The sequence below is a fragment of the Streptomyces sp. NPDC054813 genome (assembly GCF_053611365.1).
In genome coordinates, this window is sequence record NZ_JBSHAF010000012.1 from 210,387 (window position 1) to 253,400 (window position 43,014).

Annotated in this window: 34 protein-coding genes, 1 tRNA gene and 1 pseudogene; 23 read left to right on the forward strand and 13 right to left on the reverse strand. The window is 71.2% G+C overall.

Translation table 11 applies throughout. The features are described 5' to 3' along the window. Positions 1–138: 138 nt before the first annotated feature. From pknB to ACWGJB_RS25405, 6 genes are all read right to left on the reverse strand, one after another. Complete coding sequence (pknB, locus tag ACWGJB_RS25380) at positions 139–2,124, reverse strand: Stk1 family PASTA domain-containing Ser/Thr kinase (RefSeq protein ID WP_453382383.1); 1,986 nt, start codon at positions 2,122–2,124, stop codon at positions 139–141. A 169-nt stretch (positions 2,125–2,293) separates the two neighbouring features. Next, positions 2,294–3,778 carry a peptidoglycan D,D-transpeptidase FtsI family protein gene (locus ACWGJB_RS25385; RefSeq protein ID WP_453382384.1) on the reverse strand — a complete coding sequence of 495 codons (1,485 nt, stop codon included), beginning with the start codon at positions 3,776–3,778 and terminating at the stop codon, positions 2,294–2,296. Further along, positions 3,775–5,214, reverse strand: a complete 1,440-nt coding sequence (locus ACWGJB_RS25390; protein ID WP_453382385.1) for an FtsW/RodA/SpoVE family cell cycle protein — start codon at positions 5,212–5,214, stop codon at positions 3,775–3,777. The genes ACWGJB_RS25385 and ACWGJB_RS25390 overlap by 4 nt, the downstream gene beginning before the upstream one ends. A 27-nt stretch (positions 5,215–5,241) precedes the next feature. Further along, positions 5,242–6,807, reverse strand: coding sequence for a Stp1/IreP family PP2C-type Ser/Thr phosphatase (locus ACWGJB_RS25395; RefSeq protein ID WP_453382461.1), 1,566 nt, complete (start codon positions 6,805–6,807; stop codon positions 5,242–5,244). A gap of 98 nt (positions 6,808–6,905) precedes the next feature. Continuing rightward, positions 6,906–7,433, reverse strand: coding sequence for an FHA domain-containing protein FhaB/FipA (locus ACWGJB_RS25400; protein ID WP_360480687.1), 528 nt, complete (start codon positions 7,431–7,433; stop codon positions 6,906–6,908). A gap of 10 nt (positions 7,434–7,443) precedes the next feature. Continuing rightward, the gene (locus ACWGJB_RS25405) at positions 7,444–8,328 is read right to left on the reverse strand and encodes an FhaA domain-containing protein (RefSeq protein ID WP_453382386.1); all 885 of its coding nucleotides are present in this window, start codon (positions 8,326–8,328) and stop codon (positions 7,444–7,446) included. 409 nt (positions 8,329–8,737) lie between these two features. On the opposite strand from ACWGJB_RS25405, the gene ACWGJB_RS25410 reads away from it, so the two are divergent. Continuing rightward, positions 8,738–8,821: transfer RNA gene (locus ACWGJB_RS25410), tRNA-Leu, on the forward strand. A 232-nt stretch (positions 8,822–9,053) separates the two neighbouring features. Here ACWGJB_RS25410 and ACWGJB_RS25415 read toward each other — a convergent pair. Then, positions 9,054–9,743 (reverse strand): annotated as a pseudogene (locus tag ACWGJB_RS25415) (FtsX-like permease family protein); the annotation flags it as partial. Between the two features lie 183 nt (positions 9,744–9,926). Here ACWGJB_RS25415 and ACWGJB_RS25420 point away from each other — a divergent pair. The 3 genes from ACWGJB_RS25420 (at position 9,927) to ACWGJB_RS25430 (ending at position 12,788) form a co-directional block, all read left to right on the forward strand. Continuing rightward, positions 9,927–11,402, forward strand: a complete 1,476-nt coding sequence (locus ACWGJB_RS25420; protein ID WP_453382387.1) for a DUF2252 domain-containing protein — start codon at positions 9,927–9,929, stop codon at positions 11,400–11,402. A 204-nt stretch (positions 11,403–11,606) separates the two neighbouring features. Beyond that, entirely contained in the window at positions 11,607–12,419 is an 813-nt protein-coding gene (locus tag ACWGJB_RS25425; protein ID WP_453382388.1) for a hypothetical protein, read from the forward strand. 39 nt (positions 12,420–12,458) lie between these two features. After that, complete coding sequence (locus tag ACWGJB_RS25430; protein WP_453382462.1) at positions 12,459–12,788, forward strand: rhodanese-like domain-containing protein; 330 nt, start codon at positions 12,459–12,461, stop codon at positions 12,786–12,788. A 136-nt stretch (positions 12,789–12,924) separates the two neighbouring features. Here ACWGJB_RS25430 and ACWGJB_RS25435 read toward each other — a convergent pair whose 3' ends face one another. Continuing rightward, a complete protein-coding gene (locus ACWGJB_RS25435; RefSeq protein WP_453382389.1) occupies positions 12,925–14,058 on the reverse strand; it encodes an acyl-CoA dehydrogenase family protein in 1,134 nt (377 codons plus the stop codon). A 157-nt stretch (positions 14,059–14,215) separates the two neighbouring features. Here ACWGJB_RS25435 and pepN point away from each other — a divergent pair, with 157 nt between their 5' ends. The 4 genes from pepN (at position 14,216) to ACWGJB_RS25455 (ending at position 19,753) form a co-directional block, all read left to right on the forward strand. Next, a complete protein-coding gene (gene pepN, locus ACWGJB_RS25440; protein WP_453382390.1) occupies positions 14,216–16,651 on the forward strand; it encodes an aminopeptidase N in 2,436 nt (811 codons plus the stop codon). A gap of 371 nt (positions 16,652–17,022) precedes the next feature. Continuing rightward, positions 17,023–17,826 (forward strand): DUF5819 family protein, encoded by an 804-nt coding sequence (locus ACWGJB_RS25445; RefSeq protein ID WP_453382391.1) that lies wholly within the window; start codon positions 17,023–17,025, stop codon positions 17,824–17,826. Then, positions 17,823–19,022, forward strand: a complete 1,200-nt coding sequence (locus ACWGJB_RS25450; RefSeq protein WP_453382392.1) for an HTTM domain-containing protein — start codon at positions 17,823–17,825, stop codon at positions 19,020–19,022. The genes ACWGJB_RS25445 and ACWGJB_RS25450 overlap by 4 nt, the downstream gene beginning before the upstream one ends. After that, positions 19,019–19,753, forward strand: a complete 735-nt coding sequence (locus tag ACWGJB_RS25455; RefSeq protein WP_453382393.1) for a TrmH family RNA methyltransferase — start codon at positions 19,019–19,021, stop codon at positions 19,751–19,753. Before ACWGJB_RS25450 ends, ACWGJB_RS25455 begins: the two co-directional genes overlap by 4 nt. Positions 19,754–19,852: 99 nt before the next feature. Here ACWGJB_RS25455 and paaN read toward each other — a convergent pair whose 3' ends face one another. Then, the gene (gene paaN / locus ACWGJB_RS25460) at positions 19,853–21,544 is read right to left on the reverse strand and encodes a phenylacetic acid degradation protein PaaN (RefSeq protein WP_453382394.1); all 1,692 of its coding nucleotides are present in this window, start codon (positions 21,542–21,544) and stop codon (positions 19,853–19,855) included. 148 nt (positions 21,545–21,692) lie between these two features. Between paaN and ACWGJB_RS25465 the strand changes: the two genes are divergently transcribed. Both ACWGJB_RS25465 and ACWGJB_RS25470 read left to right on the forward strand, forming a co-directional pair. Next, on the forward strand, positions 21,693–23,207 hold the full coding sequence (locus ACWGJB_RS25465; RefSeq protein ID WP_453382395.1) for a 3-hydroxyacyl-CoA dehydrogenase: 1,515 nt from the start codon (positions 21,693–21,695) through the stop codon (positions 23,205–23,207). Further along, positions 23,204–23,791, forward strand: a complete 588-nt coding sequence (locus ACWGJB_RS25470; protein WP_351938710.1) for a TetR/AcrR family transcriptional regulator — start codon at positions 23,204–23,206, stop codon at positions 23,789–23,791. Before ACWGJB_RS25465 ends, ACWGJB_RS25470 begins: the two co-directional genes overlap by 4 nt. Before the next feature lie 16 nt (positions 23,792–23,807). Here the strand turns inward: ACWGJB_RS25470 and ACWGJB_RS25475 are convergent, their stop codons facing one another. Next, a complete protein-coding gene (locus ACWGJB_RS25475; protein ID WP_453382396.1) occupies positions 23,808–24,308 on the reverse strand; it encodes an Lrp/AsnC family transcriptional regulator in 501 nt (166 codons plus the stop codon). A gap of 175 nt (positions 24,309–24,483) precedes the next feature. Between ACWGJB_RS25475 and pdhA (ACWGJB_RS25480) the strand changes: the two genes are divergently transcribed. From pdhA (ACWGJB_RS25480) to ACWGJB_RS25510, 7 genes are all read left to right on the forward strand, one after another. Then, the gene (pdhA, locus tag ACWGJB_RS25480; protein WP_453382397.1) at positions 24,484–25,626 is read left to right on the forward strand and encodes a pyruvate dehydrogenase (acetyl-transferring) E1 component subunit alpha; all 1,143 of its coding nucleotides are present in this window, start codon (positions 24,484–24,486) and stop codon (positions 25,624–25,626) included. Beyond that, positions 25,626–26,630 (forward strand): alpha-ketoacid dehydrogenase subunit beta, encoded by a 1,005-nt coding sequence (locus ACWGJB_RS25485; RefSeq protein ID WP_453382398.1) that lies wholly within the window; start codon positions 25,626–25,628, stop codon positions 26,628–26,630. Before pdhA (ACWGJB_RS25480) ends, ACWGJB_RS25485 begins: the two co-directional genes overlap by 1 nt. Further along, the gene (locus ACWGJB_RS25490; protein WP_453382399.1) at positions 26,630–27,958 is read left to right on the forward strand and encodes a dihydrolipoamide acetyltransferase family protein; all 1,329 of its coding nucleotides are present in this window, start codon (positions 26,630–26,632) and stop codon (positions 27,956–27,958) included. The genes ACWGJB_RS25485 and ACWGJB_RS25490 overlap by 1 nt, the downstream gene beginning before the upstream one ends. Positions 27,959–28,066: 108 nt before the next feature. After that, positions 28,067–29,044: an NTP transferase domain-containing protein gene (locus ACWGJB_RS25495; protein ID WP_453382400.1), complete on the forward strand. Its 978-nt coding sequence runs from the start codon at positions 28,067–28,069 to the stop codon at positions 29,042–29,044. Continuing rightward, positions 29,041–30,450: a molybdopterin molybdotransferase MoeA gene (locus ACWGJB_RS25500; RefSeq protein ID WP_453382401.1), complete on the forward strand. Its 1,410-nt coding sequence runs from the start codon at positions 29,041–29,043 to the stop codon at positions 30,448–30,450. The genes ACWGJB_RS25495 and ACWGJB_RS25500 overlap by 4 nt, the downstream gene beginning before the upstream one ends. Continuing rightward, a complete protein-coding gene (locus ACWGJB_RS25505) occupies positions 30,447–31,544 on the forward strand; it encodes a potassium channel family protein (RefSeq protein WP_453382402.1) in 1,098 nt (365 codons plus the stop codon). The genes ACWGJB_RS25500 and ACWGJB_RS25505 overlap by 4 nt, the downstream gene beginning before the upstream one ends. Positions 31,545–31,581: 37 nt before the next feature. Continuing rightward, the gene (locus tag ACWGJB_RS25510; protein WP_453382403.1) at positions 31,582–32,562 is read left to right on the forward strand and encodes an NAD(P)H-quinone oxidoreductase; all 981 of its coding nucleotides are present in this window, start codon (positions 31,582–31,584) and stop codon (positions 32,560–32,562) included. Positions 32,563–32,570: 8 nt separating this feature from the next. Here ACWGJB_RS25510 and ACWGJB_RS25515 read toward each other — a convergent pair whose 3' ends face one another. Next, positions 32,571–33,089 carry a hypothetical protein gene (locus ACWGJB_RS25515; RefSeq protein WP_453382404.1) on the reverse strand — a complete coding sequence of 173 codons (519 nt, stop codon included), beginning with the start codon at positions 33,087–33,089 and terminating at the stop codon, positions 32,571–32,573. Between the two features lie 184 nt (positions 33,090–33,273). On the opposite strand from ACWGJB_RS25515, the gene ACWGJB_RS25520 reads away from it, so the two are divergent. Further along, entirely contained in the window at positions 33,274–33,813 is a 540-nt protein-coding gene (locus ACWGJB_RS25520) for a bacterial proteasome activator family protein (RefSeq protein ID WP_360480622.1), read from the forward strand. A 146-nt stretch (positions 33,814–33,959) separates the two neighbouring features. Here ACWGJB_RS25520 and ACWGJB_RS25525 read toward each other — a convergent pair whose 3' ends face one another. Continuing rightward, the gene (locus tag ACWGJB_RS25525) at positions 33,960–35,612 is read right to left on the reverse strand and encodes a protein kinase domain-containing protein (RefSeq protein WP_453382405.1); all 1,653 of its coding nucleotides are present in this window, start codon (positions 35,610–35,612) and stop codon (positions 33,960–33,962) included. A gap of 330 nt (positions 35,613–35,942) precedes the next feature. On the opposite strand from ACWGJB_RS25525, the gene ACWGJB_RS25530 reads away from it, so the two are divergent. Next, positions 35,943–37,526 carry a protein kinase domain-containing protein gene (locus ACWGJB_RS25530; RefSeq protein ID WP_453382406.1) on the forward strand — a complete coding sequence of 528 codons (1,584 nt, stop codon included), beginning with the start codon at positions 35,943–35,945 and terminating at the stop codon, positions 37,524–37,526. Positions 37,527–37,563: 37 nt separating this feature from the next. Here ACWGJB_RS25530 and ACWGJB_RS25535 read toward each other — a convergent pair whose 3' ends face one another. Continuing rightward, a complete protein-coding gene (locus ACWGJB_RS25535; protein WP_453382407.1) occupies positions 37,564–38,580 on the reverse strand; it encodes a phosphotransferase in 1,017 nt (338 codons plus the stop codon). Between the two features lie 191 nt (positions 38,581–38,771). On the opposite strand from ACWGJB_RS25535, the gene ACWGJB_RS25540 reads away from it, so the two are divergent. The 4 genes from ACWGJB_RS25540 to ACWGJB_RS25555 all read left to right on the forward strand — a co-directional run bounded on the left by ACWGJB_RS25540 (position 38,772) and on the right by ACWGJB_RS25555 (position 42,888). Beyond that, the gene (locus ACWGJB_RS25540) at positions 38,772–38,963 is read left to right on the forward strand and encodes a hypothetical protein (RefSeq protein ID WP_453382408.1); all 192 of its coding nucleotides are present in this window, start codon (positions 38,772–38,774) and stop codon (positions 38,961–38,963) included. A 297-nt stretch (positions 38,964–39,260) separates the two neighbouring features. Continuing rightward, entirely contained in the window at positions 39,261–40,475 is a 1,215-nt protein-coding gene (gene pdhA, locus ACWGJB_RS25545) for a pyruvate dehydrogenase (acetyl-transferring) E1 component subunit alpha (RefSeq protein WP_453382409.1), read from the forward strand. A 3-nt stretch (positions 40,476–40,478) separates the two neighbouring features. Continuing rightward, positions 40,479–41,459: an alpha-ketoacid dehydrogenase subunit beta gene (locus ACWGJB_RS25550; RefSeq protein ID WP_453382410.1), complete on the forward strand. Its 981-nt coding sequence runs from the start codon at positions 40,479–40,481 to the stop codon at positions 41,457–41,459. A gap of 10 nt (positions 41,460–41,469) precedes the next feature. After that, positions 41,470–42,888 (forward strand): dihydrolipoamide acetyltransferase family protein, encoded by a 1,419-nt coding sequence (locus ACWGJB_RS25555; protein WP_453382411.1) that lies wholly within the window; start codon positions 41,470–41,472, stop codon positions 42,886–42,888. Positions 42,889–43,014 lie beyond the last annotated feature (126 nt).

A 43,014-nucleotide genomic window follows, 5' to 3' on the forward strand; every position in this document is an offset into this window, starting at 1 on the left:
ACTGTTTTCGTGTATTTTGTTTCTTTTTTGTGTGGTGGGCTCATCTTGTTGGGGGGCGGATTCTCGGGTGCGCTTTCCTAAAAAACCGGGGGCCCCCCTGCCTGGAATCCAGGCAGGGGCCCAACTGTTATGTCCGAATCAGCCGCTGGTACCGCCGAAGAAGTTGGTACCGCCGTTGTTGTTCCCGCCGTTGTTGTTGTTGCCGCCCACCGTGGTGAGGGTGATCGTCGTGTTGCCCGGGTCGCCCTCGGGGGTGTTGGGCTGCGGGTCCTCGCCGGTGACGATCGCGTCGTCGCTGGAGTTGCCGTTGAACTGGATCTTGGTGAATCCGGCCGCCTGCAGGGTCTGCTTGGCCTGCTGCACGGTCTGGCCCCGAACCTCCGGCACGGCCGTCTGCTGCTTGGCCTTGCCGATCTGGATGTTCACCGTGGAGTTCTTGTCGACCTGTTGTCCCTTCTGCGGGTCGGTCGAGACGACCTTGTCGACCAGGTTGGGGTCGTCGGTGTCCACCTCGGTGCAGTTGCCGTTGAGGTTGTTGGCCGTCATCTGCGCCATGGCCGCGTCACAGGTCTGGCCGGTGACGTCGGGGACCGTCGACTTCTCCTCGGCCTTGGCGACGGTGAGGGTGATCGTGGAGCCCTTCTGGACCTCCGCGCCAAGGGCTGGATTCTGCTCCAGGACGGTGCCGGGGTCCTCCCCGGAAGTTCGCTGCTTCGTCTTGACGACGAACTTGTACTTGTCGCCCTCAAGCGTCGACGTGGCGTCGTCGACGTTCTGGCCGACGACACTCGGTACCACCACCTTCGGCGCGCCCGTCGACACCACCAGGTTGACCGTGTCGCCCTTGTTGACGTCCGAGCCGAAGGTGGGGTCCTGGCGGCAGACGCTGCCCTTGGGCGCGTTGCTGCAGGGCTTCCGGGTAGGGGTCCCCAGTTTCAGGCCCGAGTTGTCGGCCATCTTCTGTGCGTCCGCGTAGGTCGAGCCGACGAAGTTCGGAACGGCGAAGGGCTTGTCCGCGCCGTTGCCGCTGACCACCCATTTCCCGATCAGGATCGAGCCGACCAGCACCAGAATGCCGGCGACCACGAGCAGGATCGTGGAGGTGTTGCTCTTCTTCTGCTGGCGGCGGCGGTCCGGGCGTTCGTCGTAGCCGTAGCCTCCGTCGTCCGGGTTCATCGGCGGGAGCATCGTCGTGGCGCCGGCGTCCGCGCGCAGGGCCGTCGTCTGCTGGTCGTCCGGGTAGCCGTAGCCCACCGAACCCATCGCCGCGGTGGCGGCGACCGGCTGGCCGTCGAGGCACGCCTCGATGTCGGCGCGCATCTCGTCGGCCGACTGGTAGCGGTAGTTCGGGTCCTTGACCAGGGCCTTCAGGACAATGGCGTCCATCTCGGGCGTGATCTCGGGGTCGAACACCGAGGGGGGCTGGGGTTCCTCACGGACGTGCTGGTAGGCGACGGCCACCGGGCTGTCGCCCACGAACGGCGGTCGTACCGTCAGCAGCTCGTAGAGCAGGCAACCCGTCGAGTAGAGGTCCGAGCGGGCGTCGACCTGCTCGCCCTTCGCCTGCTCGGGGGAGAGGTACTGGGCCGTGCCGATGACCGCGGCCGTCTGGGTCATGGTCATGCCGGAGTCGCCCATGGCGCGGGCGATGCCGAAGTCCATGACCTTGACCTGGCCGTTGCGCGTGAGCATGACGTTGGCCGGCTTGATGTCACGGTGGACGATGCCGCTGCGGTGCGCGTACTCCAGGCCCTGGAGGATGCCGATGGTCATTTCCATCGCGCGCTCGGGCAGCAGCTTGCGGCCGGAGTGCAGCAGCTCACGGAGCGTCGAGCCGTCTACGTACTCCATGACGATGTACGGGATCGAGACCCCGTCGATGTAGTCCTCGCCCGTGTCGTAGACCGCGACGATCGCGGGATGGTTGAGCGAGGCGGCCGACTGGGCCTCCCGGCGGAACCGGGCCTGGAAGGACGGGTCGCGCGCGAGGTCCGCTCGCAGCGTCTTCACCGCCACCGTGCGGCCGAGCCGGGTGTCATGGGCGAGGTAGACCTCCGCCATGCCACCGCGACCGAGCACGTGGCCCAGTTCGTACCGGCCGCCTAGGCGACGCGGCTCTTCCATAGTTCCCTACCAGCCCTCTCCGTCGGTCCCGACCGGCACGGGTGTGCGGTCGGAGGCTGCCATCCGGGCCTACCGTACCCGGCTGTGTTTGTGTGACCTGGCCAAGCCCGTAACCCGATACAGGACCGGTATGTCAACGTGCACCGATGTGAAGGGGACGTGAGCGGGGTCACTTCTTGGAGTTGATGACCGCCTCCATCACGCTCTTCGCGATCGGGGCCGCGAGGCCGCCGCCGGAGATGTCGTCGCGGTTGGCCTGGTCGTCCTCGATCACCACGGCGACGGCGACGGGCTTGCTGCCGTCGGGGAGCTTGGCGTAGGAGATGAACCAGGCGTAGGGGTTCTCGCTGTTCTCCACACCGTGCTGGGCGGTACCGGTCTTGCCGCCGACGGTGACGCCGTTGATCTGGGCGTTCGTACCGGTGCCCTCCTTGACGACCGTCTCCATCATCGACTGGAGGACCTGGGCGTTGGAGGAGGACAGCGGCTGGCTCAGTTCCTCGGGGTCGGTCTGGGAGATGGTGTCGACGCTCGACGACTGCAGCTTGTCGATCATGTACGGCTTCATCAGCTTGCCGTCGTTGGCGACCGCGGAGGCGACCATGGCCATCTGGAGGGGGGTCGCGGCGGTGTTGAACTGGCCGATCGAGGACAGCGCGGTCTGCGACTGGTTCATGTTGTCGGAGAAGACCGAGGCGCTGGAGCGGACCGGGGTGAACTGCTCCTCGTCGAAGCCGAACTTCTTCGCCTCAGCCAGCATCTTGTCGTTGCCGAGGTCGGCGCCGATCTTGCCGAAGACGGTGTTGCAGGAGAACTTCAGCGCGACTCGCATGGTCGCGTTCTTGCAGGGGATGCTGCCTTCGTTCTTCAGCTCGGTGGTGGTGCCCGGCATGACGTACGGCAGCGGGGACTTCGTGGCCTCGTCGGCGGAGGTGTACAGCCCGTTCTGGAGCGCGGCCGCGGCGGTGACCACCTTGAAGGTGGAGCCCGGCGGGTAGGTCTCGCGCAGCGCCCGGTTCAGCATCGGGTCGTTCGGGTTGTACTTCTTCTGCAGCTTCTTCCACGCCTCGGCGTCGGTGTCCGAGGTGCCGGCGAAGGCCGACGGGTCGTACGAGGGGTAGCTCGCCAGGGCCAGGACCTTGCCCGTGGCGGGGTCCAGGGCGACGACGGCGCCCTTGCCGCCCTGCTTCTTCAGCCCGTTGTAGGCGGCGCTCTGGGCGGCCGCGTTGAGGGTGGTGACGACGTTGCCGCCCTGCTTCTGCTTGCCCGTGACCATGTCGAGGGTGTTGCGGAAGAAGAGCCGGTCGTCGTTGCCGGTGAGGATGCCGTCCTCGAGGGACTCCAGCTGGTTGGCGCCGAAGGCCTGGGATGCGTAGCCGGTGACCGGGGCCCACATGGGGCCGTTCTTGTAGGTGCGCTTGTACTTCAGGTCGTTCAGACCCGAGGAGTTGGACACGGAGGAGCCGGTGATCGGGTTTCCGTCGACGATGATGTCGCCGCGCGGGGTGGAGTAGCGGGCGATGGTGACCCGGCGGTTGGCGGGGTCCTCGCGGAGGGTGTCGGCCTTGACGTACTGGAGCCAGTTGTCGCGCAGCAGCAGGGTGAGGACCAGGAGGCCGCAGAAGATCGCGATCCGGCGCAGGGGCTTGTTCATGACGGGCGGACCACCTGGGTCATCTCGGCGTCGGGGTTGGCGGCGGGGGCCGGGGCCGGGCGGCGGGCGGTGTCGCTGATGCGGATCAGCACGCCGATGAGCGCCCAGTTGGCGATGACGGAGGAACCGCCGTACGCCAGGAACGGCATGGTCATACCGGTGAGCGGGATGAGGCCCATGACACCGCCGGCGACGACGAACACCTGGAGCGCGAAGGCGCCGGAGAGGCCGACGGCGAGCAGCTTGCCGAACGGGTCGCGGGCGGCGAGCGAGGTGCGCACACCGCGCTCGACGATCAGGCCGTAGATCAGCAGGAGCGCCATGATGCCGGCCAGGCCCAGCTCCTCGCCGAAGGTGGCGAGGATGAAGTCGGAGTTGGCGGCGAACCGGATCAGATCGGAGTGGCCCTGGCCGAGGCCGGTGCCGAGGGTGCCGCCGGAGCCGAACGCCCACAGGGCCTGCATCGCCTGCTCGGAGTGGCCTGCGACGCCCTGCCGGGAGAGCGTGTACTCCTTCATCGGGTCGAGCCAGGCCTGGACACGCTGCTGGACGTGCGGTTCGAAGCTGGCCACGCCGACCGCGCCGGCCGCCGACATCAGCAGACCGAAGAAGATCCAGCTGGTCCGCTCGGTGGCGACGTACAGCATGATGATGAACATTCCGAAGAACAGCAGCGAGGTACCGAGGTCGGTCTCGAACACCAGGATGAGGATCGAGATGAACCAGACGACCAGGATCGGGCCCAGGTCACGGCCGCGGGGCAGGTACAGGCCCATGAAGCGGCGGCTGGCGAGGGCCAGCGCGTCTCGCTTGACCATCAGGTAGCCGGCGAAGAACACCGCGAGGACGATCTTCGCGAACTCACCGGGCTGGATGGTGAAGCCGCCGACGGAGATCCAGATCTTGGCGCCGTAGACGTTCAGGCCGAGGCCCGGGACCAGCGGGAGCAGCAGCAGGAAGAGCGCGGCCACCATGGAGATGTAGGTGTAGCGCTGGAGTGCTCTGTGGTCCTTGAGGAAGATCAGGACGACGACGAACAGCGCGATGCCCATCGCGGTGTACAGCAGCTGGTTGGTGGCCTTGCCGCCCGATACATGGATCGACTGGAGCAGTTTGGACTGGTCGAGTCTCCAGATGACGACCAGGCCGAGGCCGTTGAGCAGCGTGGCCAGCGGCAGCAGCAGTGGGTCCGCGTACGGGGCGAACCTGCGGACGGCGAGGTGGGCGACGGCGGCCAGGAGGCCGAGGCCCAGGCCGTAGCTCAGCAGTCCCGCGGGGACCTTGTCGTTGATGGCCAGGCCCACGTTGGCGTAGGCGAACACCGGGATGGCGACGGCGAACACCAGGAGCGCGAGCTCGGTGTTGCGCCGGCTCGGGGTGCCGATGGAGCCGATGGTGGACGTGTTGTTCGTCGACGTGTTGGTAGTACTGCTCATCGTGTGACAGGGCCTCTCACGGCTTGCCTACTGCTTACCGCACAGCGAGACGACCTTCTGCTCATCCTCCGAGAGGGTGGGGCCGGGGCTGGGGGTCGCTGAGGGGGACGGGGACGGTGACGCCGTGGAGGACGCCGAGTTCGAAGGGCTTGGCGAGGCCTTGGACGTGAGAGAGGTCTTGGTGGTTCCCGTGGTGCCGCCGGCCTCGCCCTGGCCGGTCTTGGAGTTGGTCTTGGACTCGGACGCGGTGCGCTCCGACTCCTTCTTGCAGGCGGAGGCCTGCACGGCCAGCTCCTGGACCTTCGACTGGGCGTCCGTGAGGCCGCCCTCGGCGATGGTGGCCTTGACCTGCTTCTGCTGGTACGGCGGCAGGTACTTGAGTTCGATCTCGGGGTGGTCCTTCTCCACCTTCGAGAGCGACACCCAGGCCAGGTCCTGGCTGATGCCCTGGTACAGCGCGACGTGCGTGCCGTTGGCGCCGACGTAGTACTGGGTCTGCGTCCAGCGGTAGCCGCCGTAGAGGCCTCCGCCGATCACGGCGAGGGCGAGGATGCCGTAGAAGGATCTCTTCAGCCACCTGCGGCCCTTGCGGGGCTTGACGAAGTCGTCGTCGGTGTAGTCGCCGAAGCTGCCGGCCGGGACGTATCCGGTGGTGTCGCCGGAGCCGGGCGGGCCGAACTCGCCGCCTCCGCCCTGGCCGGGCACCTGGCGGCCGAGGTTGGCGGCGCGGCCGGCCGGGGTCTGCATGAAGCCGTTGTCGTGCAGGTGGTGCTGGTTCTCGGCGACGGCGCCGACCACGACCGGGGTGTCGGAGAGCTGCCCGGCGAGGGTGTCTCCGGTGTCCAGGTCGAGGACGTCCGCGATGATGACCGTGATGTTGTCGGGGCCGCCGCCGCGCAGCGCGAGCTGGATCAGCTCCTGCACGGTCTCCTGCGGGCCCTGGTAGCTGGCGAGGGTCTCCTCCAGGGTCTGGTGGGAGACGACCCCGGAGAGCCCGTCGGAGCAGATGAGGTAGCGGTCACCGGCGCGTACCTCGCGGATGGAGAGGTCGGGCTCGACGTGGTCGCCGCTGCCCAGCGCACGCATCAGCAGCGAGCGCTGCGGGTGGGTGGTGGCCTCTTCCTCGGTGATCCGGCCCTCGTCGACGAGCCGCTGCACCCAGGTGTGGTCCTGGGTGATCTGCGTGAGCAGGCCGTCCCGCAGCAGATAGGCGCGGGAGTCGCCGACGTGCACCAGGCCGAGCCGCTGGCCGGTCCACAGCAGGGCGGTGAGGGTGGTCCCCATGCCTTCCAGCTGCGGGTCCTCCTCGACCATGGCGCGCAGCTGGTCGTTGGCGCGCTGCACGGCGTGGCCGAGGGAGGTGAGGATGTCGGAGCCGGGCACGTCGTCGTCGAGCGTGACCAGGGTGGAGATCACCTCGGAGGAGGCGACCTCACCGGCGGCCTGGCCGCCCATGCCGTCGGCGATGGCGAGCAGGCGGGGACCGGCGTAACCGGAGTCCTCGTTGCCCTCCCGGATCATGCCTTTGTGCGATCCGGCGGCGAAGCGCAGTGACAGACTCATGCGCACCTCGCCCGTCGGCTCCGGGTACATCCGCACGGTGCCCACCCTCCGGTCGGGAGCGCGCCGGGGACCGGCGTCCGGTCCGCCGCCGCGTGCTCGCTCCGCTCGCGCCTATCCATGATGTAGCACTACTTCCGCAGCTCGATGACGGTTTTGCCGATGCGGATCGGCGCGCCCAGCGGGATCGGCGTGGGAGTCGTCAGCCGGGACCGGTCCAGATACGTGCCGTTCGTGGACCCGAGGTCCTCGACGATCCACTGGCCGTCGCGGTCCGGGTAGATCCTGGCATGGCGGCTGGAGGCGTAGTCGTCGTCCAGCACGATCGTGGAGTCGTGGGCGCGGCCCAGGGTGATGGTCTGTCCCTGGAGCGCGACCGTCGTACCCGTGAGCGTGCCCTCGGAGACGACGAGCTTGCTGGGGGCGTTGCGACGCCGGCCCCCGCCGGCCGCCGGTTGCTGGCCGCGCTGCTGCGGCGGCGCGGCTTGCTGCCGGGCGGCGGCGGGCTGCTGCCGGCGTCCTTCTTCCCTACGCGATCCGCGCTGAGTGACGCGCGTACCGAACAGGTCGCTGCGGATGACCTGCACGGCCACGATCACGAACAGCCACAGTACGGCCAGGAAACCCAGCCGCATGACCGTGAGGGTCAGCTCTGACATTGCCCCCGCTTCACCCTTCGGCTTGCCGGTAAATGATGGTGCTGCTGCCCACGACGATCCGCGAGCCGTCGCGGAGCGTAGCGCGGGTGGTGTGCTGCCCGTCCACCACGATGCCGTTGGTGGATCCGAGATCCTGGATCGTCGAGGGCGTTCCGGTCCGGATCTCGCAGTGCCGGCGGGAGACGCCGGGGTCGTCGATCCGCACGTCGGCCTCGGTGCTGCGGCCCAGCACGAGCGTCGCGCGGGAGATCTGATGGCGGGTGCCGTTGATCTCGATCCAGTAGCGGGTACGGGAGCCTGGCGCCGAGGCGCCGACCGGCCCGGAGGGACCGGCGGGCCGCTGGGCGGCGGGCTGGGCCGGCTGCGGGTAGCCGTAGCCGCCGGGGCGCTGCGGGGCGCCGGGAGGCGGTGCGCTGGGCATGGGCGGGGCCGCGGCGGACTGCGGGTAGCCGTAGCCGCCCGGTCGCTGCGGGGCGCCGCCGGCCGCGGGCGGGCGCTCCGGGGCGGCCTGCTGGTTGCTGGAGGAGGCGAGGGTGCGACTGCGCACCCGGTACAGGCCGGTGTCCAGGTCCTCGGCCTTCTCCAGGTTGACCTTGATCGGCCCCATGAAGGTGTAGCGCTGCTGCTTGGCGTAGTCGCGGACCATCCCGGCGAGCTCGTCGCCGAGCTGCCCGGAGTAGGGGCTGAGCCGCTCGAAGTCGGGAGCGCTCAGCTCGACGATGAAGTCGTTGGGTACGACGGTCCGGTCGCGGTTCCAGATGGTCGCGTTGTTGTCGCACTCGCGCTGCAGCGCACCGGCGATCTCCACGGGCTGGACCTCGGACTTGAACACCTTCGCGAAGGTGCCGTTGACCAGACCTTCGAGACGCTGCTCGAACTTCTTCAGGACTCCCACAGGGCACCTCCTCTGTCGCGTTGCCCGTACGGCTTGCCTTACCGCTACTGCTCACTGATCGTATCTACGCGCCCGGCAATCAGCCGGTTCCCCCAGCGGCCCCCCTTCGAACTCCTCGGCCCGCTTCTTCCTGTCAAGGATCGGCGGTTCCGCTGCCAAGGATCGTAGAGGCGGCTCATGACCAGTGTCCCGCACCTGACTGTGGACCTGATCCGTCTCCTGGACAGATGGCCTGGACCGGTACGAGGTTGATACGTGAACGCCGACTGCTCGGTACGTGAGCTTCAGGTGAGCGCTGCCCGGAGACAAGGGATGTGAACCCACCCCCTCCCACGTGCTAGTGTTCTGCGTGTCGGAAGGCGCCGCCCCGAAGGAAACACAGGGGCCGGGACCGGAGGACACACCCAATGCGCGGGTGGCGGAATAGGCAGACGCGCTGGATTCAGGTTCCAGTGCCCGCAAGGGCGTGGGGGTTCAACTCCCCCCTCGCGCACAGAGGCAGAAGGCCCATCGTGATCACGATGGGCCTTTTTGCTGTGCTGTTGGGGTTCACGGGTGCGGTGCGGGGCCGCGCGGCCCGAGGTGGCGGTGTGATTTTCCTGTCGGTGTGAGGTGTCTCTCACCGGGCGGAATCGCTGGGCCGAACACTGGGCGGGGCCTGCGCGGGGCATTGGTCGGATCACTGGGTGGGCACCAGGTGAGTCGCTGGGCGGGCATCAGGTGCATCACTGGGCGGGCGGGTGCGGTCTCCGGGTCGCCGTGGCGGCCGATGCGGTCGCGGCCAGGACCGCGAGGGCCGCGCAGACGGCGGTGGTGGCGGCCAGGGCCGCGGCCAGGGGAGGGCGAGGGCGGCAGGGGCGTGCAGGACGCGCAGGGCCGCCGCGACGGTCGCCAGGTTCAGGGCGGTTACGAGCAGGCCCAGCAGGGCGCCGACCGCGACCACCGCCAGCGCCTCGGCGCCGGCCAGCCGCAGCACCTGCCGGCGGGTGGCACCGGCCGGCCGTAGCGCGGCCAGCTCGGGGACCCGGTCGGAGGTGGCCATCACCATGGTGTTGACCAGGGAGCTCCCGGTGTACAGGAGCGCGATGCCGAGGACGAGGAAGAAGCCGAGGCGGGTGGTGCGGTCGCTGCTCGGGTGGGCCGCCGCGATCCACTGGTCCGCGGTGCGAACCCGGCCGCCGTCCGCCCTGACCGCCCGGCGCAGACCGGCGGCCACCGCGTCGGCGTCGGCGCCGTCGGCCAGGGCCACGTCGACCCGGTCGACGGCCGCGCCCGAGGCATTGGCCGGGGTGACGTACACGCCGTTGTCGCCGGTGCCCCTCCTCATCACCGCGGCGATGCGCAGGGTCCTGGGCGTGCCGCTGCCCAGCCACACCCGCACCCGCTCTGCCGACGGTGTGCCTCTCCCACTCCTGGCCCTGCCTCTGGGGGCGCGGGGCTGTATTCGATATGCGGCTGCCGCCGCGTGGGCGCGACCAGCCGCCGACCAGCCGCTGACAACCCGACGACGGCCAACCCCCCTTCCCGTCCGCCCTCCCGAAGTTATCCACAGGGTCTGACGCGTTATCGGCTCCCACCTGTACCGTTTCGACGAGTTGATGTTCGTGCGTGTGCGTGAGCGTGTGCGTGTGCGGAGTGCGGGGGAGGCGGTCGACGTGACCGGACTGGAAGAGCTGACGACGGCCCGGGCGCGCAAGTTGCCCTCGCCGAAGGGCTTTGCGCAGTGGCCGGTGAAGGGCTCGCCCAAGGAGGAGGGCAAGGCGCTGCGTTCGGCCGTGCCGCGCGGCAGCCACGGCGCCCTGGACCTGGACGGCTCCCGGCCCGACGCGGTGAGCGCCGTCGAGGAGTCCAACCGCGACCGCATTCCGGAGCTGATCCCGATAAGGGTCGGCAGGATGGCGGCGAGCCCGTTCGCGTTCCTGCGCGGCTCGGCCGGCCTGATGGCGCACGACCTGGCCCGCACCCCGATGACCAGGATCGCCACCCAGATCTGCGGGGACGCCCACGCGGCCAACTTCGGTCTGTACGGCGACCCGCGGGGCGACCTGGTCATCGATCTGAACGACTTCGACGAGACGGTGCCGGGTCCCTGGGAGTGGGACCTCAAGCGGCTCGCCGCCTCCCTGGTGCTGGCCGGCCGGGAGTCGGGCGCCGACGAGGACATGTGCCGCAAGGCGGCGGGTGACGCGGCCGGCGCCTACCGCCGCACCATGCGCCTGCTGGCGAAGCTCCCGGTGCTGGACGCGTGGAACGCCATCGCGGACGAGGAGTTGGTCTCCCACTCCGACGCCCACGACATGCTCGGCACCCTGCGCCGGGTGTCGGAGAAGGCCCGCGCCAACACCAGCGGCCGGTTCGCGGCCCGCTCCACCGAGCCCACCGAGAACGGCGGGCGCCGCTTCGTCGATGCCGCGCCGGTGCTGCGCCGGGTCGCGGACCAGGAGGCGGACATGGTCGTGGCGGCCCTGGAGCACTACGTCACCACGCTCTCCGAGGACCGCCACCCGCTGCTCTCCCGGCACGCCCCGCACGACGTCGCCTTCCGGATAGTCGGCACCGGCAGTGTCGGCACCCGGTCGTATGTCGTGCTGCTCCTCGACCATCGCGGCGAGCCGCTGATCCTCCAGGTCAAGGAGGCCCGCCCGTCCGCGCTGGTGCCGCACCTGGCGACGGCCGGCTTCGATGCGGCCGCCGTCGACCACGAGGGGCGCCGGGTGGTCCTCGGGCAGAAGCGGATGCAGGTGGTCAGCGACATCCTGCTCGGCTGGACCACGGTGGCGGGCCGTCCCTTCCAGGTCCGCCAGTTCCGCAACCGCAAGGGCAGCGTCGACCCGGCGGCCCTGTCGCCCGACCAGATCGACGACTACGGCCGGATGACCGGCGCGCTGCTGGCCCGCGCCCACTCCCACAGCGCCGACCCGCGTCTGATCGCCGGCTACTGCGGCAAGAACGAGGAGCTGGACGAGGCGATCGCCGCGTTCGCGGTGACCTACGCCGACCGCACGGAGGCGGACCACGGGGAACTGGTGACCGCGGTACGGGCGGGCCGGATCGCGGCGGAACTCGGGGTGTGACCTCCGGTGACGGGCCCTGGGCACTGAGGCGAAGTACGTCGTCATCGAGAACGGTGAAGTACGTCGTCATCGAGAACGGCGAGGACCGACGGCTGCACCCACGAGCTGGCCTGCCGTCCCGGAACCCTCGTCGTGGCCTGCAGAGATCTGGTCGCCGAGTGGGTGGCGGCCACCCATGAGGACGACAGGCCCTAGTCTGGTCGGGTGACGACCCCGGAAGCTGAGCAGTCTGAGGCACCGCGGCCCGAGGAACGCCTGGAGCGGGCCGTGCGGGCCGCCGAGCAGGCTTTGATCGAGTACGAGATCGCGGTCGAGACCTTCCGTGTCGAGGTCGAGAACTTCTCTCGCCTGCACGAGGAGAAGCTCGGCCCCCTCTATCTCCGCCTCGAAGAGCTGGACGCGCGGATCGCCGAGGCGAAGGCCGCCCGCACCGGCGACCCCGAGGACATCCGCGCCGCCGAGGAGGCCCGGGCCCGGGTCCTGCCCATCCCCGGCGTCGAGGAACTGCTGCACGGCTGGATGGACAGCAAGGGCCTGTTCCCGGAGGCCGTCGCGATGCTCACCGAGCAGGAGGTACGGCCCCCGCAGCGGGTGCGGCCCAGCGAGGAGGCTCGCCGGCTCTACCGCGAGCTGGCCCGCAAGGCCCATCCCGACCTGGTGCAGGAGGGGGCCGAGCAGGAGCGGCGCGAGGAGTTCCTCAGCCGGGTCAACGCGGCCTACGCCCGCGGCGACGAGGCCCTGCTGCGGGAGCTGGCCGAGGAGTGGGCGGCCGGGCCGGTCCCGCCCGAGCGCAAGCCGAGCCGCGCCGAGGAGCTGTACGCCCGCCTCGAATGGCTGGCCGAACGCAAGGAACTGCTCACCCTGGTCGCCAAGGAACTGGAGGACGGTCCCATCGCCGGCCTGCTCCGGCTGGCCCCCGAGGACCCCGACAGCCTCCTCGACGAGATCGCCGAGAAGCTCTACAAGGACGTCGCCGAGCGGGAGACCGAGCTGGCCGCGCTGCTCACCCAGGAGTAGCGGTCGGGTAGCGTCGGAGCCATGAACTTCGCAGCGCGTGTGCCCACGGTCGAGGTCGCGGACCTCAAGGACGGCGACTTCCTGCTGGACGTCCGCGAGGACGACGAGTGGCAGGCGGGCCACGCCGCGGGCGCCCTGCACATCCCGATCAGCGAGTTCGCGGCCCGCTACGGCGAGTTCACCGAGGCCGCTCCCCAGGACGGCCGCGTCCACGTCATCTGCCGCTCCGGCGGCCGTTCGGCCCAGGTCACGATGTACCTGGCCCAGCAGGGCATCGACGCGGTGAACGTGGACGGCGGCATGCAGGTGTGGCAGGCGGCGGGCCGGGAGGTCGTCACGGACGCGGGAGAACCGGGCTTCGTCATCTGAGCCGGCCCATCGCCCCCTCCCGCACCGAAGCGCCTCGCACTCGAGCGCCCCGTAAGGGGCGCGGGGAACTGCGCGGCCAGCCCCCCACCGCCCCGCGGATCCCCTCCGACCGAGCGCCCCCCTGATCTCGCATCCCCTACCCCAGTGGATGCGCAGCCAGCAAATCCCCCAACGCCTCCTCATAGACCCCGGCCCCCCCGAGCGCCAGCTCGATCTGCTTCGCCCAGGCGTGGTACCGGTGCAGCACATACTCCGTGTCGGCCCCGAACCCCCCGTGCAGATGCTGCGCGGTCTGCACCACCCGCCGCACCCCCTCCGCCGCCCAGATCTTCGCCACCGCCACGTCCCCGGCCGCCGGCAACGCCCCGGCCGCCCCGGAGGCGATCCGCCACGCCGCCTGCCACAGCGTCGCCTCCATGGCCCGCAGGTCGATGTACCGGTCGGCCGCCTGCACGGCGACCGCCTGGAACGTGGCGACGGGATGCCCGAACTGCTCCCGCTTGCCCGTGTACTCACTGGTCATCCGCAGCACCCGCTCCCCCAGCCCGAGCGCCAGCGCACACGTCCCGGTCGCCAGCAGCTCCCGCAGCCACTCCCAGGCCCCCTCCGCGGTCACCACGTCCCGCCCCGCGACCGGCGCCGACTCAAGGCGCAGCTCACCGAGCCGTTCCCCGCTGGTCGACACCTGCTCGGCGAGCGTGACCCCGTCGCCCGACGGCGCCACCAGCGCCAGCACGCTCCGGTCGCCGTCGGTATGCGCCGGTACGACGACGAGATCGGCGTCGTACACCCACGGCACCGCCGTCTGCACCCCGTCCAGCACCCACTCGTCGCCGTCCCGTCGCGCGGTCACCGCCAGCTCGGCCGGGTCGTGCCCGGTGCGTCCGCTCGCGGCGACGGTCAGCACCAGCTCGCCGCGCCCCGCCCGCGCCAGCAGCCTGCCCCTCAGCTCCTCGTCCCCGTACGCCTGCACGGCCGCCATGACCGCGCTGTTCTCCAGCAGCGGCACCCGGGCCAGCACCTTCGCCGACTCCCGCAGCACCAGGCAGAGCGCGATCGCGTCCAGCCCCGCCCCGCCGTACTCCTCGGTCGGCAGCAGGCTCAGCAGGTCCGCGCCGGCCAGGGTGTCCCAGAGTTCCCGGTCGAAGTGCCCGGCCACGGCGCCGGTGGTCAGCGCGGGGCTCGGCACCGCGTCCGGCGCCACTTTGGCGAACACCCCGCGCGCCGCCTCGGCCGCCGCCAGCTGCTCCTCGGTGAAGGTGAAGTCCACGGTCCTGTCCTCCCGGCGGGTCCGCTATCTGACGGTCCGTCAAGATAGAACAGGTTCTAGAAGAAGGGAACCGAAAACCCCTGCGATCACCAGCTCCTTCCGACGTAGGCTGTCGGCCGCTGTCCGCCGACGGGGACGGACACACGAGGGAGGACACATGGGGATCCGAAGCCTGACCCGCGTCGAGGCCGAGCGCAGGTCCGCACTGATCACGGTCGAGCGGTACGACGTGGACATCGACCTGACCGCCCTGCCCGGCGGACCGGAGATCCGGTGCGTCTCCACGGTGGCCTTCAGCTGCACCGAGCCGGGCGCCGAGACCTTCGTCGACTGCGCGGCCGAGGTCCGTTCCGCCACCCTCAACGGCAGCCCCCTCACCCCGAGCGACGACGGCCGGATCCCGCTGCCCGGCCTGGCCGCCCACAACGTGCTGCGCGTCGAAAGCGTCCAGACCGACACCACGACCAGCCCGGGCGCCCACAAGGCCGTCGACCCCGCGGACGGCGAGGTCTACCTCTGGACCAGCTTCGAGCCCGACGAGGCCCGCTTCGTATGGGCCTGCTTCGACCAGCCCGACCTCAAGGCCCCGCACGCCTTCACCGTCACCGCCCCGGCCGCCTGGACCGTCCTCAGCAACTCCGGCGACCCGCGCGTCGAGGAGCAGGGCGCGGCCCGCCGGTGGAGCTTCCCGGACACCCCGCCGCTGTCCGTGTACAACACCGTCGTCAACGCGGGCCCCTTCCACGAGATCCGACGCGAGGCCGACGGCCACGACCTCGGCATCTTCGCCCGCCGCTCGCTCGCCGAGGTCCTGGAACGCGACGCCGACGAGATCTTCACCCTCACCCGCCAGGGCCTCGCCTTCTTCGCCGAGGCCTTCGCGATGCCGTTCCCGCAGCGCAAGTACGACCAGGTGTTCATGCCCGAGTTCGGCGGCGCGATGGAGAACTACGGCTGCGTGACCTGGTCGGACATGTTCCTGCGGCGGGCCACGCCGACGCATGCGGAACGCGAGCTGCTCGCGGTCGTGCTGCTGCACGAGATGGCGCACATGTGGTTCGGCAACATCGTCACCATGCGCTGGTGGGACGACCTCTGGCTGAACGAGGCCTTCGCCGAGTTCGCCTGCCACTGGGCCGCCGAGGGCGCCACCCGGTACACCGACGTCTGGGCCGGCCACCTCGCCGGCGGCAAGCTCAAGGCCTACCTCTCCGACCAGGGCCCGATCTCCCACCCGATCCACCAGCCCATCCACGACGTCGCCCAGGCCGCGTCGATCTTCGACAACATCACCTACCCCAAGGGCGCCTCCGTCCTCCAGCAGCTGATGACCTACGTCGGCGAGGACCGGTTCCGCACCGGCATGGCCGCCTACTTCGCCCGCCACGCCTGGGGCACCACCACCCTCCAGGACCTGATCGACGCCCTCGCCGAGGCCGGCGGCCGGGACCTCGCCACCTGGCGGAAGGCCTGGCTCGAGACGGCCGGCACTGACCGCTTCACGCTGGAGCACGACGGCGACACCGTCACCCTGGTCGCCGACGGCACCCCGCGCCCGCAGGTCCTGGCGGTCGGTGCGTACGACCGCGCGGGCGACACCCTCGAACGCACCGCCGTGGTCCGCGTCGAGGTGACCGAGCCCCGCACCCCGGTCACCGGCCTTCCCGCCATGTCCGACCTCCTCCTGATCAACGACGACGACCTCACCTTCGCCACCACCCGCCCGGACCCCGCCACCCGGGACACCCTCTTCCGCACGGCGGCCCAGCTGCCCACAGCCATCTCCCGGGGCGTGGCCGCCGCCACCGTCTGGGACATGCTCACGGCCGGCGAGACCACGGCGGCCGAGGCCGGACAGTGCCTCACCGCGGTCCTTGCCGCCGAGACGTCCGACGCCGTGATCGAGCCCCTCCTGGCCCTCGTCACCAACATCGCCGAACTCTGGGCCCCGGACGCCGACCGTCCCGCGCTGACGGAGGCCGTGGCCAGGGCCTGCCGGCAACTCGCCGACGACCCGGGCCGCCGCCAGGTGGCCCTGCGCGGCCTGGCCCGCACCGCGACCGGCGCCGAGGACCTGGCCTGGCTCCGGGACCAGGCCGGCGACGACGTCGACCTGCGCTGGCGCGCCCTTGTCCGCGAGGCCGCACTCGGTGGTGACGTCACCACCGAGACCGCCGCCCTGCTCGAACGCGACCCCGACCCCGACGCCTGGGTCCGCGCCCTCACCGTCCGCGCCGCCGTTCCCGACCCGGCCGCGAAAGCGGAGGTCTGGCAGCGGCTGGCCGTGGACCGCACGGTGCCCGTCCAGTCGGTCGGCGCGGTGGCGGCCGCCTTCTGGCGCCCCGGACAGGACGCCCTGCTCGCCCCCTACGCCGAGCACTACCTGGCCGCGATCCCCCAGCTGGACCAGGGCGGAATGATCCCGGCGATGGTCTACACCTCCCAGCTCTTCCCGCTGTACGCCATCGACTCCGCATACGTCGAGAAGGCCCAGCAGGCGGTCCAGGAAGCGGCCCCTGTGGTTCGCAACACCCTCTTGGAGCGCTCCGACACCGTCCTGCGTATGCTCCTCGCCCGGACCGTGAACGCCTGATACACCCGCTACGCCCGGTGCCGGGGCAGATCCACAGTTTCGAGGCCGAGGTCCGCGGTTTCAACCGCTGTGGAAAACCTTCGACGCGGCCTGTGGACAACCCGCCGAGCGGGGCGCCGCGGGCCGCCCTTGTCCGCCGTACCACCTGCTGTGACCTGGTCCGGAGGCGCTGCCGAACCGCCGCGACCGCGGCCGCCGGGATCCGCCGGAGTGGCGATGGCCACGCTCCCGGGCCGCTCCCGGGGGCTGCGCCCGGCGGCCGGTGCTGAGTACCGTTCCGTGCGAGTGCCGGGCAGCGGCACACCGGACGGCGCCGGATGGGCCGTCCGGACGGCATGGGACGACACGGCGGTATCGGGGAACGGGGCGGCATGGACGCGTACGACGGGGACTCGGACGCCCGGCACGGGCCGGAGGGTCCTGGCGAGCCGCGCCCGGATCCGGGACCTGCCCAACCCGTCGCACCCGTCACATCTGCCGCACCTGTCGAAGGCGTCCGCCGGGAGCAGCCGCCGTTCGCCCCGCCCCGCACCGGTGTCGCCGCTCTCTCCCCCCGCTACCAGGTCGGCGCGGCCCTCGCGCTGGCCCTGGTCGCGGTCGCCGCCTGTGTGCACCTCGGGATGGTGTTCCTGAGCGTCGCGCCGGCGAACACGGTGACGAAGCAGCACGGCAAGGCGATCGAGGAGTGGGTGTACCCGGAGTTCGAGCAGAACTGGAAGCTGTTCGCGCCGAACCCGCTCCAGCAGAACATCGCCGTACAGGTACGCGCCGACGTGCGGATGCAGGACGGCACCACGACCACCACCGGCTGGAACGACCTGTCCGCCCAGGACGGCAAGGCCATCGACGGCAGCCTGCTGCCGAGCCACACCGTGCAGAACGAACTGCGCCGGGCCTTGGACTTCTTCGTCACCACCCACGGCACCGACAACCGCCCGATCGGCCTGCGCGGCTCCCTGTCCGAGCAGTACCTGCGCCGGATCGTCGTGATGCGTATGTACGACGGGGACGCGACCAGCGAGAAGGGCACCATCGAGCGGGTCCAGGTGCGCTCCAGCACCACCAACGTGCCCCCGCCGGGCTGGAGCGGCGAGAAGGTCTCCGACACCCCGGTCTACCGGGTGCTGCCCTGGTGGACGGTCCCGGCGGACGAGGCCGACGGAGGTGTGCGATGAGCCGCCTCGCCCTGTGCCTGTCCCGTGCCATCGCCCGGGTCACCGGGTCGGCGCTCGGCGCGTACCAGACGGCCGTCGTACGGATCGGCTTCGCCGCCACCTGGCTGCTGTTCCTGCTGCGCGAGTACCCGCACCGCCAGCAGCTGTACGGCCCCGACGGCCCCTGGAGCTTCGACCTCGCCCAGCAGCTGACCGCGGACAACCACGCCTTCACGGCGCTGCTGGTCTCCGACGGCCGGCCCTTCTTCGAGGTCTTCTACTTCCTGGCCGTCCTCTGCAGCGCCCTGCTGCTGGTGGGCTGGCGCACCCGCGCCATGTCCCTGCTGTTCATGGTCGGCGTGCTGTCCCTGCAGAACCGCAGCGTCTTCGTGGGCGACGGCGGTGACAACGTGCTGCACCTGATGTCCTTCTACCTGGTGTTCACCCGCTGCGGCCAGGTGTGGTCCCTGGACGCGCGCCGGGCGGCGCGCGCGCGTGCGCAGCGGCAGCCGGTCACCGACCGGGTCGGACCGGCGCTGTGGGCGGTGTCGGGTGTCCTGCTGGTCGTGGCTGCCCTCACCGGCCGCACCGGCGGCGGCTGGCTGGTGCCGGCCCTCATGTGGGCGGCCTGGGTGGGCGCCGCCCTGTGGTGGGCGGCGGGCCGCTGGGCGCGCACCCCCGAGCCCCGGATCCTGCTGGACGTCATCGCCGACATCCTGCACAACGGCGCCCTGTTCGTGATCATGGCCGAGGCCTGCCTGATCTACGCAACCGCCGGCTGGTACAAGATCCAGGGCTCCCGCTGGCAGGACGGCACCGCCGTCTACTACCCGCTCCACCTGGACTACTTCTCGCCCTGGCCGGCCCTCGCCGACCTGCTGTCCGCCAACGGCACACTGGTGATGCTGGTGACCTACGGGACGGTCATCGTCCAGGTCGCCTTCCCGTTCACGCTGTTCAACCGCCGGGTCAAGAACGTGCTGCTGGCCGCGATGATGACCGAGCACGCGGTGATCGCGGTCGTCCTGGGCCTGCCCTTCTTCTCGCTCGCCATGATCGCGGCGGACTCGGTCTTCCTGCCGACGGCCTTCCTGCTCTGGCTGGGCGGCCGGGCGGCACGCGCGCGTGACCGCGTCTTTTGGCGTGACGCCCCCGCACTGCCTTCCGCTCGCTCCCCGGAGGCCGACGAACAGCCCCGCGTAGGCTTCGGGGCATGACCGACCCCCTGAACCACTGGGCGCGGCTGGCGGACTCCGCCGTCCTCCTCGACGGCTTCCACGCCCTCAAGCACGCCCTGCGCTTCGGCGCGCAGGTACCGGTGGCGGTCACCACGGACCGGGCCGCGGCGCTGGCCCTGGCGGACGAGCTGGCGCCGGACGTACGGGAGGCGCTCGCCGCCCTGCTGACGGAGGTGCCGTCGCAGACGTACGCGTCCCTGGTCTCCCGCCCGCATCCCACGGCCGTGGCCGCGTTGGCGGTGCGACCGTCCCGGGAGGCCAACCTGCGTGAGCTGGCCCGCGACCCGCGCTCCGCCCCCGTCGTGGTTCTCGACGAGCCCCGCAACCTCGGCAACGCGGGCGCGGTGATCCGCCTGGCAGCGGGCTTCGGTGCGACGGGAGTGATCACGACCGGCACGCTCGACCCCTGGCACCCGACGGTCGTACGAGGCGGCGCGGGCCTCCACTTCGCGACGGCCGTCGAGAGACTGACCGTGCCGGAGCTGCCGCCGGGCCCGGTGTACGCACTGGACCCGGAAGGTGAGGACATCCGGAACACAAAGCTCCCGGACAACGCGATCCTCGCCTTCGGCTCAGAACGAACGGGCCTCTCGCCGGACCTCCGCGCCCGTGCCGACCATCTCCTACGACTCCCGATGCGCCCCCAGGTGAGCAGCTACAACCTGGCGACCAGTGTTGCCATGACCTTGTTCCACTGGAGCGCCCCTTAAGGGGCGCGGGGTTGTAATCGACATGCGGCTGCCGCCGCGTGGGCGCTACCAGCCACGGCGGACCCGCAGCTCCCCACGGCGACCAGGCACCCCGAACGGCTACGCCTCCCGCCGCACCTCGATCACCCGGAACCGGTTCGCCACGAACGCCCCGTCGCACAGCGCGGCGTTCGCCGCCGGGTTTCCGCCGGACCCGTGGAAGTCGGAGAACGCGGCCGTCTGGTTGACGTACACCCCGCCGACCAGGTTCAGCGACAGCTGGGCCGCCTCCTCCAGGCAGACCTCCTCCACGGCGCGCTCCACGTCCGGGTCGACGGTGTACGCGCCGACCGTCATCGCGCCCTTCTCCCGGACCGTGCGCCGCAGCAGCTCCACCGCGTCGGCCGCCGAGTCCACGGCGACCGCGAAGGACACCGGCCCGAAGCACTCGCTCATGTACGCGGCCTCGTCGTCCGGCTTGGCACCGTCCAGCTTCACGATCACCGGCGTGCGGACGACCGCGTCCGGGAACTCCGGGTTGGCGATCTCCCGGGAGGCGAGGGCGACCTCGCCGAGCCCGGCGGCGGCCTCCAGGCGGGCCTTGACGTCGGGGTTGACGATCGCGCCGAGCAGCGCGTTCGCGCGGGCGTCGTCGCCGAGCAGACCGTCGACCGCGCGGGCGAGGTCGGCGACCACCTCGTCGTACGTCCTGGGGCCTTCGTCGGTGCGGATGCCGTCGCGGGGGATCAGCAGGTTCTGCGGGGTGGTGCACATCTGGCCGCTGTACAGGGAGAGCGAGAACGCCAGGTTGGAGAGCATCCCCTTGTAGTTGTCGGTGGACTCCACCAGCACCGTGTTGACGCCGGCCTTCTCGGTGTAGACCTGTGCCTGCCGGGCGTTGGCCTCCAGCCAGTCGCCGAAGGCGGTCGAGCCCGTGTAGTCGATGATCTTGATCTCCGGGCGGGTGGCGAGCGTCTTCGCGATGCCCTCGCCGGGGCGCTCCGCCGTCAGGGCCACCAGGTTCGGGTCGAAGCCGGCCTCGGCGAGCACCTGCCGGGCGACCTGCACGGTGAGGGCGAGCGGCAGCACCGCGCGCGGGTGCGGCTTCACCAGCACCGCGTTGCCCGTGGCGAGGGAGGCGAACAGGCCCGGGTAGCCGTTCCACGTCGGGAACGTGTTGCAGCCGACGACGAGCGCGATCCCGCGCGGGACCGGCTTGAACGTCTTCGTCAGCGCGAGCGGGTCGCGCTTGCCCTGCGGCTTGGACCACTCGGCCGTGTCGGGGGTGCGGACCTGCTCCACGTACGCGTAGGCCACCGCCTCCAGGCCGCGGTCCTGGGCGTGCGGCCCGCCCGCCTGGAACGCCATCATGAACGCCTGGCCGCTGGTGTGCATGACCGCGTGCGCGAACTCGTGCGTCCGGTCGCTGATCCGCTTGAGGATCTCCACACACACCACCGCGCGCGCCTCCGCGCCCGCGTCGCGCCACGCGCGCTGGCCGGACTTCATGGCGGGCAGCAGTGTGTCGACGTCGGCGTGCGGGTAGGTCACGCCCAGCTCGATGCCGTACGGGGAGACCTCGTCGCCCAGCCAGTCGTCGGTACCGGGCTGGGCGAGGTCGACACGGCTGCCGAGGAGGGCGTCGAAGGCCGCTTTGCCGGCCGCCGCGTCCAGGCTGCCGTGCTCGCCGTAGGCCTTGGGGTGCTCGGGGTGGGGGGACCAGTAAGCGCGCGTGCGGATCGCCTCCAGCGCCTGGTCAAGCGTGGGCCGGTGCTTGGCGATCAGCTCGTGCACGGTGAGTTCGGCGGTCATGCGGGACCAACTCCTCGTCTGATGAGCTCCCCTTCGAGCTCATGACCTGGGCGGAAACGGCCGGACAGAGTTAGAGTAACCGAACGATCGGTCGGGACAAGGGGGCCTGCCGCATCTGTGGAAAACCCCGTGCGGGAGGATCGCGCACATGACAGCACTCGACCTCAGCAGCCCCGTGGGGGTCGCCGGCGCCGGCACCATGGGCCAGGGCATCGCCCAGGTCGCACTCGTCGCGGGCCATCCCGTACGGCTGTACGACGCCGTCCCCGGACGGGCCGGGGACGCCGCCGCGGCGATCGGCGCCCGTCTCGACCGGCTGGTCGAGAAGGGCCGGATGACGGCCGGCGACCGGGACGCGGCCCGCGCCCGGCTGCTGCCCGCCGAGGAACTCACCGAGTTCGCGGACTGCACCCTGGTCGTGGAGGCCGTCCAGGAGCGGCTGGAGGCCAAGCAGGAGCTGTTCCGGGCCCTGGAGGACATCGTCGACGGCGACTGTCTGCTGGCCACCAACACCTCGTCCCTGTCGGTGACCGCCATCGGCGGCGCCCTGCGCAGCGCCGCCCGCCTGGTGGGCCTGCACTTCTTCAACCCGGCACCGCTGCTGCCGCTGGTCGAGGTCGTCTCCGGGTTCGCCACCGACGTCACGTCGGCCACGCGCGCGTACGAGACGGCCCGCGCCTGGGGCAAGACGCCGGTCGCCTGCGCGGACACCCCCGGCTTCATCGTCAACCGCATCGCGCGGCCCTTCTACGCCGAGGCGTTCGCGGTCTACGAGGCGCAGGCCGCCGACCCGGCCACCATCGACGCGGTGCTGCGCGAGACCGGCGGTTTCCGGATGGGCGCCTTCGAACTGACCGACCTGATCGGCCAGGACGTCAACGAGTCCGTCACGCACTCCGTGTGGCAGGCCTTCTTCCAGGACGTCCGCTTCACGCCCTCCCTGGCCCAGCGCCGGCTCGTCGAGTCCGGCCATCTCGGCCGCAAGACCGGGCACGGCTGGTACGACTACGCGGACGACGCCGAGCGCCCCGAGCCGCACACCGCCGAGCCGGCCGACCGGCCCCCCTACGTCGTCGCCGAGGGCAACCTCGGCCCGGCGGCCGAGCTGCTCGCGATGATCCGCGAGGCGGGCATCCAGGTCCGCGAGGAGGACGAGGACCACGGCACCCGCCTGGTGCTGCCCAGCGGCGGCCAGCTGGTCCTCGCCGACGGCCAGACCTCGGTGGAGTTCCGGGACGTCGTCTACTTCGACCTCGCCCTCGACTACCGCCGGGCCACCCGCATCGCCCTGTCCTCGGGACACGACACCCATCCCCAGACGCTCGGCGAGGCCGTCGGTCTCTTCCAGGCGCTCGGCAAGCAGGTCAGCGTCATCGGTGACGTCCCCGGCATGATCGTCGCCCGTACCGTCGCCCGGATCGTCGACCTCGCGCACGACGCCGTCGCCAAGGGCGTCGCCACCGAGGAGGACATCGACACCGCGATGCGCCTGGGCGTCAACTACCCGCTCGGCCCATTCGAGTGGAGCCGCCGCCTCGGCCGCGACTTCGCCTACGACCTCCTCGACGACCTGCACCTGCGCGACCCGAGCGGCCGCTACGCGCCCTCCCTCGCGCTCTACCGCCACGCGTACGCCACCGAGAAGCGGGAGGGCGCCTCATGACCACCGCCAAGCGCGACACCTACACCCCCGAGACCCTGCTCTCGGTGGCCGTCCAGGTCTTCAACGAGCGCGGCTACGACGGCACCTCCATGGAGCACCTCTCCAAGGCGGCCGGCATCTCCAAGTCGTCGATCTACCACCATGTCTCCGGCAAGGAGGAGCTGCTGCGCCGGGCCGTCAGCCGCGCCCTGGACGGCCTGTTCGGGATCCTCGACGAGGAGCACGCGCGCGTGGGGCGTGCCGCCGACCGCCTGGAGCATGTCGTGCGGCGCATGGTCGAGGTGCTGATCACCGAACTGCCGTACGTCACGCTGCTGCTGCGGGTGCGCGGCAACACCGGCACCGAGCGGTGGGCGCTGGAGCGGCGCCGGGACTTCGACCACCGGGTGGCCGACCTGCTGAAGGCGGCCGCCGCCGACGGGGACGTACGCGGTGACATCGAGGTGCGCCTCGCCACCCGGCTGGTCTTCGGCATGGTCAACTCGATCGTGGAGTGGTACCGCCCGGACGGGCGCGGCGCGACCGAGCGCGAGGTCTCCGACGCGGTGGCCCGCCTGGTGTTCTCGGGGCTCCGCGCGGCCTGACGCCGGCCGTCCGGCGTCAGCCGCCCGGCTCCAGGTCCTCCTCCTCGAACACCAGCAGCGTGCGGGTGCTGAGCACCTCCGGGATCGCCTGGAGCCGGGTCAGCACCAGCTCGCGCAGCGCCCTGTTGTCGGGCGTGTGCACCAGGAGCAGGACGTCGAAGTCGCCGCCCACCAGGGCGATGTGGTCGGCGCCCGGCAGCTGCCGCAACTCCTCGCGCACCGTGCGCCAGCTGTTCTGGACGATCTTCAGCGTGATGTAGGCGGAGGTGCCGTGCCCGGCCCGCTCATGGTCCACCCGGGCGCCGAAACCGCGTATCACCCCGTCCTCGATCAGACGGTTGATACGCGCGTACGCGTTGGCGCGCGAGACGTGGACACGTTCGGCGACCGACCGTATCGAGGCCCGGCCGTCCGCCTGGAGGATCTGCAGGATGTCCTGATCAATGGCGTCCAGCGGGCGCGCGGGCGGCAGCGCGGCGCGGTCCTGCGGGCCCTCGGCCATTTGTTCAGGTGGCATGTCCCCCCGCCTTCCTACCATGGACGTACTGCGTTCATTCCAGGCTGTGGAGAACCGTTTGTCCACAGCCTGGAGCCGCCTGTAGCCAAAATGTGCTGACGACCGAACAATCGGTAGGTGGGACGGGTCACAGCCGATCCGTCTCCCGTAGCCACCCCCACGAGGAGGTGCCGTCATGACGGTCCTGGAGCAGCGAGGCGCATACCGCCCGTCGCCGCCGCCCGCCTGGCAACCCCGGACGGACCCCGCGCCCCTGCTGCCCGACGAGCGGCCCTTCCGCGTCCTCGGGACCGAGGCGGCCGCCAAGGCCGACCCGGAGCTGCTGCGCCGGCTCTACACCCGGCTGGTGCACGGCCGCCGGTACAACACACAGGCCACCGCCCTCACCAAACAGGGCCGCCTCGCCGTCTACCCCTCCAGCACCGGTCAGGAGGCCTGCGAGATCGCCGCCGCGCTGGCCCTGGAGGAGCGCGACTGGCTCTTCCCCAGCTACCGCGACACCCTCGCGGTCGTCGCCCGGGGCGTGGACCCCGTGGAGGCGCTCACCCTGCTGCGCGGCGACTGGCACACCGGCTACGACCCCTTCGCCCACCGCGTGGCGCCCCTCTCCACCCCGCTCGCCACCCAGCTCCCGCACGCCGTCGGCCTCGCCCACGCGGCCCGCCTCAAGGGCGACGACGTGGTCGCCCTCGCCATGGTCGGCGACGGCGGCACCAGCGAGGGCGACTTCCACGAGGCGCTGAACTTCGCCGCCGTCTGGCAGGCCCCGGTCGTCTTCCTGGTCCAGAACAACGGCTTCGCCATCTCCGTTCCGCTCGCCAAGCAGACCGCCGCCCCCTCCCTGGCCCACAAGGCCGTCGGGTACGGCATGCCGGGCCGCCTGGTCGACGGCAACGACGCGGCCGCCGTGCACCAGGTCCTCTCCGACGCCGTGCGGCACGCGCGCGAGGGCGGCGGCCCCACCCTGGTCGAGGCGGTGACCTACCGCATCGACGCCCACACCAACGCCGACGACGCCACCCGTTACCGGGGCGACGCCGAGGTGGACGCCTGGCGCGACCACGACCCGATCCTGCTGCTGGAGCGCGAGCTGACCGACCGCGGGCTGTTCGACGAGGACTTCGCACGGCACGCGCGCGAGGACGCCGAGACCATGGCCGCCGACCTGCGTGAGCGCATGAACCGCGACCCGGAGCTCGACCCCATGACCCTCTTCGACCAGGTGTACGCCGAGACCACCACCCAGCTGCGCGAGCAGCGCGCCATGCTGCGGGCCGAGTTGGAGGCCGAGCAGGCAGACCAGGAAGGCGGCCACTGATGACGACCGTCGCCGTCAAGCCCGCCACCATGGCACAGGCCCTCACCCGCGCGCTGCGCGACGCGATGGCCGCCGACCCCGCCGTGCACGTCATGGGCGAGGACGTCGGCGCCCTCGGCGGGGTCTTCCGGGTCACCGACGGCCTCGCCAAGGAGTTCGGCGAGGACCGCTGCACCGACACCCCGCTCGCCGAGGCCGGCATCCTCGGCACCGCCGTCGGCATGGCCATGTACGGGCTGCGCCCGGTCGTGGAGATGCAGTTCGACGCCTTCGCCTACCCCGGGTTCGAGCAGCTGATCAGCCATGTCGCCCGGATGCGCAACCGCACCCGCGGCCGGATGCCCCTGCCGATCACCGTCCGCATTCCCTACGGCGGCGGCATCGGCGGCGTCGAGCACCACAGCGACTCCTCCGAGGCCTACTACATGGCCACCCCCGGCCTGCACGTCGTCACCCCGGCCACGGTCGCCGACGCCTACGGCCTGCTGCGCGCCGCCATCGCCTCCGACGACCCGGTCGTCTTCCTCGAACCCAAGCGCCTGTACTGGTCCAAGGACACCTGGAACCCCGAGCACCCGACGGACGTTGAACCCATCGGCCGCGCGGTGGTGCGCCGCACAGGGCGCAGTGCCACGCTCATCACGTACGGCCCGTCCGTACCGGTCTGCCTCGAAGCCGCCGAGGCCGCCCAGGCGGAGGGCTGGGACCTCGAAGTCGTCGACCTGCGCTCCCTGGTGCCGTTCGACGACGAGACGGTCTGCGCCTCGGTACGGCGCACCGGGCGGGCGGTCGTCGTACACGAGTCGGGCGGGTTCGGCGGACCGGGAGGGGAGATCGCGGCCCGGGTCACGGAGCGCTGCTTCCACCACCTGGAGGCGCCGGTGCTGCGCGTGGCCGGGTTCGACATCCCCTACCCGCCGCCGATGCTGGAGCGCCACCACCTGCCCGGCGTCGACCGCATCCTGGACGCGGTGGCGCGTCTGCAGTGGGAGGCCGAGGGCTGATGGCACAGGTGCTGGAGTTCAAACTGCCCGACCTCGGGGAGGGGCTGACCGAGGCGGTGATCGTCAACTGGCTGGTCCAGGTCGGCGAGGTCGTCGCGATCGACCAGCCGGTCGTCGAGGTCGAGACGGCCAAGGCGATGGTCGAGGTCCCCTGCCCCTACGGCGGTGTGGTCACCGCCCGCTTCGGCGAGGAGGGCGCCGAACTGCCCGTCGGCGCCCCGCTGCTGACGGTCGCCGTCGGCGAGGCCACCCCGGCCCCCGAACCGGAGGGCTCCGGCAACGTCCTGGTGGGCTACGGCACCGGGGCACCCCCGGCGCGCCGCCGCCGGGCCCGCCCCAACGCACCGGACCGGGCCAACGGCACGGCCGGGAAGGCGACCGCCGTCGAAACGGCGGTCCCCGCGCCGCCTCCGCTCCCCGAGGGCCCCCTCCCGGTGATCTCCCCCCTGGTCCGCCGGCTCGCCCGGGACAACGGCCTGGACCTGCGCCGGCTCTCCGGCTCGGGCCCCGACGGCCTGATCCTGCGCGCCGACGTCGAGGACGCCCTGCGGGTCAGCGCGGCCCGCGCCGCCACCAAGACCCCGGTCGGCCCGCTGACCGCCCCGGCGAACCCTTCGGCCGGCCCGGCGAACGCCCAGACCGGCACCCGTACGCCTCTCAAGGGCATCCGGGGCGCGGTCGCCGACAAGCTCTCCCGCAGCCGCCGGGAGATCCCCGACGCGACCTGCTGGGTCGACGCCGACGCGACCGAGCTGATGCGCGCCCGAACCGCGATGAACGCGGCGGCCGGCCCGAAGATCTCCCTGCTCGCGCTGCTCGCGCGGATCAGTACGGCCGCCCTGGCCCGCTACCCCGAGCTGAACTCCTACGTCGACGTCGAGGCCCGCGAGATCGTCCAACTCGACCATGTCCATCTGGGATTCGCCGCCCAGACCGACCGGGGCCTGGTGGTCCCCGTCGTCCGGGACGCCCACACCCGCGACGCCGAGGCGCTGACGGCGGAGTTCGCCCGGCTGACCGAGGCGGCCCACACCGGAAAGCTCACCCCCGGCGAACTCACCGGCGGCACCTTCACGTTGAACAACTACGGCGTCTTCGGCGTCGACGGCTCCACGCCGATCATCAACCACCCCGAGGCGGCGATGCTCGGCGTGGGCCGCATCGTCCCGAAGCCGTGGGTGCACGAGGGCGAGCTGGCGGTCCGGCAGGTCGTCCAGCTGTCCCTCACCTTCGACCACCGGGTCTGCGACGGCGGCACGGCGGGCGGCTTCCTGCGGTACGTGGCGGACTGCGTGGAGAAGCCGGCGGTTCTCCTGAGGACGCTCTAGCCGGGTAGCGCCGGAGCACTTACAGGGGCGCATCCCGCATCCACTCCCTGCAGAGCGCACTCAGTCCCATCGGTTCCCAGTGATCCACCCTCCCCCCATACTCGAAAGGTGACCGACACCGAGCCGCCGGCCTACGACGCGATCGTGTTGGCCGGCGGCGCAGCGAGACGCCTCGGCGGGGCCGACAAACCCTCCGTCCGGGTAGGCGGCCGTCCCCTGCTGGACCGTGTGCTCACGGCCTGTGCCGGCGCCCGGAACACCGTCGTCGTGGCGGCGCCCCGCCCCACCTCCCGCGCGGTGCGCTGGACCCGCGAGGACCCTCCGGGCGGCGGCCCGGTCGCGGCCCTCGACGCCGGCCTGCGCCACACCACCGCCGACCTTGCGCTCGTACTCTCCGCGGACCTCCCGTTCCTCGAACAGGCGACCGTGGAGCGGCTGCTGACGGCCCTGCACAGCTCCGGCGCCGACGCCGCCCTGCTCACCGACGCCGAGGGCCGGGACCAGCCCCTGGTCGCGGCGTACCGCACGGCACCGCTCCGCCGCGCCCTGTCCGCCCTCGCCGAAGGCGACAGCCACAGCCACAGTCAGAGCCACGGCGACAGCCATGGCGACGGCGACGGCGACAGCGAGGCACCCGGCCGCACGGCCCCCGGCCTCGTCGGCCTCCCCCTGCGGCGTCTGACCGCCGCACTCGATCTCACCCGCGTCCCGGACCCCCTCGCGTCCTTCGACTGCGACACCTGGGACGACATCGCCGACGCCAGGGCACGCATCAGGGAGCATGGGCACGTGTTGGATGAATGGATCTCCGCAGTCAAGGACGAGCTGGGCATCGACCTGGACGTCGACACCGGCGTCCTGCTCGACCTGGCCAGGGACGCCGCGCACGGCGTGGCCCGCCCGGCCGCCCCTCTGACCACGTTCCTCGTCGGCTACGCGGCCGCACAGGGCAAGGGCGGCCCCGAGGCGGTCGCCGAGGCGGCCCGCAAGGCCGCCGCGCTGGCCCTGCGCTGGGAGGAAGAGGCGAACGCCGCCGAACAGTCCGCTTCCGGGAAGCCCGCCCCCGGCTCCGGGCCCGGCCGGTGACCGCCCCCGGCATCCGGGTCGGCGCGTCCGCCGGGAACACCGACGACGACCTCGACGTCGAGGAGGCGCTCGCCCTCGTGAGAGAGCCCAGGGAGCCCAGGGAGTTCGGCAAGGGTGTCACCGGCAGCCAGGCGCTTCCGCCCGTCGCCCAGAGCGAGCACGCCCAGGGCGGGCACGCCCACGGCGGCCCGTCGGCGCACCAGCACCGTGCCACGCCCTGGCCGCAGGCCCGCGAGATCGCCGCCCGCGCCGCCCGCTCGGGCGCCCGCAGGGCCCCTGTCTCCGTAACGCTGGCGGACGCGCTCGGTCTGGCCCTGGCCACCCCGCTGGACGCCCTGACCGACCTGCCCTCCTTCGACACCTCCGCGATGGACGGCTGGGCGGTGGCGGGCCCCGGTCCCTGGGACGTGCGTGAGGAGGGCGTCCTGGCCGGGCACGCGCAGCCCGAGCCGCTCACCGACGGCGAAGCGGTACGGATCGCCACCGGTGCCCGGATCCCGGCGGACACCACCGCGGTGCTGCGCAGCGAACACGGCCGTATCGACGCCCAGGGCCGGCTGCACCCCACCCGCGAGGTCGTGCACGGCCAGGACATCCGCCCGCGCGGCCAGGAGTGCCGTAGCGGCGACCAGTTGCTGTCCGTCGGGACCCTGGTCACCCCGGCCGTCCTCGGCCTCGCCGCGGCCGCCGGATACGACAACGTCACGGTCGTCCCGCGCCCCCGGGCCGAAGTCCTGATCCTCGGGGACGAGTTGCTCACCGAAGGGCTCCCGAGCGAAGGACGCATCCGGGACGCGCTCGGCCCGATGCTGCCGTCCTGGCTGCGCGCGTTCGGCGCCGAGGTGACCGCCGTACGCCGGCTCGGCGACGACGCCAAGGCCCTGTACAAGGCGATCACGTCGTCCGGCGCCGACCTCGTCGTCACCACCGGCGGCACCGCGTCCGGCCCGGTCGACCATGTCCACTCCACCCTGGAACGCATCGGGGCCGAACTCCTCGTCGACGGCGTCAAGGTCCGACCCGGCCACCCCATGCTGCTGGCCCGCACCCAGCAGAACCAGCACCTCGTGGGTCTCCCCGGCAACCCCCTGGCCGCCGTCTCCGGCCTGCTCACCCTCGCCGAACCCCTGCTGCGCACCCTCGCCGCCCACCCGGCCCCCGAGCCGTACGCGGTGCCCCTGGCGGAAGCGACGCACGGACACCCGTACGACACCCGGCTCATCCCGGTCGTCCTGCGCGGTGACGCGGCCGTTCCGCTGCACTACAACGGCCCTGCGATGCTCCGTGGCATCGCCGCCGCCGACGCACTCGCGGTCGTACCGCCGGGTGGGGCGCGGCAGGGCCAGGAGACGGAGCTGTTGGATCTGCCGTGGGCGGCCGCGGGGATCGAGGTGTGTTTCACGTGAAACTTCCGGGCCATGACGCCATCGCCCGCCAGGCGGACGAACATCTGGTGACCCAACGGGTGAAACTCCCGTCGAAAGTGGTGGAGCGCCCGATCCGCCAGGTCAGCAAACGGGTGTCACTGGCCCTGCTGTTGCTGGTCGCCACTGCGCTCATCGTCTATGCCGACCGCGACGGCTACAACGACACCTCGGACGGCAGCATCGACCTCCTCGATGCCTTCTACTACGCGACCGTCACCCTCTCCACCACCGGGTACGGCGACATCACCCCGGTCAGTGACGCCGCCCGGCTCACCAACATCTTCGTCATCACACCGCTGCGCGTGCTGTTCCTGATCATCCTGGTCGGCACCACGCTCGAAGTCCTCACCGAACGCACCCGGGAGGAATGGCGCCAGAACCGCTGGAGGTCCGCCTTGCGGGATCACACCGTCGTCGTCGGCTTCGGGACGAAGGGGCGGTCGGCGATCCAGACCGTCTGTGCGACGGGGCTGAACAAGGAGCAGGTGGTCGTCGTCGACCCCAGCGCCAAGGCGATCGAGGCGGCCACCGCCGAGGGCTACGCCGGGGTGATCGGGGACGCGACGCGCAGCGAGGTGCTCAAGCGGGCCGAGCTGCACAGGGCCCGGCAGATCATCATCGCGACCCAGCGGGACGACACGGCCGTGCTGGTGACCCTGACCGCCCGGCAGCTCAACAAGGGCGCGAAGATCGTGGCCGCGGTCCGTGAAGAGGAGAACGCACCGCTGCTGAAGCAGTCCGGCGCAGACGCCGTCATCACCAGCGCGAGCGCCGCCGGGCGCCTGCTGGGGCTGTCCGTGCTGAGTCCGGCCGCCGGCATGGTCATGGAGGACCTGATCCAGCAGGGCACAGGCCTGGACCTGGTGGAGCGCCCGGCGGTCAAGGCCGAGGTCGGCAAGACCCCGCGCGAGACGGCCGACCTGGTGGTGAGCGTCCTCCGCGGACACCGGGTGCTCGGCTACGACGACCCGGCCGTCGGCACCATCCAGCTGACGGACCGGCTGATCACGATCGTGCGGGCCTCCCCGGGCACCCGGGTCGCCCCGGACATACGACCGTTGCCCCGGGCCTGACCGGGAGTGCTGCCGGGCGAGGGGTAGCGTCGGCCGCATGTATGCGATCACGATTCCCGAACCTGGTGGGCCCGAGGCGCTGGTGTGGGACGAGGTCCCCGATCCCGTGCCCGGGGAGGGCGAGGTGCTGGTCGAGGTGGTGGCCAGTGCCGTCAACCGTGCCGACATCCTGCAGCGGCAGGGCAACTACAACCCGCCGCCCGGCGCTTCCGCCTATCCCGGTCTGGAGTGCTCCGGCCGGATCGTCGAGGTCGGCCCCGGTGTCTCCGGCTGGTCGGTCGGCGACGAGGTGTGCGCACTGCTCGCGGGAGGCGGCTATGCGCAGAAGGTCGCCGTCCCGGCCGGGCAGCTGCTGCCGGTGCCGGAGGGCGTGGACCTGAAGCAGGCGGCCGCGCTGCCCGAGGTGGCCTGCACGGTCTGGTCGAACGTCTTCATGATCTCCCACCTGCGCCCCGGTGAGACGCTGCTCGTGCACGGCGGCTCCAGCGGCATCGGCACCATGGCGATCCAGCTGGGCAAGTCGATCGGCGCCAAGGTCGCGGTCACCGCGGGTACCAAGGAGAAGCTGGACTTCTGTGCGGAGCTGGGCGCGGACATCCTCGTCAACTACCGCGACCAGGACTTCGTCACCGAGGTGCGGCAGGCCACCGACGGTGCCGGGGCCGACGTCATCCTCGACAACATGGGCGCCAGTTACCTGGACCGGAACGTGCGGGCCCTCGCCGTCAACGGACGGCTCGCGATCATCGGTATGCAGGGCGGGGTGCAGGGCGAGCTGAACATCGGTGCGCTGCTCGGCAAGCGGGCCGCGATCAGCGCGACCTCGCTGCGCGCCCGTCCGCTCGGCGAGAAGGCGGCCATCGTCGCGGCCGTGCGCGAGCATGTGTGGCCGTTGATCGAGGGCGGCCATGTCCGGCCGGTCGTCGACCGGGAGCTGCCGATGGCCGAGGCGGCCGAGGCCCAGCGGCTGGTGGAGGCCAGCGGGCACATCGGCAAGGTCCTCCTCGTGGCCCCCTAGCGCAGGATCTAGCTCCGCCGCACCCGAAGGGCGACGAAGGCGAGGCCGAGCCCGAGGCCGATCAGGACCAGGCCGCTGCCCAGCGGAAGGATGTGCAGCACGGGCTCGGAGCCGTCGTCCTCGTTGTGGGCCACGGCCTGGTGGGTGGGGTGCGGCTGGGGCGCGCTGGGCACCAGCTCGACATCCCGGGGCGGCTGCGCCGAGGTGGCGGCCGGACTGGCGTCATCGGTCTCCTCGCCGGGCTCGTCTTCGTCCTCGTCCTGCCCCTGGACGGCCGCCGCCGGGCCCTGGGGCCGTCCTGGCCGCAGCCTGCCCTCACCGGCCAGGGTTCCGGCCCGGGACGGCTCGGGGGAGGCCGAGGCGTCGGCGGAGTCCGAGGACACCGGCTCGGGGCCATGGACGACCACGGGCTCGGGGCCGTACGCGACGGCCGTGCCGTACGGCAGCAGGACCGTCGCGAGGACGAGCAGCAGGCGGACCGGCGCGAGCCGTACGCCGCCGAGGGTGGATCGCGGCCTTGGAGTCACGTCGGTGACCTCCTGGAACACAGTCGTCAGAGCCGACGGACACCAGCCTCACATTCACCGACAAGCCCGGCATTTCTGATTCGGCCGATGGGTCTACGCCCGTCAGGGGCGGCTCCGAGAGGTGGATCAGGCTCAACGGGGGGCACCACGGTGGTGAGGTGTACGGGTGCGAGAGAATGGCGGCATGGAGATGCCGAGGAACGAACGGTCGCCCGAGAACCCGCAGATCCTGGTCGTGGGCCAGGACGGGATGGCACTCGGTGGCGGCAACGGGGACGAGGACTCCCGCGAGATCCCGGTGACGGAGATGGTGGAACAGCCCGCCAAGGTCATGCGGATCGGTAGCATGATCAAGCAGCTCCTGGAGGAGGTGCGCGCGGCTCCTCTCGACGAGGCCAGCCGGGTCCGGCTCAAGGAGATCCACGCCAGCTCCGTGAAGGAGCTGGAGGACGGTCTGGCGCCGGAGCTGGTGGAGGAGCTGGAGCGGCTCTCGCTGCCCTTCACCGACGACGTGACCCCGACCGACGCGGAACTGCGTATCGCGCAGGCCCAGTTGGTGGGCTGGCTGGAAGGCCTTTTCCACGGGATCCAGACGACCCTGTTCGCCCAGCAGATGGCTGCCCGTGCCCAGCTGGAGCAGATGCGCCGGGCGCTGCCGCCGGGGGTCGGCGACGCGGGCGAGGAACACGGACCGGCCGGCCGCTCCGGCGGACCGTACCTCTAGGACTACCGGGCAGGAAGCGGAGCGGGCCTCGGAACAGGCCTGCCGAGGCGGCTTTCAGAGCAGGCCTCCTGAGACGGCGAAGGGCCCGGCGGTAGCACCGCCGGGCCCTTACTGCTGCGTAGTACTGCGACTACTGCGCCGCTGTCTCAGCCGGTGGCCGGGTTGCCCGTCGACACCTTGAGCTCGATCGTCGGCATTTCCGAGGGGTCGACATCCGTGCCGGAGGTCGGGAACTGGTCCATGATCGTGCCGTCGCCGTACGTGTTCTCGTCCACGGAAGTGATCTTCATCCGCCAGCCGGCGGCCTGGAAGCACTCCTTGACCGACTTGAGGTACTTGAACTTGAAGTTCGGGACCTGGATCTTGTCGGCGTCGTCGTACGACTCCTGCGGCTCGGTGCACTCGGACTTCTCGATGGTCCTCGAGGTGTCCGGGCCGCGGTAGCCCGACGCGTGCGAGGCCCCGGCGCTCGCGGTGGCGCCACCGCTGCCGCTTCCGCCGTTGTCGTCCTCGCCGCCGCCGTTGTTCAGCGCCAGCGCGACGACCAGACCGATCACCGCGACCAGCGAGACCACGATCGACCCGATGACCACCGGCCGGTTGCCCCTGCCCCCACCACCGCCGGAGGACGGCGACTGGGGGGTGATGTTGTACGGCGGCGGGGTCGACGGCGCCGGCTGGGCGTACCCGGCCGGCGTCTGGTAGCCGGCCTGCTGCGGATAGCCGTACGCCGGAACGGGGCCCGGAGCAGGAGCCGGGGTGCCGTACGGATTCGAGGTCGGCATCGGCTGGTACGGGGTCTGCACCGGCCCGGGAGGCGCCGGTGTCGCCTGGTCGACCGGCGGGAACACCGCGGAGCCGACCCCGGAGCCGCTCTGCGTGGGCGGGATGCCCGGGACGATGCTGGGCGCGGCCGGCTGGAGCGAGGCGGCGACCCGCAGGCACTCGTCGCGCATGGACTCGGCGGTCGGGAAGCGCTCGTTCGGGTTCTTCTTCAGGGCGCGGGCGACCAGCGCGTCCACGGCCGGGGGAAGGGCACGGTTGACCGAGGAGGGAGCGACCGGCTCCTCCTGAACATGCGCGTAGGCGATGGCCAGCGGCGAGTCCGCGTCGAACGGCAGCCGGCCGGTGACCAGCTGGAACAGCATGATGCCGACCGAGTAGAGGTCGGAGCGGGCGTCCACGCCCCGGCCGAGCGCCTGCTCCGGGGAGAGGTACTGCGGGGTGCCGACGACCATGCCCGTCTGCGTCATCGAGGTGACCCCGGACTGCATCGCACGGGCGATGCCGAAGTCCATCACCTTGACGACCCCGCGCTTGGTCATCATCACGTTGCCGGGCTTGATGTCGCGGTGGACCAGCCCCATCTCGTGGCTGATCTCCAGCGCGGCCAGTACGTCGGCGGTGATCTTCAACGCCTTGTCGGCGGGCATCGCGCCGTACTGCGTCACGTCCTCGTCGAGCACCGAGCCGAGCGGGCGGCCCTCGACGTACTCCATGACGATGTACGGCATGGTCGAGCCGTCGAGGTCCTCCTCCCCGGTGTCGAAGACGGAGACGATGTTGGTGTGCGTGAGCTTGGCCACTGCCTGGGCCTCGCGGCGGAAGCGCTCGCGGAAGGCCTGTTCCCGGCCGAGTTCGGTGTGCAGGGTCTTGATCGCGACCTGCCGGTCCAGGACCGTGTCGTACGCCAGGTGCACGGAGGCCATACCGCCCGCGCCGAGCAGGTCGCGCAGTTGGTAGCGGCCACCGGCCAGAGCCCGCCCCACGTAACGGCCGTGTGCGCCGTCCTGGCTCATTTTCCCCGTCCCCCGTCGGGCGCTCAGGCACCCTTGTTGATCGAATATCCCATTCCTGGTCAAGTTCCGGGCCAAGTCTGCCCGAGGGCACTGACACGTCAAGCGCGGTGCCCGTTCCGTGACCGTACGCGAAAGAAGAGGCGCGGAAGCGTTACAGCTGCCGTACCTCCGGTACACGGAATTTGCACGACAGCGCGGGGTACGGGTTTGATGACCGGTCCGTCCACGGGCCGGAACCCGGACCTGGGGGTTGCGCGGAGGCTGTAGCGTGGCCGACGGAGACCGTGACAACACCGCGCGCACCGCGGGCAGAAACGACGGCGAGGACCGATGGCACAGACGCACAGCGCCCAGGGCCCGTCCGACCCCGAGGCGACTGGCGGCGGCATGTCAGACACGCCGGAGATGTGGGGCAACGGCGGCCTGGTCGGCGACGGCCGTTACCGGCTCACCCACCGGCTCGGCCGGGGCGGCATGGCCGAGGTGTTCGCCGCCGAGGACGTACGGCTCGGCCGGACCGTGGCCGTCAAGCTGCTGCGCGCCGATCTCGCCGAGGACCCGGTCTCCAAGGCCCGTTTCACCCGCGAGGCACAGTCGGTCGCCGGGCTCAACCACCACGCGATCGTGGCGGTGTACGACTCCGGCGAGGACGTCGTCGGCGGCCAGTCCGTGCCGTACATCGTGATGGAACTGGTCGAGGGCCGCACCATCCGCGACCTGCTGATCAACGCCGAGGCGCCGGGCCCCGAGCAGGCTCTGATCATCACGTCCGGGGTGCTGGAGGCGCTGGCCTACTCGCACCAGCACGGCATCGTGCACCGTGACATCAAGCCCGCCAACGTGATCATCACCCACAACGGCGCGGTCAAGGTGATGGACTTCGGCATCGCCCGCGCGCTGCACGGTGCGTCCACGACGATGACGCAGACCGGCATGGTCATGGGCACCCCCCAGTACCTCTCCCCGGAGCAGGCGCTCGGCAAGGCCGTCGACCACCGCTCCGACCTGTACGCCACCGGCTGTCTGCTGTACGAACTCCTCTCGCTGCGGCCGCCCTTCATCGGCGAGACCCCGCTGTCGGTGGTCTACCAGCACGTCCAGGACATCCCGGTGCCGCCGTCCCAGACCTCCGAGGGCGTCGCCCCGCCGGAGCTGGACGGCCTCGTCATGCGCTCGCTCGCCAAGGAGCCCGACGACCGCTTCCAGACCGCCGAGGAGATGCGCGGCCTGGTCCAGTACGGCCTGCAGATGCTGTACGCCCAGGGCGCCCACACCGGCACCTGGAACACCGGCCCGGTCACCGTGCACGACGGCCGGCACGCCTCGGCGGGCGGTTTCGCCGGCACGACGGTGCAGCACCCGATGGACTCCAACGGGACCTCGCAGATCCCGCAGCCGATCCTGCCGTCCGGCTACGGCGGCGGTGACGACGGCGGCTTCGAGGGTCACGGCAACCGGGGCAGCGGCCGCGGCAAGCTGTGGATCCTGGCCGTCTTCGCGGTGATCGCCATCGCGGCGGGCGTCGCGCTGGCGCTGAACAAGGGTGGCGGCGACGGCGGTGACCCGGGGACGTCGACGTCGCCGAGCGTCTCGCAGTCCACCAAGGACGAGACGCCCAGCGAGAGCCCCACCGACAAGGCCAGCGACACGGCCACGGACACGGAGACCGGCACCAGCGGCTCGGGCAACAACGACAACTCCCACTACACGCCGTCGGAGACCCCGTCGTACACCCAGTCCCAGACGGAGAGCACCGGCCCGACCGACGAGCCCTCGGACACGGCGAGCGCCTCGCAGCCCACCGACACCGCGAGCTCCCCCGTGACGGACCCCACCGAATCGACGGGCACGGACGGCGGCAGCGGCAACACGGACGAGGGTTCCGTCGCCGGCACCGGCCTGGGCAACCCCTGAAGGACAGCGACACCCCCGCGGGGCTGAGCGACGGTCCTCACCGGACGAACGCGTCGCACACCGCGTCGTACTCGCTGGTCCACCACACGGCCAGCGCCGAGGCGGCCGGGAACTGAGAGTCCGCGCGGGTGTCGCCGCGCTCGTAGTGCCAGCGCAGCATCCAGAAGTCGTTGAGCCGTTCCCACCACACGCGGTGCACGGCCGCCGCCAGCTCCGAGGGCGTGGCGCCGGCCGCGCGCCGGTACGCGCGCGCGTACGCCCGCACCTTCGGCAGGTCGAGCGCCCCCGCCGGGCGCACGAAGAAGATCGCGGCGGCACGCACGGCCTCCTCCGCGCGGGGCTGCACGCCCAGCCGGTCCCAGTCGACGATCGCGGCGGGTGCGTCGTCCTTGTAGAGCAGGTTGAACGGGTGGAAGTCGCCGTGCACCCAGCCCACCGAGGCGCCGCGCGGGGGGCGCCGGCCGGCGTGCTGCTCCAGGAGCGCGCGGCGTTCGAGCAGCCGGTGGCGGGCGAGTTCGTCGAAGGCGTCGGCGGGGCGGTGCCGGCTGACGTGGGCGAGCAGGTCGTCGATGAGCGCGAAGGTGTCGGCGGGGTCGGCGCTCTCGACGGGATGGGGGCTTGTAGCCGGGCGCGTGCGCCCCTTGGGGGGCATCACGCGCTCCAGGCAGGCGTGCACGGCGCCCAGCAGCGCACCGAGCCGCGCGCACTCCCCGTGCGTGAGCTGCCCGCCGTGCCGGTGCCTGCCGTCGATCCAAGGGTGCAGCGCGTAGGCGTGGCCGCCGACGACGGCGACCGTTCGGCCCTCGCGGTGGGCCAGCGGCGGGGCGACCGGGACCCCGAGGGCGGCCAGGCGCTGGGTGGCCAGGTGGCGGCGCTCGATGGCGGCCGGGTCGGCGGTGTCCGGGTCGAAGTGGTGTTTGAGGAAGTAACGGCCGTGGGTGGTGCGGACGTGGTAGCCGCGGTTGAGCAGGCCCTGTTCCACGGGTTCGCAAGTGAGCGCGGAACCGGCGGCGTACAGCCGGAGCAGGGCGCCCAGAGGGGGCGCATGGGGCATTGGGGGTGGTACACATGGGCGCGGCACGCGGCAGATGCTAGGGCAACGCCTGGGCCTGTGAGCTGGGGATTGTCGCAGGCAGTCGCTGTTGGTCGCTTTCGGTCACGTGGTGGACGGTGACGGACCCGGGTGCGCCGACCGGGTGCACGGGAACGAACGGTTCGCCGTCAGCGGCGCCGATCCGCCGGTCGGTGAGCCCCTCGCCGGCCACCTCGATGTCCGGCTCCGTGGAGCTCGACGTCCGGCTCCGTGGAGAGCGTCTCGTGGATGCCCCGGCCGACGACCTCATGGTCGTCGAGGAGAAATGCGATAATTTGTCCTTCTTCGCCCACGACGTCGGTCTCGCACACGAGCTCTTCCCGTGGCCCGGTGCGGCGGGATAACGTGCGGTAGCTCCGGCCTCCTGCAAGGCTCTGACCAGCGACCTTCCGGCCCATGTCGATTTACTAGGAAGCCCAAGCAAAAAGTACTTGGATTTCCAAGCAAAATCGCAGGTCAGGAGGGGTTTCACAGAAATGTGGAGCACTGGGTAACGTGCATCTTGCAGGGCGCTCGCCGGGGCACCTGTCACGCCTGTTCCCGTCCGAGTGGCACCCACCCCGTGCCACGCGTATCGGAAGCAGGTGAGCCGCACTGGTTCACCCGGCAACCCCGGGGGCCGGACCGACGGAGGAGCACACGTGACCGTGGACAGCAGTGCCGCGAGCCAACCGCGACGCAGCGCCGCAGGCAAAGCCGGTACCACCGGCAGCAAGACCGGCACCAAGCGCACCACTCGTACCACCACGCATCGCACCACCACGAAGAAGAGCACCGATCCCGAACTCGTGCAGCTGCTGACGCCCGAGGGCAAGCGGGTCAAGAACGCCGAGTACGACGCGTATGTCGCCGGGATCACCCCCGACGAACTGCGCGGGCTGTACCGCGACATGGTGCTCACCCGCCGCTTCGACGCCGAGGCCACCGCCCTGCAGCGCCAGGGCGAGCTGGGCCTGTGGGCGTCCCTGCTCGGGCAGGAGGCCGCCCAGATCGGCTCCGGGCGTGCCACCCGCGAGGACGACTACGTCTTCCCGACCTACCGCGAGCACGGCGTGGCCTGGTGCCGCGGGGTCGATCCGACCAACCTGCTGGGCATGTTCCGCGGCGTCAACCACGGCGGCTGGGACCCCAACAGCAACAACTTCCACCTCTACACCATCGTCATCGGCTCCCAGACCCTGCACGCCACCGGCTACGCCATGGGCGTCGCCAAGGACGGCGCGGACTCGGCGGTCATCGCCTACTTCGGCGACGGCGCCTCCAGCCAGGGCGACGTCGCCGAATCGTTCACCTTCGCCGCGGTCTACAACGCCCCGGTGGTGTTCTTCTGCCAGAACAACCAGTGGGCGATCTCCGAGCCGACCGAGAAGCAGACCCGCGTCCCGCTCTACCAGCGCGCCCAGGGCTTCGGCTTCCCCGGCGTCCGCGTGGACGGCAACGACGTGCTGGCCTGCCTCGCGGTCACCAAGTGGGCGCTGGAGCGCGCCCGCAGCGGCGAGGGCCCGACGCTGGTCGAGGCGTACACCTACCGGATGGGCGCCCACACCACCTCCGACGACCCGACCAAGTACCGGGCCGACGAGGAGCGCGAGGCCTGGGAGGCCAAGGACCCGATCCTGCGCCTTCGCCGGTACCTGGAGGCCTCAAACCACGCGGACGAGGGATTCTTCGCGGAACTCGAAGCCGAGTCCGAGGCGTTGGGCAGGCGAGTGCGCGAAGCGGTCCGAGCCATGCCGGACCCGGACAACTTCGCCATGTTCGAGCATGTGTACGCGGACGGGCACGCGCTCGTCGACGAGGAACGAGCCCAGTTCGCCGCCTACCAGGCGTCGTTCGCGGACGTAGAGGGGGTCTGACTCATGGCAGCGGAAAAGATGGCGGTGGCCAAGGCGATCAACGAGTCGCTGCGCCGCGCCCTGGAGGCCGACCCCAAGGTCCTCGTCATGGGCGAGGACGTCGGCAAGCTCGGCGGCGTCTTCCGCGTCACCGACGGCCTGCAGAAGGACTTCGGCGAGAGCCGCGTCATCGACACCCCCCTCGCGGAGTCCGGCATCGTCGGTACCGCGATCGGCCTCGCCCTGCGCGGCTACCGCCCGGTGGTGGAGATCCAGTTCGACGGCTTCGTCTTCCCGGCGTACGACCAGATCGTCACCCAGCTCGCGAAGATGCACGCCCGCTCGCTCGGCAAGGTGAAGATGCCGGTCGTCGTGCGTATCCCCTACGGCGGCGGCATCGGCGCGGTCGAGCATCACTCGGAGTCCCCCGAGGCGCTGTTCGCGCACGTGGCGGGCCTGAAGATCGTCTCCCCGTCCAACTCCTCGGACGCCTACTGGATGATGCAGCAGGCCATCCAGAGCGACGACCCGGTGATCTTCTTCGAGCCCAAGCGCCGCTACTGGGACAAGGGCGAGGTCAACACGGAGGCCATCCCCGGCCCGCTGCACAAGGCGCGGGTGGCCCGCGAGGGCACCGACCTCACTCTGGCCGCCTACGGCCCGATGGTGAAGCTCTGCCAGGAGGTCGCCGACGCGGCCGCCGAGGAGGGCAAGTCCCTGGAGGTCCTCGACCTGCGGTCCGTCTCCCCGCTGGACTTCGACTCCATCCAGGCCTCGGTCGAGAAGACCCGCCGCCTGGTCGTGGTTCACGAGGCGCCGGTGTTCTTCGGCTCGGGCGCGGAGATCGCCGCCCGGATCACCGAGCGCTGTTTCTACCACCTGGAGGCCCCGGTGCTCCGGGTGGGCGGCTACCACGCCCCCTATCCGCCGGCCCGCCTGGAGGAGGAGTACCTTCCGGGCCTGGATCGGGTGCTCGACGCCGTCGACCGTGCCCTGGCGTACTGAGGAGAGGGTCGTGACGACGATGACGGAAGCGTCCGTACGCGAGTTCAAGATGCCGGACGTGGGCGAGGGGCTCACCGAGGCCGAGATCCTCAAGTGGTACGTCCAGCCGGGCGACACGGTCACCGACGGCCAGGTGGTGTGCGAGGTCGAGACGGCCAAGGCGGCCGTCGAACTGCCCATCCCCTACGACGGAGTGGTGCGCGAGCTGCGCTTCGCCGAGGGCACCACGGTCGACGTGGGCACGGCGATCATCTCGGTGGACGTGTCGGGCGGAGCATCCGCTCCCGCGGCGGAGCCCGCGCCGGCTGCGGAGCCGGAGGAGAAGCCGCAGGGCCGCCAGCCGGTCCTCGTCGGCTACGGCGTGGCGGCCTCCTCCACGAAGCGCCGCCCGCGCAAGGGCCCGGAGGCGACGGCCGCCGAGGCGGCGGTCAAGGCGGCGGTCCAGAAGGAGCTCAACGGCCACGGCCATGCCGAGGTCGCCGCAGTGGTCCCCGAGGTGCCCGCCGTGGAGCGTGCCCGCCCGCTGGCGAAGCCGCCGGTGCGCAAGCTGGCGAAGGACCTGGGCGTCGACCTGGCCACGGTGACCCCGTCGGGCCCGGAGGGCGTCATCACGCGCGAGGACATCCACGCGGCGGTGGCGGCCGTACCGACGGCGGTCCCGGAACCGGCCCAGGCCGTACCGGCGGCTCCCGCCGTTGCGGCGGCGCCCACACCGGCGTACGACGGTGTGCGTGAGACCCGCGTTCCCATCAAGGGCGTCCGCAAGGCGACGGCGTCGGCGATGGTGGGTTCGGCGTTCACGGCCCCGCATGTCACGGAGTTCGTGACGGTGGACGTGACCCGCACGATGAAGCTGGTGGAGGAACTGAAGCAGGACAAGGACCTGCAAGGCCTCCGGGTGAACCCGCTCCTCCTCATCGCCAAGGCCCTGCTGATCGCGATCCGGCGCAACCCGGACATCAACGCGTCCTGGGACGAGGCGAACCAGGAGATCGTGCTCAAGCACTACGTCAACCTGGGTATCGCCGCGGCCACCCCGCGGGGCCTGATCGTCCCGAACATCAAGGACGCCCACGCGAAGACGCTGCCGCAGCTGGCCGAGTCCCTCGGTGAGCTGGTGGCCACGGCCCGGGACGGCAAGACCTCGCCCGGTGCCATGCAGGGCGGCACGGTGACGATCACCAATGTCGGTGTCTTCGGCATCGACACGGGGACGCCGATCCTCAACCCGGGCGAGGCGGCGATCCTGGCGGTCGGCGCGATCAAGCTCCAGCCGTGGGTCCACAAGGGCAAGGTCAAGCCCCGCCAGGTCACCACGCTGGCCCTGTCCTTCGACCACCGCCTGGTCGACGGCGAACTGGGCTCCAAGGTCCTCGCGGACATCGCGGCGATCCTGGAACAGCCGAAGCGGTTGATTACCTGGGGCTGAGGGCGGATAGGTTGGGAGAGTGGGGGGGGGCCGAAAAAACGTTTAGAACCCCCCACACAAAAATAAAAGAGACAGCAGCTGTAACACCGCCCCCCCCCCCCACCCCCCCCCCCCGAGGAAACATAG

Bases quoted from the DNA above. Each gene is read 5' to 3' on its own strand.
- ACWGJB_RS25470 (WP_351938710.1), top strand. From the start codon at position 23,204: ATGACCACCGCCAAGCGCGACACCTACACCCCCGAGACCCTGCTCTCG.
- ACWGJB_RS25490 (WP_453382399.1), top strand. From the start codon at position 26,630: ATGGCACAGGTGCTGGAGTTCAAACTGCCCGACCTCGGGGAGGGGCTG.
- pknB (WP_453382383.1), bottom strand. From the start codon at position 2,124: ATGGAAGAGCCGCGTCGCCTAGGCGGCCGGTACGAACTGGGCCACGTG.
- ACWGJB_RS25520 (WP_360480622.1), top strand. From the start codon at position 33,274: ATGGAGATGCCGAGGAACGAACGGTCGCCCGAGAACCCGCAGATCCTG.
- ACWGJB_RS25445 (WP_453382391.1), top strand. From the start codon at position 17,023: ATGGACGCGTACGACGGGGACTCGGACGCCCGGCACGGGCCGGAGGGT.
- ACWGJB_RS25550 (WP_453382410.1), top strand. From the start codon at position 40,479: ATGGCAGCGGAAAAGATGGCGGTGGCCAAGGCGATCAACGAGTCGCTG.
- ACWGJB_RS25400 (WP_360480687.1), bottom strand. From the start codon at position 7,433: ATGTCAGAGCTGACCCTCACGGTCATGCGGCTGGGTTTCCTGGCCGTA.
- ACWGJB_RS25485 (WP_453382398.1), top strand. From the start codon at position 25,626: ATGACGACCGTCGCCGTCAAGCCCGCCACCATGGCACAGGCCCTCACC.
- paaN (WP_453382394.1), bottom strand. From the start codon at position 21,544: ATGACCGCCGAACTCACCGTGCACGAGCTGATCGCCAAGCACCGGCCC.
- ACWGJB_RS25530 (WP_453382406.1), top strand. From the start codon at position 35,943: ATGGCACAGACGCACAGCGCCCAGGGCCCGTCCGACCCCGAGGCGACT.
- pepN (WP_453382390.1), top strand. From the start codon at position 14,216: ATGGGGATCCGAAGCCTGACCCGCGTCGAGGCCGAGCGCAGGTCCGCA.
- ACWGJB_RS25455 (WP_453382393.1), top strand. From the start codon at position 19,019: ATGACCGACCCCCTGAACCACTGGGCGCGGCTGGCGGACTCCGCCGTC.
- ACWGJB_RS25465 (WP_453382395.1), top strand. From the start codon at position 21,693: ATGACAGCACTCGACCTCAGCAGCCCCGTGGGGGTCGCCGGCGCCGGC.
- ACWGJB_RS25475 (WP_453382396.1), bottom strand. From the start codon at position 24,308: ATGCCACCTGAACAAATGGCCGAGGGCCCGCAGGACCGCGCCGCGCTG.
- ACWGJB_RS25535 (WP_453382407.1), bottom strand. From the start codon at position 38,580: ATGCCCCATGCGCCCCCTCTGGGCGCCCTGCTCCGGCTGTACGCCGCC.
- ACWGJB_RS25450 (WP_453382392.1), top strand. From the start codon at position 17,823: ATGAGCCGCCTCGCCCTGTGCCTGTCCCGTGCCATCGCCCGGGTCACC.
- pdhA (WP_453382397.1), top strand. From the start codon at position 24,484: ATGACGGTCCTGGAGCAGCGAGGCGCATACCGCCCGTCGCCGCCGCCC.
- ACWGJB_RS25385 (WP_453382384.1), bottom strand. From the start codon at position 3,778: ATGAACAAGCCCCTGCGCCGGATCGCGATCTTCTGCGGCCTCCTGGTC.
- ACWGJB_RS25390 (WP_453382385.1), bottom strand. From the start codon at position 5,214: ATGAGCAGTACTACCAACACGTCGACGAACAACACGTCCACCATCGGC.
- ACWGJB_RS25510 (WP_453382403.1), top strand. From the start codon at position 31,582: ATGTATGCGATCACGATTCCCGAACCTGGTGGGCCCGAGGCGCTGGTG.
- ACWGJB_RS25525 (WP_453382405.1), bottom strand. From the start codon at position 35,612: ATGAGCCAGGACGGCGCACACGGCCGTTACGTGGGGCGGGCTCTGGCC.
- ACWGJB_RS25420 (WP_453382387.1), top strand. From the start codon at position 9,927: ATGTTCGTGCGTGTGCGTGAGCGTGTGCGTGTGCGGAGTGCGGGGGAG.
- ACWGJB_RS25395 (WP_453382461.1), bottom strand. From the start codon at position 6,807: ATGTACCCGGAGCCGACGGGCGAGGTGCGCATGAGTCTGTCACTGCGC.